Genomic DNA, 57,671 nt, shown 5'->3' with positions numbered 1-57,671 from the left:
TACACGTCATTGCTGCCCGTTTCGAAGATGTCCACGATGGTGCCGAGCTTCTCGCCGCTCTCGGCAAGGACCTCCATGCCGATGATCTCGTACCAGTAATACTGCCCCTCGGGCAGCGGGACCGCGTCTTCCTCGGGAACTTTGACGAGCCACCCGTTCAGTTCCTTGGCCTTCTCGGGAGAATCATATCCGTCAAAAAGAAGGAGCGGGACCTCGCCGGCATACCGAACGGACTTCACTTTGCAAACGATCTCTTTGCCGGCCGGTGAGACCAGATGCACCCGGCCCAAGTCCTTGAAGCGCCCCGGGAAGTCCGTCAGGAGCCCGATCTTCATCTCGCCCTTGACGCCAAAGGGTTTAACCGCTTTGCCGATGGTTATGAGCATGTGCGCGTCATCGCGGATTCAGCATTCCGTCTTCATGATATTGCGGTTGTGTTCTCCGCACTCCGAACGGAGCCTGCCCCCGAACATCTTAATCGGGGGAACTCCGAACTAAGACGACTTCGCCGCCTCTGCGAACTGCTTCATGATTCCAACCTTGGAGAGCAGGGTCCGCGCGGTATCAGAGGGGACTGCGCCCTTCTTGAGCCAGTCCAATGCCTTGACCTGATCAACCTTGATCTCCGCCGGCTTCTTGAGCGGATCGTAAATACCGACCATCTCGATAAAGCGTCCGTCTCTCGGCGACCGGGAATCCGCTACAACCAGCCGGTAGTACGGTTTTTTGTGAGTCCCCATCCGTTTCAGTCTGATCTTTACAGCCATGTGTTCACCTCTTTCGTTATTAAATCACTTAAAATCTGTTACCACAAAGGCACCAAGTCACGAAGGAAGACTTTAAATAAGGTTTATCTTAGTGTCTTCGTGTCTTAGTGGTAAATATAAGGTTTCTCCTCAAAACGGCATCCTGCCGCCGAGCATCTTGCCTATATTACCCATCTTCCCCATCTTGCCGCCTGACAGGGACTTCATCATCTTGCGCATCTCGCCGAACTGCTTCAGGAGCCGGTTCACATCCTGCACCTGGGTGCCGCTGCCTTTGGCGATGCGGACCCTGCGGCTGCCGTTGATGATCAGATAGTCTGTCCGTTCCTTGGGGGTCATGGAGCTGATGATCGCGTCAACCTTCGCCAGCTCCTTTTCATTCACCTGCGCATCCGGGAGCTTCATCTTGCCCATCCCGGGGATCATTCCCATGATCTGCTCAAGACCGCCGAGCTTTTTCACCTGCTTCAACTGGTTGCGGAAGTCCTCGAGGTCGAAGGTGTTCTTCTTGAGCTTCTTCGCAAGCTTGAGCGCCTCTTCCTCGCCAACGGTCTCCTGCGCCTTCTCGATGAGCGACATCACGTCGCCCATGCCGAGGATGCGCGAGGCCATGCGGTCCGGATGGAACGGCTCGAGGGCGTCGAGCTTCTCGCCCATGCCGACAAACTTGAGCGGCTTGCCGGTCACGGACCGGACCGAGAGCGCCGCGCCGCCGCGCGCATCGCCGTCAAGCTTGGTCAAGACCACGCCGTCAAATCCCAGGTCGGCGTTGAACTTCGAGGCGATATTCACGGCTTCCTGGCCGGTCATCGCATCGGCCACGAACAGCACTTCGCTCGGCTTTACCCCGGCCTTGATCTGCCGGAGCTCGTCCATGAGCGGCTCGTCGATCTGGAGCCTGCCCGCCGTATCAAGGATCACCACCTCATACAGAGATGAAGCGGCCTGCTGGACCGCCGCGCGGCAAATGACAACGGGGTCCTTCTCTTCCGTGAGATAGGCATCCACCCCCACCTGCTTCGCAAGGGTGATAAGCTGCTGGACCGCCGCCGGCCTCTGCGTGTCCGCCGGGACCAGAAGGACCCTGCGCCCGTCCTTCTTGAAATTCTTCGCCAGCTTGCCGGCCGTGGTCGTCTTGCCGGAGCCCTGCAAGCCGACCATCATGATGACGGTGGGCGGGTTCGGCGACAAATGAAGCTTTGCCTGCGTTCCCCCCAGGAGCGCCACGAGCTCCTCGTGGACGATCTTCACAACCTGCTGGCCCGGGGTGAGGCTTGAGAGTATCTCCTGCCCGACTGCCCGTTCCTGTACCTTGCCGATGAACTCCTTCACCACCTTGAAGTTTACATCAGCTTCAAGGAGCGCAAGACGCACCTCGCGCATGGCCTCTTTAACGTCGTCTTCCTTAAGAATGCCCCTGCCGCGGAGCTTCTTGAAAACAGACTCTAATTTACCACTTAAGGAATCAAACATGGAATATACCCGCCTGGCAAAGGATAGTAAATATATAAGATAAGTCCATTATTGTCAAGGGTTTTCTCTTGGTAAAGCCCGTAGAACGCTAACAATCTGATTTCCTTTCAAGAGACAGAAACGACACGTCTTTCACAAGAGCATGAATTTATATTGACTAAGTCTAAAGCTACAATTATAATATCCTTCATAAGTTACATGTCTTCAATGCATTTCCTCTTCCAGAAGGCAAGGCTATCCTAATGATTAAAAATCTGTCTCATCGCGAAAGGAGAAAAACATTTTGCATAAACGACTTATGAGCATCGGCTTCGCAACAGCCATGGTTTTCGGTCTGGCCATGATCGCCGGCCAGGCTGCCGCGCAAGAAAAGGCTGCTGCAGTGGCAGCGCCGCAAGCAAAACCCGTCATTGCTAAGATCTGCATGAACTGTCATCAGGCAGAGCCCGGCAATCTTCGGGGGAACTTCGATCTGGTGGCATACCAGAATGAGTCCATACAGATGAAGATCGATGACACAACCGAAATACTGAGGTTCAACCCAAAAACCCTGATCGTTAAAAATGTCAAACCGGATCCGGATAACCCGTCCGAGCCCTTACGCGTGATCAAAAAAGGCAAAGAGATCCGCGTAGAATATACTGAGAAAAACGGAAAAAAATTCGCCACACTGGTCTCTGCCAAGCCTGCAATCAAGGTGGCATCTGAAAAGTTACTGAACACTGCCTCCATGGAAAAACTCGTGGACATGGGACCGGCGCAGGGTAAGTATCTGCTGATCGACGCGCGACCGGCCCCCCGGTTCATGGAGGGCGCCATGCCCACGGCAATCAACATCCCCTTTCCGGCTTTTGAAAAAAACATCGACAAGCTCCCCAAGGACAAGAACGCGCTGATCATTTACTACTGCCAGGGTGTAACCTGAGCCATGAGCCCTAATTCCGCCGGTCGGGCGGAGAAGCTCGGTTATACCAACGTAAAAGTGTATCACGACGGACTCCCGGAATGGACCAAGAGAAACTATCTCGTACTTTCCCCGCAATTTCTGAAAGAAGCCTATATAGATAAAGAGATCTCGAACGTACTCCTCGACGTCCGTCCCGCAGCCGCAGCCAAAAATGGCTTCATCAAGGGTGCAGTGACAATGCCCGCAGCCGATGTTGCAGCGAACATCGCAAAGTTCCCGCCCAAGGACAAAAAACCTCCGATCATTATTGTTGACGATAAGGGCGGGGGCGACGCAGTGAACTCGGCAAAGGCCCTCATCGCCGCGGGCTACACCAGCGTAGCGGTCCTGACCGGCGGTATGGACGCGTGGCAGGCGGCCAAATTTCCTGTTGAGACCGGCAACCTGGCCACAACGATCACGTACGTACCCAAGCCCAGACCCGGTGAGATAGCCATTGATGACTTTAAGAAGATTGCCGCAAGCACATCAGCAGACACGCTTATCATTGATGCACGCAGCCGGGAGGAGGCGAATTTTGGCATGATCAAGGGCGCCAAGGTCATCCCGGACACAGAAATACTTGACCGCCTGGCGGAAATCCCGAAGGACAAGCAGATCGTCACGTATTGCAACACCGGCGTACTGGCCGAGATGGCCTATCACAAGTTAAAGGAAAAGGGATACAACGTGAAGTTCCTGAACGCCAACGTCAACTTCGATGACAAAGGGAACTACACGATAGCAAAACCGTAATAGGATGGATTATTGATACACCGGGCCCCGGACGACGAAAGCCGCCGGGGCTTTTTTTTGGACATCCGGCCCGGGTTCGCGGGGCCATGATCTCTCATTTTTGGATTCGGGACTGTTTTAGTGGATCAACCTGGTTTTCTTTTCGATCAGGCTCATTACCTCGGTTCTTGACGGGTCCCGGTTCTCACCTTCATAATGGAACTCCGTTCTGACAAGCTCCCCGGCATTCTCCGCAGGTGGATACATTTTCATGATGCTGATCCGTCCTTTTTCATCATACTCATAGGCCGTGGAGCCGATCAACGCTTCCCGGGTATTCACGACAACGCGCCTCATTTCGGTCGCTGTTTCCGGAATGCTGGAAACAACACCGACCACGAACACGATGAACAAAATTCGGTTTCATTGCCAGACCCTCCTCATCAAATGGCATCGCTCATGACGATGTCTTCCTGACCAGCTCGATGATGGTCACTTCGGGCGGCGCGAGGAACCGGACGGGCGGCCCCCAGGTTCCGGTCCCGCGGCTTATATGCAGAAGCGATCCTTTCCCCAGTTCGTAGTTACCCGCAATCAGCGGAAAGGACAGGTGCGTCAGCAAGGTGAAGGGAAATATCTGCCCCTTGTGCGTGTGTCCGGAGAGCTGGAGGTCAAAGAGGCCGATGGTATTCGGATCGATGCGCGGCTGGTGTTTGAGAAAAAGGATGAACCGGTCCCTCGGTAGCCCGCTCAGCAGTTTTTTCTCTGATGAGGGATGTCCCAGGTTCAGCTGTATCGCGGTACGGTCATCAACCCCGACGATCGTGACGGGCCCGCCCGCGGCCACTTCATCGCGCAGCAGGGTGAGTCCCGCCTCACGAATGAACGCGAGCGACTTTTCCGGTCCTGCATAATACTCATGGTTTCCCATGATGGCGTACTTTCCGAATTTCGCCGTTACTTCACGAAGCATATCGGCGAGACCGGGCAAATGGTTGATCTGGGCATCCACCAGGTCGCCGGTCACTACGAAAATATCAGGGTTCGCGTCCTTGACCGCTTTAATCATCGGGCTGAACCGCTCACACCGGTTGATAAGACCGAGGTGCACATCCGACATCTGCACGATCGTGAGCCTGTCGATTCCCGCGGGGAGTTTCGTGGTCTCGATGACAAGCCGTTCTGTACGGATGTCCTTCGCCTCAAAATAACCGTAGGCACAGATCGCACATGCCAGGCCAAGGCTGATGTAAAATGAGGTTTTCACCGGGACGAGATATGCGGAAATATCGTTTCGCGTTATCCAGCCGATGGCGCGGGTGACGAGCGTGAGGCCGTCGAAAAGGAGGGAACCGCAAAAAAAGAGGAACAACACCGCCATCCAGAAGTACGCGACATACGACAGCGCCTGCGCCGACAATTCATACTCATGGGTTTCAAGCGTCCGGACCAGAAAAATCGCGAAGACCATGAGCAGCATGAACGAGCCGAGCGCGGCCCCTACCAGCGGACCGAACGCGAAGACGCTCCTCGCTTTGACGAACGCATAGGCGTGCACCCCGCCGTAGATCGTAAAGATCATCAGGACGAAGAGGATCATCTGCCGAAGTTCACTCCCATGCCCTCGGCGATATGAACGAGCTCGCCGTCGGGATCAACGAGCTTGAGGTTGCTGATCGCGCTCTCCAGCGGCACCGAGGTTATGATCGGGGGTTGATACGAAACCATCTCCCCGAACTTTTTCAGGGCAATGAGCTCCACGGCGTGTGCGCCGTAACGCGTGGCCAGCAGCCGGTCGAAGGGACAGGGACTTCCGCCCCGCTGCAAATGGCCGAGCACGGTCACCCGCGTCTCGAAGCTGGTGCGCTTGCTGATCTCATTCGCCACGATCTCACCCATGCCGCCGAGCCTCAGCACGTAGCCATCGGCGGCCTTCTCGCGCACCGACATCTCGCCGCCGGCCGGCTTCGCTCCCTCGGCCACAACCACAATGCTTGACTTGCTCCCCGCCTTTTTCCGTTCAAGAAGCTTCTCCGTCACCTTTTCCATGCTGAACGGTATCTCGGGGATCAGGATAACATCGGCGCTGCCGGACATACCGGCTTCGAGAGCGATCCATCCTGCATAACGTCCCATCACCTCCAGCACGATCACCCGCTGGTGGCTTTCCGCCGTGGTATGCAGCTTGTCCAGCGCTTCGGTCGCGGTATCCACCGCGGTCTGGAAGCCGAAGGTCACGTAGGTGGCCATAAGATCATTGTCAATGGTCTTGGGAACGCCGATCACGGGAACGCCGAGCTTGTGTATCCCCTCGCCGATCTTGAGCGATCCGTCGCCGCCGATGACAACGAGCACATCAAGCCCCAACTCCGTGATGTTTTCCAGCACCTCCGCCGACATGTCCTCCACGATCTCCCTGCCGCCGACGACCGTCTTATGGGCAAAGGGGTTGCCTCGATTCGTGGTGCCGAGAATGGTGCCGCCGACAGATAGGATCCCCCGCGTGTTCCATGAGGTGAGCTGGCGTGTTTTTGTCGGCGTCAGCAGCCCTTCGAACCCGTCAATGATGCCGGTAACCTGCCAACCGTACTTGAAGATGGCGGTCTTCGTGACCGCGCGGATGACCGCATTGAGACCGGGGGCATCGCCCCCTCCTGACAGAATGCCGATTCGCACATTGACCTCCGATTGAAAATATAGGGTCCAGTAGCCGGGGTACGGGGTCCACGGTAAAAAACTTCGACCATGCTTCAGGCTTTCCTGAACCCTGGCCCCCGGACCCTGAACCCTGCCTTATAGCCCCAGCAGACTTGCCCCGCGTTCACAGGCGATCTTCATCACCTCACCATAAGGAATCCCCGCCTGCTGAAAATACAAAAGCTCCGCTTCATAAACTTCCGCGTATCGTGGATCAGGAAGCACGCAGTCCGTGCCAACGGCAAGGGGAACACCGATACCCTGAGCATACCGCATCATCTCGAGATGAGAACCGATCAGGCCGGCAACAAAGTCCTCTGTTTCTTTTGATACCTGAGCTGACTCAGCAGCGCGTTTGAGCGCCCCGACCGTTGGCACCCAGAATGTGGATTTCTTTGCCATGCTGTCGAGCGCTCGCCTGGACATGAAGAATCCATGCTCGATGGACCGCACTCCCGCTTCAGCAGCGTCAATGATGGCGTGTTCCCCGTTCGCATGCGCCATGACACCCATGCCGCAGGTCGCGGCAGACTGCACGATGAATCTGAGCTCGTCTTTATCGAAACCTCCCGCAGTCACCCTGCCGGGCTCTTTGAGGCTCACCATACCGGAAGCCATTATTTTAATTATACCAGCCCCGGCGTCCTTAAGCGTGTGAATTGCTGATTTTATTTCTTCCCGGGTTGTAACGGGGATGCCGAACAACGAGCCGTAGCCGCCTTTTTTATAGAGCGCCCAGCGGGCGGAGATAATGCGCGGAAGACTGTTGTCCCGGGCAATCGAATTGATCCCGTCCGTGATATTGCCTCTCCTGCCGGCATCGCGGACCGCACCAACACCGGCATCGACGATAGTGTCCAGACAGCAGGTATCCTTGAGATGCACATGGGCATCGACAAATCGAGCGCCGCGTCGTAAATCCCCCGGATATCTTTCTGATGGTCGATGAATATGCTCTTCCCGCATATCCCCTCTTTATTTCACGGGCGGTATTTAAAAGACCGGGTTACGGTGCGCTTTCCCGTGACTGTTCGTCGGATAAATGCCGACCTTCATACCGCACAGAGCTCACGCTCTTTCAGCCCGTACAAGGTTTTGTAGCGCTCGCATTACCAACGTGTTAAAATTTTGGCCGAGTAAAGCTTCTCAACGATGCTTTGCTCAAAAAGGGTTTTTCCATCGTCATAGCCGGCCGAAAGTCTTATGCCCCATCGCGGATTAAAATACGTTTGGAACGCCGCGCCAACCGACTGGCCCCTCGTTGTTTCAACAATCGTGGTTCCCTCCAGCGACTCAGCGCCCCGGCTGAATTCGCCGTTGATCTCGAGGTAATCATCCCCATTTCCGGCATAGTAATATCGGGCAAGAGCACGGTGAGCTGTTCCCAGTTTGGCAGGTGTCGGAATAAAGAGGGTCCGCCATCGGAGGTACCAGTTGCCTGTGTATTTTCCAAGAGCGACGCCGTACATATCGACGTTCCTTGCCGTGAAGTCCATGTGATCGTAGCTGCCGGCAAGCTCCCATCCCGTTTCGATCTCCTGATAGATTTCTACGCGATAGGAATCATCGGGATAGAGGACGGCCCTTGGTGAATATTGATACCGCACGTTCGCATACGCCCGCTGCCAGAGATCCACATACGCGTCGAGTGCAAAGGCATAATCGTTGGAATCGAACCGCCGGGAATGGAGATATTCAAACCCGAGTGAGCCGCGTTCCCAGTAACGACGAAGAGCAGCGTTGTAATAGTGCCAATTGCTGCGGTCCGTTGAAAATGTGCTGAAGTCATATGACAGGCTCGCCAGCCACGTGAACTTCTCCGGCACTGCTGATCCCTGCTCCGGTTTGCTCTGTTGCAGGGAGCTACGCTGGAGATCAATCCCGGGGTCCGGCGTACCGTATGCGCGGGCAATGTCAAAGTCGGCGCGGGCTGCAGCGAATTCGCCCGCTGACCGGTAGGCTATTGTGCGCGCGAGGTATGCGCGGGGATTCTTGGGATCCGCCGCGATCCATTTACTGTAGGCATTCACGGCATCGCGGGGCCGGTCGCTCCGGAGATACAGGTCCCCGAGAGCCGACCAGGCATCGCCATGATCAGGCGAATGCGCGGTTGCCGCTGTCAAGTCCGCCTCGGCTTCAGGCCAGCGGCTTTCCAATGTATACACCCGCCCGCGCGCGAGAAGCAGATCGGGATCATCCGGACGCGCTGCCAGCAGTTCCGTGTAGATCTGAATTGCTGCATCATGGTGTTTTGATAGAGAGAGGGCGTTCGCAAGCTTGATCCTGGCCTCATACAATTCGGGATGAGCTTCAGCCTCTGCGCGATAGGACTGCGCGGCAGCGTCATGATCACCCCTTGACATCGCCAGGTCGCCATCCGCCATCGCGACGACAAGACTCAATGCAAGATGAATCATCATTCCAGTAACCCTTCCTTAGTTATAATCAACATATTCCTTTCCCCATCCTGTTTCCGGCCTGGCGGCATTGGCAGCCGCACGTCATGCTCCTTCTTTTCCGGCAGCATCAGCCGGCGCTTGCTTTTCCTGTCCTTTTTTATGGACTAATTCCCACTTTCTCCTCCCCATGATGTACAGAATGAGCGCTTCGAATCTCCAGAAGGAATTGATCTGCCGGTAGCCGAAATTTTCAAACACTCCGTAGATGAGAAGCTTGAACAAGTGACTCCACTTCGGATATCGCCTGAATGTTAATTCTTCGAGAAAGATGCCGGCGGTCGAAAGAAACACCCCATAGAATATCGCCAGCGTCAGGAAAAGAAGGAGAAAATCAAGGCTCAGGATCCCGAGAAAATAAGAAGTAATGACACAGACATATCCCAGGACCTCGATCACCGGTCCCAGGATCTCGAAAAGAAGATAGTAGGGCAGAGCCCCCATGCCGATTTTGCCGAATTGAGGATTGAACATCATCTCTCTATTTTGATAGATACTCTGGATCAGGCCGAGGTGCCACCTTCTCCGCTGTCTGCCGAGCATGGTAAGGTCATCCGGCGCCTCGGTCCAGCAGATAGGATCGGATACAAATCGTATCCGGTATGGTTTCTTCTTTTTCAGCATCGTACGGTGAAGCCGGACTATCATTTCCATGTCTTCCGCTACGTTGCCCACCGTGAATCCTCCCGCCTCCACCACACTTGCTTTTTGAAAAAGCGAAAAGGTCCCGGAAATAATAAGCAGCGCGTGCAGACTGTCCCATCCCACCCTGCCGAAAAGAAATCCCCGGATGTACTCTACGATCTGAAACATGAGCAGGGTGCTGTCGGGGAGATCGATTTCTTCGATCGCAAGCCCGTCGGTGAGCTTGAGACCGTTGATAATGCGCACGACCCCGCCGCTCGCGATCACCGGAATATTGCTCTCGAGCAAGGGGGCCATGACCCTGATGAGCGCGTCTTTTTCAAACAGCGAATCCGCGTCAAGTGAACAAAAATACGGCGAGCGTGAAACATTGACCCCGCAGTTCAGCGCATCGGCCTTGCCGCCCCGTTCCTTGTCGATCACGAGAAAATTCGGCGTTTCCAGACTGTAGTAAAAGCCCTTTACGGGTTGCGTCTTGAGAAACGTCCGGTAAACGCGATCGATCTTTTTAAGACCGTACGTATCAATCACTTTTTGCAATGTCCCGTCAGTCGATCCGTCATTGATAATGATCACTTCGAAAAACGGGTAATCAGTGGCAAGTGCGGATCGTATGCTCCGGAGAACAACCTTTTCCTCATTATGCATGGCGATCAGGATCGTGACGGGCGGGGTCTCCGGTGAGATGCTGAATTCTCTGTACGGGGAATATTTAATGCGGCGAAGGTGCTTGAATATCATAAAAAGGGCAAGGACCAGAAGGACCGAGTAAACGGTATTCAAAAGTCCGAAATAAAACCCGACGCAATAATTGAATCCGATAATCGCCAGGATGAGTATTTTCTTCATGCAGCAGATCCCGTCTTCATCATACTTCGGATGAGCTCTTTTTCCGCCTCGTCGCCTTCCTGTTCCAGATACTCACTGAGCGGTGTTGAGAATCCAAGGGAATGCATGATCTCAAGGACCTGGCGTGATTTTTTTTGCCGGCCCCGGTCACGTGCCCTGAGGTTTTTAATGAGTCGATACGAGAAATTCGTTTTTTCTATCTCCTCACAAATGCTGTCTTTCGCATACCTGTCAGTGCCCGTAAGAATGTCCAGAAAAATATCGAGAGAACCTTCGCCGAGAACAGTCAACGCCTGCGCTGCTTCATTTCGGACCTGCCAGTTTTCATCAAAAATAAGTTTTCCGATCGATGGCGCGGCAGCTTCAGGACCCAGTGCTCTGATCGACCGAATCGCCTGAAGCCTGACAAACCACACCGGGTCTTGAAGCAGGGGAAGGACCAGCTCCAGCAGATTTTTGATGACACGGACAGTTTCATCTCGTCCCAGCACCTTGAGCGCCTTGCTCCTTACTTCGGCATTCTTGCTCGAAAGATGCCCGGCGGCCAGGCGTGCCGATCGTGGATCAGCGGGTAATCGGGAAAGAATGTCCAGAATGCACGATATGACCCAAAGATTATCCCCTCCCGCCTTGCACGCGACCAGAAGAGGGATTGCTTCGGCGCCAAAGGACTGCATGGCCATTCCCATCGCCTTGCGCGTCACGATCGACCGGTCCAGAATGACAGGCAATCGCTCGACAATGGCTTGCAACGCCGCTGGTCCTCCTATTTTACTCAGCGACCGCACGGCAACCGAAACGATCTCCGGATTCTTTTCGTCCAGCAGGGTGATGAGTTTCGGAACTGATGCTTCGCTCTTCATCCTGCCGAGCTTATCTATGCCCAGCGCACGCACCTGAACATCGCTGTTCTCAATCTTCTTTTCGTAAAACAAAACGTATCCGAGCGTGGAGAACAATTTTTGCGCTTCACCCTGGTATCGTTCCTCGTTGATCAGGCGCAGAAGAACGTCCTCGATAGCCTGCCACGCATGCGATTTCCGGCGTGCGATGAACTCGTGCTGCGTTCCCGGAACGGTACTGGAATCAAGCGACTCCCGGATCTTTTTATCGAAGACGTTTCTTAAATGGTCGAGCTTCCGGTATTTCCGTCCATTATATGCTCTCCGGAGAATACTCGTAAGAAAAAGGACCGTGGTCAGGAGCAGCAGAGCGATGATGATCGTTCTAATGATGATAATAACGGTATCTTGCATTAGTCTCCCTGCATCCAGTGGGGGGAATAGCAATTCAACGAGTCGGGCAACACGAGTATTACCGCACCGGTGTGATCATGCCGTTGTCCCTGAAGCTGAAATGGTCGCTGTCGCCGATGATGATATGATCCAGCACCTGGATGCCGATCACCTCGCCTGCCTGGACCAGCCGCCTGGTGAGCAGAATGTCCTCCTGGCTCGGTTTGGTATCGCCGCTCGGGTGATTGTGGATAAAGATGACTGCTGCGGCCGATTCGCGGACCGCGGCCTTGAAGGTGTCGCGGGGATGGACGATGGAGGCGGAAAGGCTGCCGATTGAAACAACCTCTTCACGGAGGATCTTGTTCTTGGTATCGAGCAACGCGCAGCGGAATATCTCTTTTTTGAGGTCCTTCATTCTCGGCCGATAGTACGCTGCAACGTCACTGCTTGAGCAGAAGGACGCCCCCGCGAGGCTCGGCATCTGGTACCGTCGCCCGAGTTCTACCGCCGCCTTGATCTGCGCAACCTTGGCCGGACCGATGCCCTCCACCTTACAGAGCTCACGGATCCCGGCCTGCTCTATACCGGCAAGGCTTCCAAACGTGTCGAGAAGTTCACGCCCCAGGTCTACCGCACTGCGGCCTGCCCTGCCGTTCCGAATGATGATGGCAAGGAGCTGCGCTTCAGAGAGCGTTGATGGGCCGTGCATTATCAGACGCTCGCGCGGCCGCTCATCCTGAGGCCAATGTTTGACGCTCCGATTCTTTTTTTCGGTCATAGGTGCTCTTCCTTTTCACCTGAAATATTCCCCACGTTGTATCCTCCCCCTCGATCAGAGAGGAATGAACGGCGGATTGATGGTACGTGAGTGAAAATGCGCTTTTTCGCGATGATTATAGAATGGACACTGATGACTGTCAAACAAAAAAGGCGTCCTGCATTCAACACAGGCCGCCTTTTTCTCTGAAAACAGTGCCGGACTTACATTTTTACGAACGCATCCTTGGGCGCATTGCAGACCGGGCAGGCCCAGTCGTCCGGAAGGTCTTCGAACTTTTTACCCTCTTTCGCTTCATCATAGATATAACCGCATACCGTGCATCTCCACATGATACCCTCCTTAAAGTATAGTTATTCTTTTACCGGGTACATACTCAGCGTTTTATGGCTTACACTTGACCGGCTGATTGCCGTTGAACTGTTTGTGATACTCGATTGTTTTTTCCGCAAACTGTTTCCCGAAATCAAAACATTTCTTTTCGTCCTCCGGACCCGGACGATAGAGGACCTCTATTCCGGGTTCGACGGTCTCAAGACCCATCCTCTTGAATGACTCGTACGCCTCCTTTACCGCGCCCCCTCCCCAGCCAAAGCTCCCGAACGCGCCGGCAAGCCGGTTCTTGGGACGGAGCCCCCTGAGGTGCGTCAGGAACTCGGCGATCGACGGAAACATGATATTGTTGAGCGTCGGCGTGCCCACGAGCATGGCCCGTGACTCCCCGATGCTTTTTATCGCCATGCTCATGGGCGTGGAACGGAGCTTGATCACTTCCACGTCGACGCCCGCGGACTTGATCCCCTCCATGAGCGGGATGGTCATGCGTTCGGTGCTGTGCCACATGGTGTCGTAGACGATCACGACGCGGAGGTCCGCCTTATCATCCGCCATATCAAGATACATCTGAAGGATCTTGCCGGGGTCCTTCCTCCAGATAATGCCGTGGTCCGGCGCGATCATATCAATGACAAGGCCGAGTTTCCGGACCTCGGCGATCTTTGCCTTGATGAGCGCGCCGAACGGCATCAGGATGTTCGCATAGTAGTCCCGCACCGAGTGCTCAAGCGCCGTGACCGAATACTGGTCACAGAACTCGTCGTCGAACCGCGCCGATGAGGCCAGGTGCTGGCCAAAGGCGTCCTGGCTGATCAAAAGCTTGTCTTCTTGAACATAGCTCATCATCGAATCCGGCCAGTGGAGCATCGGCGTTTCGAGGAAGGTGATGGTCTTGGCGCCCGTGTTGAGCGTATCGCCGGTCTTGACGATCCTGAACCGCCATTTCGAGGTGTCGAAGAACCGGTCGAGGCCTTTTTTGCCGCGCGCGGTGATATGGATCAGGGCCTGGGGCGCAAGCTCCATGATCCGGTCGATGCTCGACATGTGGTCGTTCTCGATATGGTTGATCACGATGTTCTCGATCTTCGCGGGGTCAACGAGGCCCCTGATGTTGTCGATCGTATATTCGCTGAAATCATGCTTCACCGTATCGACCAGCGTCACCTGCTTGTCGAGGATGAGATAATTATTGTACGATGTGCCGTGAGGCGTCACATAGCCGTGAAAATCCCGAACCGCCCAGTCTATTGCGCCCACCCAATGGATGCCGGGCTTTATCTCTACAGCTCCCATGAAAACCTCCTCAGAGAAAACGAGACTTTCTGCTGCCGTCTAAAACCGTGTGTCATCCCCGAACGTCCTGAGCGTGTCGAAGGACCGGGGATATGATGTTTATTTGGTATTTCCTGAAACCAGATTCCCCCCGGCTTAGAAACCCCCGATTAAATCATTCGAGGGCAGGCTCCCCGGGGCAAGCTTAGGAACATTCGGGAATAACAGTTTTATGGCGACCCAAGTTATGATATTTCAATGTTGGTATTCCGGGAAAGGACTCAGGAAGTCTTCCCCTTCCTGGTACAGAGGGAACAATGACCATAAAACTCGACATGATTCCCAAGAAGAGTAAAATCCCGCGCCAATTTTCCCGGCAGATCAACGGTGATCCCCTCGGGGATGTCCACGATCTTACCACACAGGACGCAAATGAGATGGTGATGGCGGCTTGTGTCCGGGTCGTAGCGCTTTCTTTTGGGATCAATGGTGAGTTCCCGCAGTGTTCCTGACTTCGCGAGCGTATTGAGCGTATTATAGACTGTCGCGAACGACATGGACTGGTATTTTTTCGATACAGCCCGGTAGATGTCATCCGCCGACGGGTGAGAGGTATTCCCTTTCAGATAGTCCAGGATCGCAAGCCGTTGCGGGGTGCGCTTGAACTGAGGTGACGAATCCCTTTTTTGAAAATGTTTGGTGTTCATATTGATTAGAATTATTATAAATTAATAAAGGGAAGCTGTCAAGGTATTTTCCAGCCCTCGTCACCGTGCAAAAGCCTGTCGCACACGGAGAATCTGTCCCTCTTGTGCAAAAAACAAAAAGGCAACCCGAAGGATGCCTTTTGATGTCAGTATTGAATAGGAGATGTGCGTTACTTCTGCCCGTGCTGTTCAGCCACCTGTATCCGGATCATTGCCCGTAAAAGTTCGATGCGCGCCTTTTCATGATCCTTTTGTTCGAGCTTTTCGCTCAGCGCCTTCTCCGCACGCTCTTTCAGAGCCCGTTCCGCGGTAAGGTCGATATCCGCCGCCCGGTCGGCACCTTCTGCCAGAATGATGACCCGGTCCGCTCCTACCTCGGCATATCCCCAGTCAACGGCCAGACGGTGCCATTCCGTGCCTTCGCGGTAGGAAAGCATGCCGACCTTGAGCGTGGTCAGGAACGGCGTGTGGCCCGGCAGCACGCCGAACTCGCCTTCACTGCCCGGAGCTATCACTTCATCCACGCGTTCCGAACGGACCACCTGACGGCTCGGCGCAACAATCTCAAGGAGTATTTTCCCTTTTTCTGCGACCATTTTCTTTTTCCAATCTTCGCTCATAGCTTTTAGCTCGTGACTCTTAGCTCTTCTGCCATCAGCTATGAGCTATCAGCTACGAGCTGATTCTCAAATTACCGCTTGTAACCAAGTTTCTCCGCCTTCTCGAACACTTCCTCGAGGGGGCCGACCATATAGAACGCCTGTTCGGGAATATCATCCATTTTGCCGTCAACCACTTCCTTGAATCCCTTGATGGTCTCCTTGAGCGGCACGTATTTACCCGGCGTGCCCGTGAAGGCCTCTGCCACCTGGAAGGGCTGCGACAGGAAACGCTGGATCTTTCTGGCGCGGGACACGGAGAGCTTGTCCTCGTCGGAAAGTTCATCCATACCAAGGATGGCGATGATGTCCTGAAGCTCCTTGTAACGCTGCAGAACAAGCTGTACCCTCTGCGCAACAGCGTAATGTTCGGCTCCGACCACATGGGGATCCATGATTCGGGAGGTCGAATCGAGCGGATCAACGGCCGGATAGATCCCGAGCTCGGAGATCTGGCGCGAGAGCACCGTGGTGGCATCGAGGTGCGCGAACGCCGTTGCCGGCGCTGGGTCGGTCAGATCGTCGGCAGGAACGTAGATGGCCTGCACCGAGGTGATGGACCCTTTTTTCGTGGAGGTGATGCGCTCCTGGAGGGCTCCCATTTCAGTGCCGAGTGTCGGCTGGTAACCCACGGCCGACGGCATACGGCCGAGGAGCGCGGAAACCTCGGACCCTGCCTGGGTGAACCGGAATATATTGTCGACGAACAGGAGCACGTCCTGTCCCAGGGTATCGCGGAAATATTCGGCCACGGTGAGGGCCGACAGACCGACGCGGAGCCTCGCTCCCGGCGGCTCGTTCATCTGGCCGTACACCAACGCTGTTCTGTTGATAACGCCCGACTCTTTCATCTCGGCCCAGAGGTCGTTTCCCTCACGGGTACGCTCGCCCACGCCGGCAAACACGGAGTAGCCGCCGTGCTGCTTTGCCACGTTGTTGATGAGTTCCATGATGAGCACGGTCTTCCCCACGCCCGCGCCGCCGAAGAGACCTGTCTTGCCGCCTTTGGTGTAGGGTGCCAGAAGGTCGATGACCTTAATGCCCGTTTCAAAGAGAACCTTCGAGGGATCGAGTTCCTCGAGCATGGGCGCCGGACGATGGATCGGCAGGGTGTCCTTGCAGTTGATCGGCCCCAATTCATCCACCGGCTCTCCAATAACGTTCATGATGCGGCCGAGCACTTCCTTGCCCACAGGCATGGAGATAGGCTTGCCGGTGTCGTTCACCTTCATGCCGCGCATGAGGCCATCCGTAGAGGACATGGCCACCGTGCGCACCCGGTTCTCACCGAGGTGCAGCGCGACCTCGAGCGTCAGATGTGTCTCGGGCGTACCGAGGCCCTTATCCGCGGCCTGATCGATCCTCAGCGCGTTCATCAGATGGGGAAGGTTTCCAACGGGGAACTCGCAGTCCACCACCGCACCCATCACCTGTACTATTTTGCCTGTGCTCATTGATAACCCCCTGTTGCAAAATTCGGAGAATTTTGAATTGTAAATTGAAGATTGGAAATTTTAGATTTTAAATTTTAAAATCAATTTCCAATCTTCAATCTTCAATTTCCAATTAATTCTTATTTCTGCGCTTCCGCCCCGCCGACGATCTCGGATATTTCCTTGGTGATCGCGGCCTGACGCTGTTTATTGAACTTGAGCGTGAGCCGTTCGATCATATCCTTGGCATTCCGTGTGGCGGAATCCATGGCCGTCATCCGCGACCCCATCTCGCTCGCCTGGCTCTCAAGCATCGCGCGGTATACCTGCACCTCAACGTGCTTCTGCAGAATGGAGCTCAGGATCGCCTCTGCCGACGGCTCATAGAGATAATCAACAGCGGCCATGAACGGGTCGGCCTCGGTCGGCGGCTCCACGGGCAGAAGTTTCTCAAGCGTTACCTTCTGCTGCATCACGCTCTTGAACTCGTTGTAGAGCAGGTACACTTCATCGGCATCGCCCGCGGCAAAACGTTCAACAACGTTTTTTCCGACATCGGCCGCTTTCTCATAGTCGATCATGCCGAGCTCCGACCACACTTTGCCCAGGGTATACCCGGAGCGCTTGCGGAAAAAATCGCGTCCTTTGCGGCCCACGACATTCACCTTCACGTCCTTGCCCTCGGCCTTGAACTGCTTGACGGCCTCGACAGCCTTGCGCAGGATATTGGTATTGTACGCGCCGCACAGCCCCCGGTCCGAGGTCAGTACGAGCAGCTTCACCTGTTTGGGCTCGCGCTTTGCCAGGAGCGGATGCTGCGCACGCTCCACACGGGCCGCAAGGTTCGTGATCACGGCAAACATCTTTCGCGCGTATGGCCTCGCCGATATCACGCGGTCCTGCGCACGGCGAAGCTTCGCAGCCGCAACCATCTTCATGGCCTTGGTGATCTGCTGGGTCTTCTTGACGCTCGTGATCTTTCTCTTAATGTCTCTTAAACTGGGCATTGATTGTCCCTGACTGTTTGATATTCAAGGATGCGCGCGTTTGAAGTTCATTCCGCATTCCGCATTCCGAAATCCGCATTCGAACACTACGCCGTGAATGTGTTCTTAAACTCTTCGATGGCGCTCTTGATGCGGGCCTTGAGGTCGTCGTCGAGCTGCTTCTTGCTTTTGATGTCGTTGAGCAACGGCTGGTACTTGCTCGTCACGAACCGCAGAAGTTCCGATTCGAACCGCCTCACCGCATTCACCGGCACTTCATCCACAAAACCGTTGGTCCCCGCGAAGATCACGAAGATCTGCTGCTCGACCGGAAGCGGAGAGTACTGGTCCTGCTTCAGAAGTTCGACCATGCGCTGACCGCGGTTCAACTGGGCCAGCGTGGCCTTGTCGAGGTCGCTGCCGAACTGTGAAAAGGCGGCAAGTTCCCGGTATTGGGCGAGGTCGAGGCGAAGCGTGCCCGCCACCTGCTTCATGGCCTTGATCTGGGCGCTGCCGCCCACGCGCGACACGGAAATACCGACGTTGATGGCCGGCCGCACGCCGGAGTAGAAAAGGTCGGATTCGAGGAAGATCTGTCCGTCCGTAATGGAGATCACGTTCGTCGGGATGTAGGCTGACACGTCGCCGGCCTGGGTCTCGATGATCGGAAGCGCGGTCAGCGATCCGCCGCCCATCTTGTCCGACAGCTTTGCCGCACGCTCGAGAAGACGGGAGTGGAGATAGAACACATCGCCGGGGTACGCTTCGCGGCCCGGGGGCCTGCGGAGCAGCAGCGAGAGCTGGCGGTAGGCCGTCGCTTGTTTCGAAAGATCGTCATACACGATCAGGGCGTGGCCGCCTTTGTCGCGGAAGTATTCGCCGATGGTGGCGCCCGTATAGGGAGCGATGAACTGGAGCGGCGCCGGATCGGACGCCGTGGCGGACACGATGATGGTATAGTCCATGGCGCCGTGTTCCGTCAGGGTCTTGACCACCTGCGCCACCGTGGAGCGCTTCTGTCCGATGGCCACATAGATGCAGATGACGTTCTGGCCCTTCTGGTTGATGATGGTGTCAATGGCAACGGCGGTCTTGCCGGTCTGGCGGTCGCCGATGATGAGCTCGCGCTGTCCGCGGCCGATCGGGATCATGGCGTCAATGGCCTTGATGCCGGTCTGGAGCGATTCGCGCACTGACTGGCGCTTTACGATGCCCGGTGCGATGACCTCGATATGGCGGAATTCTTTCGAGACAATGGGGCCTTTGCCGTCGATGGGTTGGCCGATGCCGTCCACCACGCGCCCCACCATGGCGTCGCCCACGGGGACTTCGGCGATCCTCTTGGTCCGCTTTACGATGTCCCCTTCGCGGATCCGGGAGTCGTCGCCCATGAGCACCGCGCCCACGCTCTCTTCTTCGAGGTTGAGCGCCATGCCCATGACGCCGCCCGGGAACTCCAGGAGCTCGCCTGACATGACGTTGTCGAGCCCGAAGACCTTGGCGATACCGTCGCCGACCGTAATGACGGTGCCGACCTCGGCGACCTCAACGGTCTTGTCGAAATCGGATATCTTCTTTTTTATGATCTCGCTGATTTCCTGTGCCTTGATCTGCATGTTACACCTCGTTAAGTTCAGGAGCCAGAAGCCAGAAAACAGAAGTCAGAATCACGCTACAGCATGACTGACTACTGACTCCTGACTACGGACTACTGGTTTATTAATTTAGCAACTGATTCCGCAGCTTGCCAAGCTGATTTTTGATGGTCCCGTCGTAGACCGTGCTTCCGATCTGCGCCCTGGCTCCACCGATGAGGGAGGCATCAACCTTCGCGTCGATGTCCACCTGTTTTCCGGTGAGTGCCTCGAGTTTTTTCTTGATTTCCGCCAGATCGGCCGGGTTTATCGCGGCCGCTGTGGTCAGTCGCGCCATGGCGCGATTAGTGCGTTGAGCCAATATCTCCAAAAACGCCTCATACATGTCGCTGATATATCTGATCCTGCCCGTTTCCGCCAGATGCTCCACGAACCGCTGGGTGGTCGGCTGCATGCCGAGCTTGACCGCCAGTTCCTGGATGACCGCCTTCTTGTTCTCGGGGGTAAAAACGGGGCTTGCAAAAAGCTTTTTCAGTGCCGGCAGGGAATCCACCGCGCTCGTGAACGCGGCAAGGTCGGCCCTGGTCTTGTCAACGGTCTTCTTTTCCTCGGCAAGCTGCACGAGGGCCTTGGCATATCTCTTCGCGATGATCCGAATCAAGCCCGGCCTCCCACTTTGGAGATGTATTCTTTCACAATGCGCTCATGGTCCTGGCTGTTGATCTTCTGTTTGATCCTGCCTTCCGCAAGGTCAAGGGCAAGGAGCGACGCCTCGGCCGCGAGCGCGCTTTTTGCCTTATGGAGCTCGCTATCAATGCCCTGCTTGACCTGGGCCTGAACCTCATGCGCTACCTTCCTGCCTTCGTCAACGAGCGCCTGTTTGTCCTTCTCGGCGCGGGCCTGGGCATCGGCGACCATCCTGCCTGTCTCCGCCTCCATCTCCTTGATCTTTCGCTCGAGGTCCGCGAGGGCGGCCACGGCGCGTTCCCGCGCCTCGTGCGAGTCCTGCATGGCCTTTGCGATCTCGGCGGACCGGCTTGCAAAGAAATCACGGATCGGCTTCCTTGAAAAATAGACGACAACCGACGCAATGACCGCGAAATTGACCAGCCTGGGCAGCCAGTCGCCCATGAAGGTTATCACCTCATGGCCTCCCTCAGCAGCTTCCGAGGCAAAGACACTTGCGGCGAACAGCATTGAGCCCATTTGGCAAATGATGATCTCTATCGTCTTTTTTAGGATTTTCATGATTTGCTTTTTCTCTAACTCCGAACTCCGCACTCCAAACGGAGCCTGCCCCCGAATGATCCTATCGGGGGAACTGTTTTTAAACCGCCCTTCCGAGCAGCTTGGCGGTAATGTCCTGCGACAGCCGCTCCGCCTCCTTTTTGAGGTCGGCACGGGCCGCTGTGGACGCCGCCGTGATCTCACCACGCGCCTTGTCCAGCATTTCGCCCGCTTTGGCGCGCTCCGCGGAGATCATGTCGCGCTGGGCATCGAGACCCTGCTGGTAAATGGCATTGTACGTTGTCACGGCCTTTTGCTTGGCCTCGGCCAGAGAGGCATTATACCGCTCCAGGATGTTCTGCATGTGTTCCTGCGCGGCCTTGGCATCGCCGAACGCGGAGCTGATGCCCTGCTCGCGCTCCTGCATGACCTGACGAATCGGCTTGAAGAGGATAAAGTTAAGCGCAATAAGCAGCACGATGAAATTGGCGATCTGCCAGAGAAGTGTGATGTTGATATCTATCATAAAGTACGAGAGCCTCTTCTAATGAACGGGAAATGCGGACCTTTTTGAAGTGTGGGAAAATTATCACAACCCCCTGACATTGTCAAGATTTTTTCCCATAAATAATATAAATGAGCGCCGGGTTTTTGATTATAGAAACCATGGCGGAACCGCGTCAATAAAGCCTGTTGACGAGGCGTCAATTTACAAAGTCCTTTACTCCCCTTTCCCTCAGTGGTAAAATGATATTTCTCCCGAAGCATTCGGACCCTATGAACAAGATCATCATAAAAGGCTGCCGCCAGCACAATTTAAAGAACATCGATGTCGAGATCCCGCGCGACCGGCTTGTGGTTATCACGGGACTGTCGGGCTCGGGCAAGTCTTCCCTCGCCTTCGATACCATCTATGCCGAAGGCCAGCGCCGCTACGTCGAGAGCCTCTCTGCCTACGCGCGCCAGTTCCTGGGCCAGATGGACAAACCCGACGTGGATTCCATCGACGGCCTCTCCCCCGCCATCGCCATTGAACAGAAGACCACGAGCAAGAACCCCCGCTCCACCGTGGGCACCGTGACCGAGGTCTACGACTACCTGCGCCTGCTCTTCGCGCGCATCGGCAAGCCCTATTGCTGGAAGTGCGGCAGGGAGATCGCGGCCCAGACCGTTCAGCAGATCACCGATGCGGTCATGGCCCTGCCTGACGGCACGCGCATCCAGGTCCTGGCGCCAATCGTTCGCGGACGCAAGGGCGAGTACCGGAAAGAGCTTATGGCCGCGGGCGCCTCGGGCTATGTGCGCGCCCGGGTTGACGGGGCGATCAAGGAACTTGCCGAGCCCATCCCGATGGACAAAAAAAAGAAGCACGACATCGAGATCGTGATCGACCGGCTCGTGGTAAAGCCCGGCATCGAGCGCAGGCTCGCGGAAAGTATCGAGACCGCCCTCCGCCAGGCCGAAGGCCTCGTGCTGATCAATCTGGTGGACCAGAAAAAGGACCTGCTCTACAGCGAGAAGCTCGCCTGCATCGTGGACAACATCAGCTATCCCGAGATCGCTCCCAACACCTTTTCCTTCAACAGCCCCCAGGGCGCCTGCCCCACCTGCGACGGCCTCGGCGGTCTTCTGGAGTTCGACCCCGGGCTCATCATCCCGAACCCCACTCTTTCACTCCGCGATGGAGCCGTCAAGCCCTGGGCGAAACGCACGTCGGTCTACCACCATGAAATGCTCCACACCCTTGCGGAAGGCTGCGGTTTCGACGTGAACACCCCGTTCAAGGACCTGAGACCGGCGCAGCAGAAGATGCTGCTGTACGGCTACAGCGAGAGCGAGGCGAAAGCCCTGTCAACCCGAAAGGGCGCGGTGTGCAAGCCTTTCGAAGGCATTATCGAGAACCTGAAACGGCGGTATGATGAGACCGATTCCTACGCCATCCAGTGGGAGATGGAACAGTACATGAACTACCAGGCCTGCCCTGACTGCGGCGGCAGCAGGCTGCGCAAGGAATCGCTGGCGATCAAGGTCGCCGGCCTGAGCATCCACGACATCACGCGCATGAGCATCAAACAGGCGCTGCTGTTCTTCAACGATCTTACGCTTACGGACAAGGAAACGGCCATTGCCCAGCGGATCCTGAAGGAGATCCGCGAGCGTCTCGGGTTCATGATCCACGTGGGACTCGATTATCTCTCTCTGAACCGCGGCGCGGCCACGCTGTCGGGCGGCGAGGGCCAGCGCATCCGGCTTGCCACGCAGATCGGCTCGTCCCTCGTGGGTGTGCTCTATATTCTGGATGAACCGAGCATCGGCCTGCACCAGCGGGACAACCGCAGGCTTCTCGATACCTTGTTCCGGCTTCGCGACCTCGGCAACACCGTGCTCGTCGTGGAGCACGACGAGGAGACCATCAGCGCGGCGGACCACGTGATCGACATGGGCCCGGGCGCCGGCGTGCACGGCGGCGAGATCGTGGCCCAGGGAACGCCGCAGGAGATCCAGAAGGTCGGGGCTTCGCTCACCGGCCAGTACCTCTCCGGCAAGGTCTTTATCAAGGTGCCGTCTTCCCGCAGAAGATCCACGAAGGCGATCAGCGTTATCAACGCGGAGGAGAACAACCTTGGGAACATAACGGTGCAGTTTCCCCTCGGCGTTTTCACCTGCGTGACCGGCGTTTCAGGCTCGGGCAAGAGCACGCTCGTGGTGGACATCCTGTACCGCGCCCTTGCCCAGCGCCTGTACCGTTCCACGGAACGGGCGGGAAAGCACAAGGACATCACGGGCCTCGAACATGTCGACAAGGTGATCGACATCGACCAGTCGCCCATCGGCAGAACGCCGCGTTCGAACCCGGCCACCTACACCGGAGTGTTCGGACCGGTCCGTGATCTGTTTTCCCAGCTGCCGGAGTCGCGCATGCGCGGGTACAAGCCCGGCCGCTACAGCTTCAACGTAAAAGGCGGCAGGTGCGAGGCCTGCGAGGGCGACGGTCTGATCAAGATCGAGATGCACTTCCTGCCCGACGTGTACGTGACCTGCGACGTGTGCCACGGCAGCCGGTACAACCGCGAAACGCTGGACATCCGGTACAAGGGCAGGAACGTCGCCGAGGTGCTCGGCATGACCGTGGAGCAGGCCTACGAGTTCTTCCAGAACGTGACGCCCGTCCGGTCCAAACTCCAGGCGCTGCTGGACGTGGGCCTCGGGTACATCACCCTGGGACAGTCGGCCACCACGCTCTCGGGCGGCGAGTCACAGCGCGTCAAACTCTCCAAAGAACTCTCCCGCCGCGCAACGGGAAGGACCTTGTACATTCTGGATGAGCCGACGACCGGCCTGCACTTCGCCGACACGCAAAAGCTGCTCGATATGCTGAACCAGCTCGTGGACGCGGGCAACACCGTGGTCGTGATCGAGCACAACCTCGACGTTATCAAGACCGCGGACTGGATCATCGACCTCGGCCCCGAGGGCGGCGACCGGGGCGGCCGGATCGTGGCCCAGGGAACGCCCGAGGACGTGGTGCTGGTGAAGGAATCGTATACGGGGCAGTTTTTGAAAAAGACCTTGCAAATTGCAAAATGAAAAATGTAAAATGTGCTGATAGCAACCACCCCTCACCTTAATCCTCTCCCCTGATGGGAGAGGAAATAAAAGCTCCCTCGCCCCTATCGGGGAGAGGGCTGGGGTGAGGGGGATTTTTTGCATGACTCGTTGGTATGAGGCCACTCCTCGCCAAATAGTTACAATTCGCTTTTCGTCAACCGGAGGTCACATGAAACAACTTTTCACCCTTCTCGCCATAACAGCACTGCTGTTCACGACATCCGCCTGCAGCGGTAAAAAAACGCCTGACCAGTCGGCCGTCAAAAGCAAGAACGTCCTCTCCGCGCTGAGGGACATGCGGACGGCATATGAGAAAAAGGACCTCTCCTCATTCATGGATAACGTGGCGCCCGCTTATCAAGACAGGGAAGCGTTTTCCCGGTCCCTTGCAGCCGTGTTCTTGAAGAATGAAACCATCCACTTCAACATCCAGTACACCAAGATGCTCATCATGGTCGAGGAAAAGGGACCGATCAAGACATCATTCAACTGGGACGGAGAGTGGCTTGCCGTTGGAGGGACTACCCAGAAAAACGGCGGACGGGTCACGCTGGTCTTTGAGCCCGGAAATTTCAAGCTCATGTCCATTGACGGGAAGGACCCCTTTGTGCCGCTGCCGGTGGAAATGCCGGGAAAGCCGTAGTTTTATTTCGGATTGACGATTGCGGAATGCGGAATGAGGGCACAATGCTCTAAAGTCTTTTCACTCCGAAATCCGCACTCCGAAATCCGCAATCACATCATGCCTTTCACTGAAGAACATATAAAAACCGACTTTCTTATCATCGGCGGGGGTGTGGCCGGGCTCCGGGCGGCCATCGAACTGGCGCGGAACGGCGAGGTCCTCGTCGTGACCAAAGACGCGCCTACCGAGAGCAGCAGCGAATACGCCCAGGGCGGCGTGGCCGTTGCGCTTTCGGACGAGGACGAGATCTCGATCCACTTCGAGGACACCATCAGGGCGGGCGACGGGCTCTGCCTGCGCAAGGCCGTGGGCACGCTTGTTGAAGAGGGTCCCACGCGGATACGCGAGCTCATCCTCTGGGGCGCGGAATTCGACAAAGAAGGAACGAAGCTCGCGTTCACGCAGGAAGCGGCCCACACCAAGCGCCGCATCCTCCATGCCCAGGGAGACTCGACCGGCAAAGAGATCATGCGCGTGCTGATCGACAAGGTCCGCTCCACCGGCACGGTGTCCAAGATAGACTTCGCGTTCACCCGGGACCTGATCATCCGGAATAATCGCTGCGTCGGGGCCGTGGTCTGCCAGCAGGCCTTGCGCAAGATCCTCATCATTTCCGCGCGCGCGGTGGTACTCGCCACGGGCGGAGCGGGCCGGCTGTATGAGCGTACCACGAATCCCGCTGTGGCCACCGGCGACGGCATGGCCATGGCTTTTCGCGCGGGCGCGGCGCTCGTGGACATGGAGTTCGTTCAATTTCACCCCACCGCGCTCTTTCGCAAGGGAGCGCCCCAGTTCCTGCTTTCCGAGGCCATGCGCGGAGAAGGCGGCATGCTGAAGAACATCAACGGACTGCGCTTTATGGACCGCTACCATTCCGCGCGCGAGCTCGCGCCGCGCGACGTGGTCACCCGCGCCATCCACTCCGAGATGGCTGCCACCGGGGCCGACAATGTATTTCTCGACATGACGCATTTACAGGCCGATTACGTGATGCAGCGTTTCCCCCGCATTTACCGGACCTGCAAGGACCTCGGCATCGACATCACGAAAGAGCCGGTCCCGGTATCGCCCGCGGCCCATTACATCATGGGCGGGGTCAAGACCGACTTCTGGGGCGCCACCTCCATTCACGGCCTCTTTGCCGCCGGCGAAGCCGCCTGTACCGGCGTGCACGGGGCAAACCGCCTCGCGAGCAATTCCCTGCTGGAAGGACTGGTCTACGGAGAACGGGCCGGGCTCGGGGCCGCGCGGTATGCGCGCAAACACTTCAACCGGCACACCGGCGGTCTGCATGATGTTATTCAGAGATTGCCTGAGGCGCGCCATGCTTCAGGCGCGATGCCGGATATAGTCAAGATGCGCTCTTCGCTCAGAAAACTCATGTGGGAGCAGGTCGGCATCGTTCGCGAAAAAAAGGGTTTGACCAGGGCGCTCAGGCAGCTCAAGGAATGGGACCGGATGATGAAGGGCCGCGCCCCTGACCGGAATGTCTTCGAGATCAGGAACATGATCACGACGGCCCTGCTCATCACCCGCTCGGCGCTGCAACGGGAAGGCAGTGTGGGAGCGCACTTTCGAAGTGATTTTCCAACAAAGGGGAAAAACTGGCGAAGGAGAACGGTGATAAAACGTTAGGCGCGGTCTGCATTCCCTGCGCGGCCTTCTTGATGACAGGCGATCCCGGGAACCGCCCAGGGTCCCCCTCTTTCGTAACAAATCGGCTATGATCTGTCCAAAATCTCCCGCACCTGCGTCAATAGATTGTTCGGCGATATCGGCTTATAGATAACCGCAACGTTATCATCCAGCAACACCTTCTGTCGGATGATGTCAGGAGCATAGCCGCTCTGGAATAAGACCTTGATGTCGGGCTGGATCGCACTGATCGCGTCATAGGCCTCTTTTCCGGTCATCTGCGGCATGATAATATCGAACAGAAGAAGCTTGATCCTGTCCCTGTCCGCCAGGTACTTGTTCACCGCGGTCTGCCCGTCATTTGCCGTTATCACCTTGTATCCAAAATCTTCAAGCACGGTCCTGGTGAGGATTCTGACTGTTTCGTCATCCTCTGCGAGCAGAATAGTCTCGGTGCCTCCCAGGGGACGATATTCCGCCATTGTTTTCTCTCCCTCCACGCCCGCAGCGATGAGCGGCAGGTAGATCTTGAAGGTCGTGCCCCGGCCCGGTTCGCTGTACACATTGATCAACCCGTCATGCTGTTTGATGATGCCGTACACCACCGCAAGCCCCAGACCCGTGCCCTTGCCCACCTCTTTGGTCGTGAAGAAAGGCTCGAAAATCCTCTCTCTTGTCTCTTCATCCATGCCCTTGCCCGTGTCCGAGATGGAGGCCAGCACATAGTTGCCGGGCTTGCCAAAACCATGGATGGTGATGAACTCTTCGTCGAACCGCACGTTCTCCGTGGTGACCGTGAAGATGCCTCCCCCTGGCATGGCGTCCCGGGCGTTCGTCGCGAGGTTCATCAGGACCTGCTCAAGCTGGTGCGAATCTCCGAGGACCGGCATGGCTTCACTGCTCAGCATGGTTTTGCAATCGACATCCTCTCCAATGACGCGCACCAGAAACTTCTCCAGCCTTCTGATGATCTCGTTCAGATCCACGGGCTTTCGTTCACTGACCTGTTTCCTGCTGAACAGCAGGAGGTCTTTCGTCAGGTGCGCTGCCCGGTCCCCTGCATCAAGCATGTGTTCGATGTTCAAGCGCTGGGGGTCGTCCTTTGCCATCTTCATGAGGGCAATGTTCCCGTAGCCGACAATGGCGGTCAGGATATTGTTGAAGTCATGGGCGATGCCGCCGGCAAGGGTGCCGATCGATTCCATCTTCTGGGATTGGTGAAGCTGGTCTTCGAGTTTCAGCCTTTCGGTGATGTCAACAAGGGTTTCGATCGCGGTAACGACCTCGCCTGATCCGTCTTTCGAGAGGGGATACGCCTTTGTCTCGATATGCACCGACCCTCCCTTTGCGTCCTGATGCATATGGACACCGGTGTGGGTTTTTCGCGTCTCAAATACTTTTTGGACCGCACAGGGATGCCCCATACTAAAACAGGGGACCGAGACGCGATGAGATACTTCGTAACAATGCCTGCCGATGACCTTTTCCAAAGGAATGTCGATCATCTTCGCGTATGCCTTGTTCGCGGACAGTATCCGGAAATCACGGTCGATGATAAGGAAACCCTCATCAACGCTTTCAAGAATATTTTTAATGAATTCCTCGCTCTCGCGCAGCGCCTCCTCCGCCTTCTTTTTTTCGGTGATGTCCCTGAAAATACCGAGGAGATATGTCCTGTCTCCGAGTGTTATGACGGACGAGTTGACGTCAGCATAAAACAGGCTGCCGTCTTTTCTTATTACCGGGATATCCTTGGCAATCTGTAATTCTTTCTTCGCCTGTTTATTGAACTGCTCTATGACATACGGTATGTCTTTTTCAGGATGAATGTCGCGAACGCTGAGATTTTTTATCTCCTGCTCATCATAGGCAAGCATTCTGCAGATCGTTCTGTTTCCCATCATGAATCTATTCGTCTCAACATCCGCGATAAGGATCCCGTCATTCGCGGTATCAAAAACGTTTTTGAACTTTTCCTCTGATTCTCTGATCTTCTCCTCCGCCTGCCTGCGCTCGGTGATGTCACGCACGGCGACGATCAACCGGCCCTTGCCGCCGATTGAGGCCTTTCGCATATTCACCTCTACCCAGAACAGATTCCCGTCCTTCCGGCGCGCATGCCATTCGATCAATTGCGGCTCTCCCTGTGCCGCCTTTCTGATCCAGGCGACTGCGTCGTCCTGGGTGTAGGGGGGCTTTCCGGAACTTAAGTCCGCGATCGTGAGTTGTAACGCCTCGTCATGCCCATAGCCGTACATTTCGCACATTCTCGAGTTCACATCAAGAATTGCACCGCTCGTGAGGTCATGGATGAAAAGGGCGTCGTTGACCGCATTGAAGGTCGACTGCAGCGCATCCGCCGCTGCCGAGACTTTCTTGTTGAGTCTGGTAATGCTTTGATATCGCCAGTAGAGAAGGGTCATCATCACCAGCAGCAACCCGCCTCCCATGGTCAGGGCGGTGCGCGCCGCGGTCCAATAGGGCTGCGGATGGCCGTACCATTTGGTGAACAGCCTCGCATATTCAGGGGTGCCCACGAATTCCTTGACACTTTTATTGAGACGATCACGGAAAGCGGGGTCATCCTTGCGCAGGGCAATACCGCGCTTGGCCTCATAGATCGGCGGAGAAAGCGCCTTGATTTTGTCCTCTATACCCGCCTCATAGGCAAGTTTCATGAGGTTGGGGTTCAGGACAAAAGCCGCGTCGATCTGCCCGGCGAGCAGGGAAAAAAGCACCCTGGTCATGTCTTCATACAGCACGATCTCGACCTTCGGGGCGTTCTTCCGCATGTATTCTTCAGGAACCGCTCCTTTGAGAGTGCCCACTCTGAGGCCGGGGGAAAATCCTGTCACTCTGCTGTCAACCGTTACGATCAGACCTACCGGCATGACCTCGATGGGATCGGTAAAATCCAGCAACTCCTCGCGCTCCGGCGAGATGGTCAGGTGCGGGATCACGTCGACCTTGCCAATGCGCACCATCTCGATCATTTCGTCCCAGGGTTTGCCAAAGACATACTCCACCCTCATTCCGGACCGCCGGGCTATCTCGTCCATCACATCGATGGCAAAGCCCGCGGCCTTGCCGGTCGTTGGGTCCTTGAAATAGGTGGGAGGCAGATCAGCCGGAACAACGGCTATGAGGGTGTCCTTGATAACACCCGTATCGGTAGGCGACACTGCAGATCCAGCCAAACAGTGCAATGGCAGGAAGAGGAAGATCAGGAGCGCGATAATCGTCTGCATGATTGAGCCTCTTATTTCCTTGCGTTCAGCCTGGACGCGCATTTTCGGATGGACTTTCCGGCCAGGGAAAACTGGATAAGGAGAACGGTGATAAGGCGATCGTGGTCGTCCAAGAAATCATGCCCGGCTCGCCACTCCGGCTAACGCGGCCAATAAGGAGAGGGGTAGTGCCATCCCCACGGATCGTACAGAAACGGCGAACGATAGAAGAAGGGATCATAATAGGGATAATAATAGGGATAGGGCCAATCGTATTCCGTGCGCTCTTCCCAAAGATAGAGCTCTCTGATCTCGAATACCGGATACACGTACTCCATCTCATCGATCTTGCCCTTGCGCGCCTCCACAAATTCTCCCGCCAGTGTGATCTCCCGTCCCTTCTTATACACCATGGGGTCGAGAATGCCCTTTGATTTTGGATACAGGGCGAGGAATCTGCCCTGCGAACGTCCGGTTCCCTGCAGGTAGCCATACGAATCCACGGGCACGCTGAGCGCTTCTATCTGGGAACCTGTCCCGGTCAAGCGTGTCTGCACGATCAAGCCGCCCAGGATGAAGAGTTTGCCCTCGAACACTTCGGGGGTCTCCCGGAGATAGGCCAGGGAGAATTCGCGCACGCCCTCCTTCATGAGTTCGCGGTTCAGCACCGGCGAGCAGGAAGAGAGAGCAAGAAGAATGATGCCAATGAGGAAAGACCTTTTCATGGTTTGATTATGACACCCGAAAGCAAGTCCTGTCAAGCCTTGTTCCGTATTTTCAATTGCATATCGAAATACCACCGTGGTATACTTCCTCTTATATTGCAAGGAGGTACCCGTCATGGTATCAAAAAAACCGAAGATAAAATTGTACGCCCTCAGCACCTGTTCGCACTGCATGCGCACCAAGCGCTTTTTTAAAGAACACGGGATCGACACGGATATCGTGGATGTGGACCTCCTGACCGGGGCGGAACGGGAGCGCATCATCAATGAAGTCCGGAAGCTGAACCCCGACTGCAGCTTTCCAACCATCTGCATCGACGATGAGGTGATCGTTGGTTTCAACGAGGAAAAACTGCGCAAAACCTTGGGTCTGCAATGACGCCGGATACGCTTTACGATATATTGTCAAAATATGCCGAGTCGCAGGGCATTCGCCTGAACAAGGACAAACCGTTCGTCATGGATATTCTGCAAGGATTGCTCACGAACGAGACCCGGTACGGCTACCGTTCCTGTCCCTGCCGTCTTGCCGGGGAGGTAAAGGAGAAGGACGCGGACATTATCTGCCCCTGTGTGTACCGCGATCCCGATATCAAGGAATTCGGAAACTGCTTCTGCGGGCTCTATGTTTCCGTGGAGTGGAACGAGGGCAGGATCGAACACCGTCAGGTCCCGGAGCGGAGACCGAAAGAGAAAAGAGCAACCTAAGATCATTTCACCGCGGATGCAGAGAAATCAATTCAGCTAAACGTAATTAACTCGTAAGAAGTCGGATTTAACCGCAGAAATGCATCAAACGTAATAAATCCTATCATTGAAAGGTTGTCTGTATAATGAAGAAAAAAGATAAGAGCAGGAAAAAACCGGACATGCCGGAGTTCCTTTTCAAGGAGTTCACGCCGGAAGAGAGCGCACTATACGAGGACGCGGTGAATAAATTCCGCGAAGCGATCGCCGCGGGGAAAACACTTCGACAGGCGTATGAAAGTTACACTGTCGTGGACAAGGAGCTTGAAGCGCTCATCCAGGCTGATTTCTTAAAGATCATGATCGCCGAGCGTCACTTTGCCCAACAACAACCTCTTGCGGATATAGCCAAGGCACTTGACGTGCCCCTCGATCTCGTCAAGGACACCCACAAACGGATGCTGCAGGAAGTGGGGGTCACGGCGGCCAACCAGTTCGGCCGGGAGTACGGCGACAGCATTGCGAAGGCGAACGACTAAGACAGACTATTCACCGCAAGGAAACACGGAGCGCGGAGTTTTTTCCCCGGATAGTAAATCCTGATGGTCTCGTAAAAAAAGCGTCATACCCGCGAAAGCGGGTATCCATGGCACAAACAATCACTTAAATTGACTGGATTCCCGTTTTCACGGGAATGACGGTAAAAGTGATATCTGGACTTTTTATAAAACCATCAATCCTGACTCGTTCGAAGAGTTCAAAAAAAACCATTACAGCCGGATCAGGTCCTGATGATCATCTTCGTGGGGATTGATATGGATCATGACGTCCCCGACGCTTGCAAAGCTTTCAAAGATAAACTTCTTCACGGCCATGGCGATCGCGTGGGACTCGCGCACGGTCATTAAAGGATTCATATCGAGCTTCAGGTCCACGATCAGGTACTGGCCCGATCTGCGGCAGCGAATTTCGTGGACATGCTCGACGCCCGCCACTCCTTCTGCGATCTTTCTCACATCCTCCAGGCAATTGTCGTCAGGTTTTCCGTCCATGAGCTCATGGGCCGCGCCCATGAAGGTCTTATAGCCGATGTAGAAAATGAAGATCGAGGTGATCCCCGCGGCAATGGGGTCCATCACGGTGAGACCGAAGAACGCTCCGGTGACGCCCACCAGGGTGCTCACCGACGTGATCGCGTCCTTCCGGTGGTCCTTGGCCACGGCCAGGATCGCCGGGCTGCCGAGTTTTTTGCCTGCGGTGATGGAGTAGCGGTAGAGGGCCTCTTTCGTGATGATCGTGAGGAAGGCGGCGGCCACTGCCATTGCGGCCGGGACCTCGTACACACCATCAATGACGGCGTGGATGGACCGGAAAAGGATCCAACCGCCCGTGGAGAAGATGATGAGGGACACGATGATGGCGGAAATGCTCTCGGCCTTGCCATGGCCGTAGGGATGAGACTCATCAAAAGGACGGCTGCCGATGCGCAGGGCGATCATGCTCGACCCGAGGGCGATGAAGTCCGCGGCGCTTTCCATGCCGTCGGCAAAGACCGCTTCCGATCTGCCGAAATAACCCGCGAGCAGTTTCATGATCATCAGTCCGGCATTCACCCAGAACCCGATCTTAATGACCCTTCCCGCGCTTCCGAACCGTTCGTGCCGATCCACCTGAACCCTCCCCGCAAATCTGTCAGCCGTAAAGTACTTCACAAACCAAGCGCGTGAATTTTGAGCGCAAGTTTCTAAAAATTAATAAAGTTCACCGCAGAGGACTTCGGCGAGCTCAGTCGAGTCGCGCTGAGACGCCGAGAAAAACATATGAGACCTTGGCTGAGAAGAATTAAAAAACTGATTTCCTCCGCGTCTCCGCGGTTCAAGAATTTATGTTCTCTCTTTCGCATTCCAAAATCCCCAATCGGGCACTGCCTGCTACTCCCACTCGATCGTGCTCGGCGGCTTGGACGAGATGTCGAAGACCACGCGGTTCACGCCCTTCACTTCATTGATGATGCGGTTCGACATGACCCCAAGGAGATCATAGGGGATTCTCGCCCAGTCAGCGGTCATGCCGTCCTGGCTCGTGACCGCGCGGATCGCGACCACATTCTCATAGGTACGCTCATCGCCCATCACGCCCACGGTCTTGACCGGAAGCAGCACGGCAAAGGACTGCCAGATCTCCTTGTACAGTCCGGCCTTTTTGATCTCCTCTATCACGATGGCATCAGCCTCGCGCAGAAGGCTGGTCCGTGCCTCGGTCACCTCACCGAGGATACGGATGGCAAGCCCCGGTCCCGGGAAAGGCTGACGGTCGATGATATCATCGGGCATCTTCATCTCGCGGCCGATTGCCCGCACCTCGTCCTTGAACAATTCCCTGAGCGGTTCCACCAGCTTCAGCTTCATCTTCTCCGGCAGACCGCCCACATTGTGATGGGACTTGATGATCGCCGACGGGCCCTTGAAGGAAACGCTCTCGATCACATCGGGATAGAGCGTGCCCTGGACCAGGAACTCGGCCCCGCCGACTGCCAGCGCTTCCCGCTCGAACACATCGATAAAGGTATTGCCGATGATCTTCCGCTTCTTCTCCGGGTCTTCGACCCCTTTCAGCTTGGTGAGAAATTCCGCTGATGCATCGACGTATTTGAGGTTCAGACCCATGTCCTTGAACGTATGCTGCACTTTTTCAGCTTCGTCCTTGCGGAGAACGCCGTTGTTCACGAAAATGCAGGTAAGCTGCTTGCCGATGGCCTTGTATACAAGCACTGCCGCAACCGAGGAGTCCACACCGCCGGACAGACCGCAGACCGCCTGTTTGCTCCCCACGGCCTTGCGGATTTCGCCCACGGAGTAGTCAACAAACGAAGCCATGTTCCAGGTTGGCTTACATCCGCAGATGGTATAGACGAAGTTCCTGAGGATCTGCGCGCCCTGGGGAGTGTGTACGACCTCAGGATGGAACTGGACGCCGTAGAACTTATGTTTCTCGTCCACCATAGCGGCAGTCGGAGAGTTGTCCGTGAACGCCGCAACTGCCCAGTTGCTGTCGGGCATCGTCACAATCCGGTCTGCATGACTCATCCAAACGGTTGTCGTGCCGCCTTTGCCGATACCGGCGAACAAACCCTTGTCCTCGCGAATATTCAGTTCTGCCTTCCCGTACTCGCGCTTCGTCGACTTCGCGACCTGACCACCGAGAACATGGGTCAATAACTGCATGCCGTAGCAGATCCCGAGCACGGGAACGCCAAGCTCAAGGTGCGCCTTGTTGATGAGCGGCGCACCAGGGTCATACACGCTCGACGGCCCCCCCGAAAGGATCAGCCCCTTCGGCTTGAAGGACTTGATCTTATCCATCCCGGCGTTGAACGGGAATATTTCGCAATAGACCTTCGCTTCGCGCACCCTGCGGGCGATGAGCTGGGTGTACTGTGACCCGAAGTCGAGGATCAGTATTCGTTCACTATGGATGTCCGACACGGAGGCTCCTTTCAAATCCGGAAACAAAAGAATCAAATTCTACCAGTTTTTTACCACAAAGACACCAAGACACAAAGAAGGGCTTAAATACTTAAGTTAGTCAAATCTTAAAGACATTCGTGTGTTACTTCGTGCCTTCGCGACTTCGTGGTGAAAAGGTTCTAAAGCCGGCTGGTCAGGGTTAGATTATCTTACCCTATGTCATGAATGCCTGTCAATCTGAACATGCGACCGGCCAAAACTCACCTTGACAAGGATTGCCGTGTCCGTTTATTATCATTCATATGAAGGAATCGCTTTACCGAAGATTGCAGGAGACCGCGCACCGCGTGGCCGGTTCCCTGCCGCGTCCGCTGTTCTACAGCCGGGAGACTGGTGCCGTACGCCGCTCCGAGGAGATGCTGAAGACCCATGCGCTCATCCTCAAGTGCCATGCTCATCTGGACGAATCACAGCTGGAATGCGCGCATGGCCTGTGCCACTGCGAGGCAGTAGCGCGGGATGCGGGCGCCATTGTCCTGATCGAAGGCCGCAACCGGGGAATGGACCAGGTAGACATTGATCCGCTCTTTACCGCGGCGATCATAGCCGGTCTCCTGCATGACATCAAACGCAGGGAACAGGACCACGCGGTCTTGGGAAGTCTGGAGGCGGAGAAGATCCTGAAAACGCTGTCCGTGGATGAACGCAGCCGCTCCTACATCTCGTACGCGATACGGAACCATGAAGCGTTTAAAGCGGTCTGTGAACTGGATGACTCAGAGGGCTGCATGGTCAGCGACGCGCTCTATGACGCCGACAAGTTCCGTTGGGGACCGGAAAACTTCACCGCGACGCTCTGGCTCATGGTCGAAGACCACCGGATACCGCCTGAAACGCTGTACAGATCCTTTAAGGAAAAAATGAACGGGATCGAAAAGATCAAGGAAACCTTCCGGACCGGCACCGGCAAACAGTACGGCCCGGAATTCATCGATCAGGGAATAACGATCGGCAGGGTTATCTATGATGAGATGAGCGAACTTCTCACCAACCGCGAGTAGCGGAGGTTTCCTCCTGACTCCTGACAAACTGGAACAGAGAGGTCAAAACCAAAAAGCGTCTCATGCAAAAACGTACCCTCGTGGCCCTCTTCTTGGCCATTGCGCAAAATATTCTTCCAATTTTGAGAAGAATTTTAGCATCTACTCAGGTCAAATCAGGTCAAAATCTGTTAGCCGCGAAAGAACCCCCGATAAGACATTTCGAGGGCAGGCTCCAGGATCGCAGAGAAAATTATAACTGAAATACATGGTTTCAGGTTTTTCTTTGAGTTCTTTGCGTTCTTTTGCGGCCAATCTGAGTAGTTACGAATTTTATTTGCAACTGCCTAATCGATGTCTCCGATCTGCCCCTTCTCCTTATTTCCGTACACCTTCCTCATCACCGTGTCCGTCCGCTCCTTGCGCGCCTCGGAAACCCCGTCCCGTATCTTGAGCGTCTCCTCCGCGAACATCGCCGCCCGGAGCCACTCGAATCCAAGCTTCAAGAGCTCCTCATCATCGGTACGAACCTTCTCAATCCGCTCCGCCGGTATATCATAGGTCTCGAGAAAACTGCTTCCGAAAACAAACTCCCTGAAATAGTCGGTATTGGTACTGACCATGAAGAACATCTGGTTCTTGATCTCGGGGAACTCCTTCTCGCCGAATGATTTTTTCTTGATAAGGACCTCCATCCAGCCGCGGTTCATGTCGTCGTAGCGGTCCGCACCCTGGTCCTTGCGCCACTCGGCAACGGTCCAGTCCTTGTTCTCCTCGAACCCCTTGCAGTGGTCCTCTTTGACCATGAAGTAGAACTCGTCCTTGCCGCCCTCAACTTCTTTCTTCCGGAGGGTCGCCATGCCCAGGGGATAGTAGCGGCAGTTGCTCGGCCGGTCCTCGTACACCGTGCAACCGTCGGGCGTCACAAAGGGACAACTCTTTTTTTCATCGGTCCCCATCTTGAGGATTATCACCGGCAGCAGCGTCTTTCCCAAAATCTCGATGGTGCAATATTGATTGATAAAATCCTCGGTGGTCATGCCCAGCCGCTTCCTGAGGCGCAGGAGGTCGTAGGGCGGCAGAACAATGTTGATATTGCTGCAGCAGGCCGTAAAGCACGAAACGCCCTTGTGACAGCGGAATTTGAACCTGCTGTTCTCCGTCAACTTGATCGGCACAACCTTGTCGCTCTTGCTCTTTTTTAACGGTTCGACGTCAAAATCATCCGGCTTAATATCTTTCATCTTATCTTTCATCTTGTCTTTTTTATTTTTCATGACTACCCTCTCATCTTTTTGCTTTTTCATTCCGCACTCCGCAATCCGAATTCCGCATTCGGTTCACTTCATCCATCCCTGTATCTCGTAATGCTGCTTAATGAAAAGCTCAACACCTTCGTGGTCAGACCCCAGAATATTCTTGAACCTGTCGAGCGCTTCGTAAAACGGCATCTCGCGTACACCGCTGGTCAGATTATCGGCATAAGAGACGAGCTTCTCTTCCATTGTCAACGGTAAATAATCTTTTTGAGGAAGTCCGAGCCGCGCAGCTTCAGCTGCGGTAATGCCTGCGCCGATGTGCCGCTCAATGATCAGCGCGAGCTGCTCTGAAAAACCAAGCTCGCGCGCGATTTCGACCCCTGCCACAGCGTGGTCGATGCCGTGAGTCCTGGCCCTGCCGATGTCATGGAATAGACCGCCTTGTCTGACCAGTTCCCGGTCAAGGGCAGCCTTGACACGTACGACAAGGGAAACCGCTGTCGCGGAAACGGCAAGACAGTGCTCCACGACATCCCTGGAGCAACCAGCAGTGATTAAAACCTCAGCCTCCCGCATAGCCTGAGGATAATACCACTTTACGAATAAATTTCAAATGAAGAACCCCGCGCCGCGATGGTGATAAAAAAAGGCTGCCCCATCAAATGGGGCAGCCTGGTTAATACGGTTGCTGCTTACTTTATCAACGGTACAATGAGAAGAGCGACGATGTTGATGACCTTGATCATCGGGTTGATGGCCGGTCCTGCGGTGTCCTTGTAAGGATCGCCGACCGTATCGCCCGTCACCGAGGCTTTGTGTCCTTCGCTGCCCTTTTTGTGCACAACGCCCTTGCTGTCCGTGACGCCGTCCTCGAAGGACTTCTTGGCATTGTCCCATGCGCCGCCGCCGGAGGTCATGGCAATGGCCTGGAACAGGCCGGTCACAATGGCGCCGATGAGCACGCCGCCGAGGGCTTCCTTGCCCAGGAAGAGGCCCACCACGACCGGTACGACCACCGGAAGGAGCGCCGGGAGCATCATCTCATGGATGGCGCTCTTGGTCACGATGTCAACGCACTTGCCGTATTCCGGCTTGCCGGTGCCTTCCATAATTCCTTTGATCTCGCGGAACTGTCTGCGAACTTCCTCCACCACACCGCCTGCCGCCTTAGCCACGGACTCCATAAGGAGCGCGCCGAAGTAGTAGGGGAGCAGGCCGCCGATGAACAGGCCGCAAAGAACCATGGGGTTCGAAAGGTCGAACAGGACCGTGGTGCCGAAGGAGCGTGAATATTCCGAGAACAGCACCAAAGCGGCAAGGGCCGCGGATCCGATGGCATAGCCCTTGGTTACTGCCTTGGTGGTATTGCCGACTGCATCGAGGGGATCCGTGATGTCGCGGATCTCTTTCGGAAGGTGGGCCATTTCAGCGACACCGCCCGCGTTGTCCGTGATCGGGCCGTAGGAGTCGATCGCCACGACGATACCGGTCATGGAGAGCATGGACACGGCTGCCAGCGCGATTGCAAAGATGCCGCCGGAGGCTGCGTTCGCTTCACCGGAGAATCCGCCGCCAAGCCAGTAAGCGCCGAGGATCGAGGCCACGATCACGAGCACCGGCGCTGAGGTGGACTTCATGCTGACTGCGAGTCCGGCAATCACGTTCGTGCCGTGGCCGGTGAGGCTCGCCTGTGCAATGTGCTGCACCGGGGGATACTCTTTAGCAGTGAAATACTCGGTGATCCAGACGATCAGGCCGGTAAGGGCAAGACCGATGAGGGAGATGAAGAACACGGTGTTCGCCGTAAAGACGCCGGCATTCGGGCCGAGGTCGGCGATAAAGCTTTTGGCCACAAAATAGAACGCTATTGCCGCGATAACGCCTGCAACGGCCAATCCCTTATAGAGGGCTCCCATGATGTAGTTGTTCTTGCCAAGTCTGACGAAGTAGGTGCCTACGATGGAAGCAATGATCGAAACAGCGCCGAGCATAAGCGGGAACTCGATCCAGGGGCTGTCCGCGCCGAACACGGTCTTGGCGAGCAGCATGGCGGCCACGAGGGTCACCGTGTAGGTCTCATACAGGTCGGCGGCCATACCGGCACAGTCGCCGACGTTGTCGCCCACGTTGTCGGCGATCACGGCCGGGTTGCGGGGATCGTCTTCGGGGATGTTCTTCTCAACCTTACCCACGAGGTCGGCGCCCACGTCAGCGGCCTTGGTGTAGATGCCGCCCGCGATACGGGCGAACACGCTCATGAGGGAGCAGCCGAAGCCGAGCCCGATGAGAGCGGTGGAAACCTGCTCAGCCGGAGCATAGGTCTTGGCGATGAGGTAAAAACCGGCAAGGCCGATGATGCCGAGGCCCACGACCATGATGCCGGTCACGGAGCCGCCCTTGAACGCGAGACTGAGCGCAGCCTGAAGGCCTTTGCTCGCTGCCGCTGCGGTACGCACGTTGGCACGGAGCGACACCCACATGCCGATGAACCCGGCGAGGGCGGAACCTACCGTCCCGATGATAAATCCGAGGGCTGCCCACTTCCCGAGTGCGGGAACGAAGAACAGGACAAGCACCAGAACCGCTGCGACCATTGCTACTGTCTTGTATTCGCGCGCCAGAAACGCATTAGCGCCTTCCTTCACTGCGTTGGAAATTTCGATCATTTTCTGATTGCCTGCATCCTGCTTGTTCACCCAGATCGCGGTCATGATGCCGTAGATGACACCAGCCACGCCGCATACGAGGGCAAATAAAATCGTGTTACTCATTAGTTCTCCTCCTTTAAATTGATTTATAATACGATAACATCAGTTTCAATATTATTTGCAGGCGCCGCTTCTTCCATCAGCCGCCTGGCTCCGATCGAACCTTTTGTTCCCTCAGGCATCCCTCCCTCATGAGTTTTTAAGACCGGCGCTTACACCTCGAACTTGCCGCCGATCATATCTTTCAGATATATATTCTCCGCTTTCAAATTCTTGACCAGCACCCGGACCACGTCCCGCATGGACAGGAGCCCCACCAGACCGCTCTCTTCCATGACCGGGGTATGGCGGATATTGTTCTGGATCATGATCGCCATCACGTAGTCCAGATCATCGCCGGGTTTGACCACGAGGAGGTTCGTGCTCATGACGGTTTTGATGATCACGTCCTTGCACAGGACCTTGTCCCTGGCCGCGTTCTTCACAATGTCGCGTTCCGTGACAATGCCGACAAGTGTCCCCCGGTCCATGACCAGCAGCGCTCCGATGTTGCACTCCGCCATCTGCTTTGCCGCGTCGAGCAGCGACCGTTCGCTCGTGATGCTGAAGCACTCCAGTCCTTTGATGCTTAACAGCTCTTTAACCTGCATGGTCTGCTCCTCCCTGCGATCAGATGGTGGCCTTACCGCAAAAAAAAACTCCGGCCCCCGCGTGGCGGGCCTCACATTCGCAAGAGTGTACCACAGAGCCATCTTCTTGTGAAGCGAAAGATTCCTGCGTTCCTGCTCCCCGAGGAAATTACTTTCTATCGCGCCCGGAACGAAGAGAGAACACCATCGCGGTCGTGCGATAGAAGAGGTGCGCGAACTTCGAGTACGGCGCGTAGGCAAACAACGACCAGATAAACACGAGATGGAAATAATATACAATATACCCGACATTCATATCAGCCAACCGGAGCGCCCAGGAGAGCATCCCGGTGGTGCCGACACCGAACACGATCAAAAGAAAGATCCAGTCAAAATAGGAACCGATACCCGCCTTGCCGGCCTGTGCAAACCGGTTTATGAGGATAATGATGAAACCCGCCGCGAACGCGATCGAGCTGATAAGGGCAAGAATTTTCACGGGATCGCTCATCGGATACGGCGATTCCCCAAAATGAAAGGGCCCGAATGCCTGAATGCCGAACAACTCATTGCCGTAGAGATAGGCCACTGCCCACATCGTCGTGAGGGTGAGCCCCGCGAATGAGTAAAAGAGAAGCATATGGCCCCACTGCCTGAGCTTGTTCACGTTGCAGTCGGCGAACTTCGAATGTGCGAGGATGGTGGTGAGGGAGGTGATAATGTCTCCCACGAGGCTGCCGCTTGACTTAATCCCCCCTGCCTGGGCCTGCATCCCGCTCCAGAGCCGCTTGATGCCCACAAAAGCCGATAACGCCGCGAAGATCGCCGTCAAGGTAAAGGTAACGTCAATCTGGGGAAATACCGGCATGAACATATGATAGGCCATCTCGCCGTCCGCGCGCGGGATATCGCCGATGTTCTTATACGGCATGATGATATAGAAAAGCGCCATTGGTATCGCGAACAAGAGCCAGATGAGCTTGGGGTCCGTCGCAATCTTCGCAAAGAAGGGTATCATCGCCACGTGCTTGATGCTCTGTTTACGGATAGCGTTCAGGACCTCGCCGGGCTTTGCGCCGCGCGGGCAATAGGCCGTGCAGTCGCTGCACTGGTGGCACAGCCACACATCGGCGCTCGTAATGAGCTTGTCCTTCTGGCCCCATTGGGCCAGGACCATCTCTTTGCGCGGGAAGGGGTTCCCTTCCGGTGTGACGTTGCAGACCACCGAGCAGGTGGCGCACTGGTAGCACTTCTTCAGGGACTCGCCGCCGCCCTTGATGATCTCGTTCACGAACGCCAAATCCGGTTTAATGACTGTTGCCTCTGACATATATCTCCTCCCGCTACTCTGGTTAGGGTTTATTTATTTTCTAACTCCGCACTCCGCATTTCGCAGTCCGCACTTGAACTACATGGTCCTGAACGGATTCGGTCCGATCTCTCTTATCCTGGCAGCAAACTCATTGAGCATGTCCGGCAGTTTATCATACTCGTTGATGGCCACCTGCATGAGCTGGACGCGCTCGGACTCGAGCTGCAGCCGGTTCAGGGTCTCGCTCACCTTGCTGAAGCGGGTGTTCGCCAGCTCACTGCCCTTGATGAAGTGGCACTGATAGTTCTCGCCGAACTTGCAACCGAGAAGCAGCATACCGTCGGCGCCCTTGGACAGCGCGTCGGCGACCCACACCAGGTTCATGCCGCCCAGGCACCGCATGGAAATGAACCGGAATGCCGGATCGATCTTCTTTCCGGCAATAGCCGCTGTGTCGAGCGCCGGGTAGGAGTCGTTCTCGCAGACCAGGCAGATGATCGTCGGCTTGTCCTCATCATCGGAGTAATCTACAGCCTTGAGCATGGAACCTACGATATCGACACTGTAATCCTTAAAGGACACGATGCGCTCGGGGCAGGCGCCCATGCAGGTGCCGCAGCGCCGGCATCGGTTGAGATTGTATTTTGGAATGCCCTTCTCATCCTCGTCGATAGCGCCGAAGGGGCACTCTTCCGTGCACCGCTTGCAGGCAGTGCACTTGATGATCATCGGGTCGGGATAGGTGGTATCCCAGCTGCGCGGATGGACAGCAACGCCCCGCGCCACGTGGTCGAGGACCTGTATGGCCTTGAACGCCGCTCCGGCCCCGTCCTCCTGCGCCTCTGCCATGTTCATGGGCTGGTGAACGCCGCCGGCAGCGTAGATACCGGTCCGCCGGGTCTCATACTGGAAGCAGATGAAGTTCGAATCCGCAAAGCCGGATGCGCCATCGAGGGTCGGGATTTCAGGCCCCTGACGGTATCCGAGGTTCAGGATGTAATCCGGCTTCGGTGTCTGCTCGAGGTAGTTCTTTTTCGCTTCGTCTCCGCCGGTTGCCGCGGCGGTCAGACCGTCGGCATATTCCTGGGGACCGCGCGAGGTCGGCACCAGGCCCGTGGCCAGGACCACAAGGTCCGCCTCGATTTTCACCTTCTCGCCGGTCTTGGTCCCAAAGAGCGTGTTCTCCATCTCAACGAACATGTTGCCGTTCACGGCTTCGGAAACGCCGGTCACATCGGCCTTCGTGAGCATCACGCCCGGATTGTTCTGTGCTTCTTTATAGTAGAGTTCGGTCCTGCCCGGGGTCCGGATGTCCTTGTAGAAGATCATGGCAAGGGCATCTTCATTCTGGCGCACATACTGTGCCTGCTTCAACGACGTTGCGCAACACATGGATGAGCAATAGGGAAGATGGTTCGGATCGCGTTGTCCCGCGCACTGGATAAAGGCCACCTTCAAGGCGGGCTTGCCGTCGGACGGACGGAGCAGCTTGCCGTTATTCTTCTTTGCGATCTCTTCGAGCTCGAAGTTCGTGACCACGTTCTTCATCCTGCCGTAGCCGAGGTAATCGAGCTTGTTCGCATCATACGGCGTCCAGCCCGATGCCATGACAATGGCCCCGATCTTCATGGTCTCGCCATTCGAGAGCGTCACGTCATACAGGCCGGGTTGTCCATCCGTCTTGGAGACCGTCGTTGACTTGTAGACCTTGATATTCGGGTTGCTTTCAACCTCACCAACGGTCTTGGCAATGTCGGTATCGACGATCAGCGGTTTGTTGATATAGGAACCGGTCGGGATCTTCTTATACAGTTTGTTCGCGATGCCGCCAAGTTGGGCGTCCTTCTCGACAAGGACCACCTGCTGGCCCGCGCCCGCAGCGGAAAGCGCCGCAGCCATGCCGGCAATACCGCCGCCGATCACGAGAATCGTATTATTCAGGTCCGGAAGGATGTTCGGCTCCGACAGTTCGGACTTCTGCGCCTTCACAATGCCCATGCTGATGTAATCGTAGGCGGCATCGTTTGTTTCGTCCGTGTTCGGCTCCATGGTCCAGGCAACGAATTCGCGGATGTTGACCCGCTCTACCAGGGCGCCGGGGAACGTGAACTCCGCGGCCTTTACGCGGGGAGAACAGGCGGCGATGACCAGCGTGTTTATGCCGTCCTTCGCCATATCATCCTTGATCAGCTGTATGCCTTCAGGGCTGCAGAGAACATCGTGGAATTTGAAGTTTTGCACCTTCTTGGCTGCGCCGGCGACCTTCTCGACGTCCATCGCCTCCTTGATGCCGCACCCTTTGCAGATATATACGCAGAATTTCTTCTCCATCCTTATTTCCTCCTCAAGCTTTGGATGCTCTTCATGACCACGCCCGTTGCGTCCTGCGCGGACCGCGCCACATCAACAGGGGTCTTGAGCGTCCCGGTCGCATAGATACCCTTCGGGAGTGTTGTCTGGTCCACAAACCCGTCGTCAGTCACCGGAATGCCTGCGCCCGTGAGTGACCGAGACGTGGGCTCCATGCCCGTGGCCAGCACCACCATATCGAAGGTCTCGGTGATCTTGCTGCCGCCCTGGATGTCCTCGGCAGTTACCTTTACATCACCATTCTGCGCCTGCTCGACCTTGGCGACCTTGCCTTTGAGGAAAGACACGTTCTGGTCTTCCTTGATCTTGGTATAAAACCGGTTTTCATACAGTCCGGGGGTCCTGATATCAATATAGAAGATCTTCACCTTGGCGTCGGGATACAGCTCTCTGACATAGGACGCCTGCTTGAGCGAGGCCAGGCAGCAGATGTATGAGCAATGGGCCAGATGGTTCTCGTCGCGCGAGCCCGCGCACTGCACAAAGGCGATGTTCTTCACTTCCTTGCCGTCGGAAGGACGCACGATCTTGCCCAGCGTGGGTCCGTTGGGAGCGGCGATGCGCTCCATCATCATGTTGGTGATGACGTTCTGCACCGTGCCGAAGCCGAGGTTGTCAATCTTCGTTGCATCGTAGGGATTCCAGCCCGTGGCCATGACCACGGCGCCGACCTTAACGGTCACGGTCTCCGGTTTCATGTCGAGCTTGATGGCGTCATAGGCGCAGGCCGCCACGCACTTGGCGCAGGACGGGCCTTTGCAGGTCTTCTCATCGATCACGTACTGGAGCGGGAAGGCCTGGTTGTGCGGGAGATAGGCCGACTTGGTGGTGCTCATGCCGAAATCGAAGTCGTTCTTCCGTTCGACCGGACACGCCTCTGCGCACTTGTTGCAGCCCGTACACTTGTCGTTCACGAACCGGGGTTTGATCTTGATGGTGACGTCGAAGTTCCCCTCCGAACCGGATACCTTTTCCACTTCGGCCATGGTATAGATCTTCACCTGGCCGTTGTTCTTGATGCGTTTGTACTGTATCTCGAGACCGCAGTTCGGCGGGCACATCTTCCAGAAATATTTGTTCAGCTGCGTCACCCGGCCGCCGAGATAGGGGTTCTTTTCCACGATGATGACATCGGAGCCCGCTTCCGCGGCTTCCACTGCTGTCGTGAGGCCGCTGAAGCCCCCGCCGACAACCAATAACCTGTTTTCCGCCATGATATCTTATTCCTCCTTAAAACGATAAAACCGTTCAATTGTAAATTGGAAATTGAAGATTGGAAATTTAAAATTTAAGGATGAAAAACCACGATTTACTTCCATCATTTATCAATTTAAAATTTCCAGTTTCCAGTTTCCAATAAAATCCGGGGAAGGCGCATGCCTTCCCCGGAGTTGAGAATGTTCTTAATGTTTTACAGGAGCTGCATCTTCAACGATCTGTACGTAGGGAACCTTCTTGACTTCCCAAGTGTCCTTCTCCAAATTATACTTGGAGTTCACGAAGCACTTCCAATTGGTGTCGTCGATCTTGTCGAAGTCGCCGCGATAGTAGTAGCCGGGATACCGTGACTCTTCCCGGAACAGGATGTGGCGGGCATGGGCCTCCACGGAGAGGATGCGGTGATAGTTCTCCCAGCAGCGCATCAGTTCGTGCAGGTTGCTTGCCGCCATCTTGGACGTGTCTTCCTTCAGGACCTGAAGCTGCTTCAAGCCTTCATCGAGCATGGTCTTGGAGGTCATGTACCAGGTCCCGATGCCGCCAAAGTACTCGTCGGCGATCTTCTGCAAACGGGTCTGGAGCATCTTCGGTCTGATGTAATTCGGGTTGATAAAGGGGTCCGTGGTCAGGGTCTTGTGCTTCTCATACACTTCGAAGGGCAGATAGAGCTCTGCCGCCAGATGATCAGCCGTCTCTTTGATCGTCGGCTTGTAGTCCGGATGATCGAGGATGAACGCGATTGCGCTCTTCGCCGCGATGCGGCCCTCGGCATGTGAACCCGAGGAGAACTTGTGGCCCGAGGCGCCGCAGATATCGCCGCACATAAACAGGCCCTTGACGGTTGAATGGCGATTATAGTTTCCTGCCGGCCATTTTTTGTTCCACTCTTCCGGCGCGCCGATGTCATCGGGACCGCAGCACCAGAATCCTGCGCAACCTGCATGCGAACCGAGGAGATAAGGCTCGGTCGGCATGATTTCGGACGGGACCTTGTCCGGCTCGATGTTCTTGGCGGCCCAGAGGCCGGCCTGGCCGATGGCCATATCGAGGAAGTCTTCCCATGCTTCAGCTTCGAGGTGCTTCACCTTCTTGGCGCCCTCTTTATCGCCGAGCTTTTCCTTGAAGTTCTTGTTGATGGCGGCCATTGCCTCGTCCGTCCTCATGAGGATCGGGCCCTTGCCCAGCTTCATGTCGCGCATCATGAGGTGGTTGCGGATGGCTGTGCCGAGGTTATCGACATACTTGCCGTATTTTGCCTTGGCCTCTGCCAGGGCTTCCGGGTTGACGCAATAGTCTTCGCCGAGGCTGTTGGTCGCCTTGGCTTTGAAGAACAGGAACCATGCGCCCACCGGGCCGTAGCCGTCCTTGAAGCGGGCGGGCACGAAACGGTTCTCCATCATGGTGAGCTCTGCGCCGGCCTGCAGGCCGAGGGCATAGCCGGAGCCGGAATTCCAGACCGGATACCATGCGCGGCCCTGACCTTCCTGGGTCGACCGGGGACGAAACACGTTTACCGCGCCGCCGGCTGCCAGCACCATGGCCTTTGCCTTGAATATGTAGATCTTGTTCTCACGTACGCTGAAACCGGCCGCTGCTGCGACGCGATTGGGGTCCTTGGCGTCATTGTAAAGCTTCACGATGAACACGCGCTCGTAATGGTTCGTCTTCTCGCCGGTGGCGGCGCGGTTGGTCTCAAGGGCCTTCTTCGCGGCTTCGGCCACGATGACCTTGTAGGACTCGCCGTTGATCATGATCTGCCACTTGCCTGAACGGACCGGCTTGCCGCCGTCCTTCAGTGAGACCTTGCCGGCTTCCTTTGCCTGGAAACCGTCGAGAGAGAAGCCGTCATCGCCCATCTTCCAGATCGGAAGGCCCCACTCCTCGAACAGCTGCACGGAATCATCAACAACGCGGCCGAGGTCATAGACCAGGTCTTCGCGGATGATGCCCATGAGGTCGTTCCGTACCATTTTGACATAGTCCACCGGATCGTTGTCACCCATGTAGGTGTTGATGGCCGACAGACCCATGGCAACTGCGCCGGACCTGTCGGTCGCGGCCTTGTCCACCATGATCATCTTGATCTTCTTTGGATTTGCCCAGCGGGCGCCTTCGAACGCCGCGCCGCAGCACGCCATACCGCCGCCGATGAGGAGAAGATCGGTCTCAATCTCTTCAATCGCCGGCTTCGCGCAGAACGAAAAATTACAGGTTTCTTTTTCCATTTTTCATATCCTCCTTATTTCTTCATTACTGGCAAGGCCTTCGTTGTGGTGAAGAGGCCCGGCTGTTTGAGTTTTGCATAATCGACCTCGGGCTTGCCCTTGAAGGGATCGACCGAACCTTCCACCGTTGTCCTTATCGGGAACTTGAAGCGCTTGAGGATCCCGTTCCGGAACTTGATGGTCCACATGATGGAGTCCGTACCCCTCATCGGGATAACGTTCGCCCCAAGGGGAGCAAAGTCCTGGTAGGCCCGGATCTCGATCGCCTGCTGCGGGCAGATCTTGACGCAGTTGTAGCACTCCCAGCACTGTTCCGGCTCCTGGTTGAACGCCTTCATGATGTCCCTGTTCAGGGCCATGAGGTCGTTCGGGCAGATATACTGGCATGCAGTCTTATCTTGCGCCTTGCAACCGTCGCACTTCTCTGTAATCACATAACTTGGCATGTTTCTGAACCTCCTATCTATAGAATGTTAAGTTAAACTGCATCTGCAGTCGTTGTTCCGTAGTTTACTTGTGCGTATGCGTGCCTTCGGCGTGGCTGTGCAACTTGATCTCCACCTTCTCGGTGAGGCCCGCATAGTATTTCTTGAGGATCTCGAGCACTTCGGGGCGGCTGAAATGATCCGGAACATTCTCGCCCTCGGAGAGCATCTTCCGGAGCTTGGTTCCGGACAGCATGAGCCGGTCATCCTTGCCGTGGGGGCAGGTCCTCATGGAGGCCATGCCGTCGCACTTGAAGCAGTAGAACGTATGATCGATCTTGAGGGGCTGGGTCTCGAGCGCGCCCTTCGGGATATCGTCGAAGATTTTCTGCGCGTCAAAGGGGCCGTAGTAGTCGCCCACGCCGGCATGGTCGCGTCCGACGATCAGGTGGCTGCAGCCGAAGTTCTGGCGGAAGAGCGCGTGCAGGAGCGCTTCACGCGGACCGGCATAGCGCATCTCCATGGGGTAACCGCACTGGATGGAGGAGTCCTTTACGAAATACTTCTCCATGAGGGTGTTGATGGCGTCGGCGCGGACATCGGCCGGGATATCGCCCTCTTTGAGCTTGCCCAGGATCTGGTGGATCAGAACGCCGTCCATGGTCTCGATGGCAATCTTGGCGAGGTACTCGTGCGAGCGGTGCATGGGGTTCCGGGTCTGGAACGCCGCGATCGTGCTCCAGCCCTTTTCCTCGAACATCTTGCGGGTCTGCTTCGGGGTCATGTAAATGCCCTTGAAGGTCTCGGGGAAATGGGCCTCGGAGAGGACCTTCACCGGACCTGCCAGGTTCACATCAGGCTGTCCCATGACCTTCTGAACGCCCGGATGTCCTGCAACATCCACGGTGCGGAAGATCTGCTTGCACTCATGTTCCTTGTCGGACTTGGACATGGCGTACTTCTCGGTCACCTTCATGGTGGCCATGATCGTGCCCGAGTCTTCATCCACGAGGGTGATCTCTTCATTCTTCTTGAGCGAGTCGGCGAAATCCGTGGACGCCGAGAGCGTCACCGGGACCGGCCAGAACGTGCCGTCCGCCATTTTGAACTTGTCGCAGACACCCTTCCAGTCTTTCTTGGTCATGAAACCCGTAAGCGGGGTGAACGCGCCGATGCCCATCATCACGAGATCTGCGGTCTCGCGGGATGAGATCTTGAGCTGCTTCAGGGTCTTGGCCTTCTTCTGTTCCTTTTGAAGGGCCGCGCCTTCCAGAAGAAGCGGCATGAGCTTCTTCTTTTTGCCGTGAGGCTTTACCAGTGCCATAGTGTTTCCTCCTTGAGAGAATTTAAATAGGTCTGATCGGTCCGATCTGACATATCTGACCGATGATGATCCTTTACCCGAGAACTGCAACCACCTTGGTGAAGATATCGTTAATGCTGCCCGTGCCCATGATGGTCTTCATGATATTTTTTTTGGAATAGTAGTCGATGAGCGGCGCGGTCTGCTTCGTATACACCTCAAGCCGCTTCTTGATGGTCTCTTCCTTGTCGTCGTCGCGCTGAAACAACACGCCGCCGCACTTGTCGCAGAAGCCTTCTTTTTTCGGGGGAGAGAAATAGATGTTGTACATCTGCTGGCAGGCTTTGCAGGTCCGCCGGCCGGTGAGGCGCTTGAGGAGGTCGTTCATGTCCACGTCGATGTTGAGGGCGGCGGTGAGCGGCATGCCCATGCCGGTGAGTATCTTGTCGAGGGCCTCGGCCTGGGCCGTGTTGCGCGGGAACCCGTCGAGGATGAAGCCGGCCTTGCAGTCAGGCTGTTTGATGCGCTCTTCAACGAGTCCGAGCACGATCTTGTCCGACACGAGTCCGCCCGAATCCATGATCACTTTTGCTTCCTTGCCGAGCGGCGTGCCGTCTGCAACAGCCTTGCGAAGAATGTCGCCCGTGGAGATCTGCGGGATCCTGTACTTCTCGATCAGCATCTTCGCCTGCGTACCTTTACCGGCGCCGGGAGCGCCGAGCAGCACAACTCTATGGGCCATGAGGATGTGACCTCCGTGAATAAGGATTTTGTGTTCAGTTAAATGTGTTCAATTAAAAAGACAGAAGGCGTAATAAGCCCGTGTATGATTTTAGACAGGTGCATATAATCGTTGATATCGAGTTGTTTTTCAAGTTAATAATAATAATTTGAATATTAGTTTTGTTTATAAATGGCGGGGAGAATGAAGGGAAGAGGCAAGTTTTTCAAGTGCTTTGCCCCGGTGACTGAGCCGGTCTTTCTCGTCACCTGACATCTCGGCAAATGTGTTTTTGCGGCCCTTGGGAATGAACACCGGGTCATAACCGAACCCCCGCGAACCGCGGGGCTCATGTCCTATGCTACCTTCGGCATATCCGAAAAAAGTCTTGACCGATCCGTCCGGGAAGGCCAGAGCCATGCAGCAGACAAACCGGGCGCCCCGCTTCTCGTCCGGAACATGGTTAAGTTCGGAGAGAAGCTTTTCGTAGTTCCTGACATCATTGCCGCCGACGGCACTGCCGGCATACCGGGCTGAGTACACACCGGGCGCGCCGCCAAGGGCATCTACCTCGAGCCCTGAGTCGTCAGCAAGGGCGGTCTTGCCTGTGCATGCGCAGACCTCGCTTGCTTTCTTGACCGCATTGCCTTCAAAGGTGTCCCTGTCCTCAACGGTTTCTGGGCAAGCCGGGAAATTGTCGAGGGAAAGAATGCTTATCGGAAGGTCGGCGGTTATCCGCCTGATCTCTTCGATCTTCTTTTTATTGCGTGTGGCGAGAACGATTTCCATGAGAAGCGTACCGTAGCACAGAAGCTTCCCTTTTGCAAGCAGGCCTTACCTGGCCGCAAAAAAGGCGGACAGCGTTCGAGCTCGCTGTCCGCCGTGTCCGTTCACCGGAGGTGAAAACCCGTCTATTTCTGGTCCACCGTTTCCTTATTATACGCTTCGTCGCTCACGACGGACTTGCTCAGCGCCACGAAGGGCGTCAGGCCGACGCGCACTGATGTACGAAGTGACTCGTGTTGCCGGATGAAATCCGCAACCGGAGGACTGACTGCATAATAGAAGTGCACGAATTGCCTGCCCGCCGCATTCGTCAGGAGATACTCGTCCCGAAAGGCGCGGAGGTAACGCACGTCCGTCGCCATGGGTGTTCCATACGCAGCAGTCGCAATAAAGCAGCCACCCCCTCCACCGCCTGAACTCCCGTCTCCGCCGCCTGTTGTCGTTGTTGTTCCTGAACCCACGGTTCCACCACCGCCTGTTGTTGTTGTCGTAGAGGAGGTTATCTTGGCCACAAATCCATCAAACAGGCCGCCCCCGTGTGTGCTCTGGAATGCGCTCGATACCGGGAAGTCCGTTGAATCGGTCTGGCCCACAACGATAACATCCTCATTGCCGTCCAGGGCGATACCAAAGGCCTTGTCTCCGCCCCCGACATTGCCTGTGCCGCCCAAGTAGCTTGAATACAGGAGCGCTGTACCGGTCGAATTGAGCGCCGTGACAAAGGCTTCGGTATTCGAGCTTGCCCTGGCGGACTGGATCGCATCAACCGTCGTCGGGAAGTTGGAGGAGTCCGTTTCCCCGGCGACATAGGCATTGCCTGCGCTGTCCAGAGCGATGCCGTGACCGGTATCCGATGAAGAAGCGCCGCCAAGAAAGGTGGAATAGAGCAGCGTGCTGCCGGTTGTATCCAGCTTGGCAACAAAAGCATCGCCCGCACCCGCATAGGCGACCTGGTACGCGCCTGTTGTCGTTGGGAAATTTGACGCCGATGTTTTGCCTGTCACATAAGCATTCCCCGAAGAGTCCACAGCGATGCCGTATCCATAGCTGTCGCTCGATCCGCCGATGGTGGATGCATAGACCACGGATCCTGCAGAATCGAACTTTACTACCAGAACCTGGCGATAAGGGACTGTCTGATTGATGTCGGTCTCTCCGGTAACATAGGCATTACCGCTGCTGTCCACAGCTACCGAATACGCATACTCCCAGCCCGTGCCGCCATAACGGGTGGCATATTTAAGCGATGATGCTCCGGTTGCGGCCGTATCGATCTTGACCATGAATGCATCATATAATCCCGCAGTGCCGCCCGTATGGGTGCTGTAAGTTCCTGCCGTCGGCCAGTTCGGGAACATCGATGTATTGATCGCTCCGCCGCCGCATACATACGCATTGGCACCCTGAACTGCGATTCCGTAGCCAAGGGCGCTGCTGCCGCTCTGGAGTATCGTGGAATAGAGAAGGGCAGACCCGGCGCTGTTGAGTTTGAAGACAATCGCGCCGTCACCGGGAGTCGTGGTGAAACCATTGACGACCGGGAAGGTCGCTCCGCTGCCGGGATTATCTGTTTCTCCCGTCACATAGGCATTGCCGCTGCTGTCAACGGCTATCGCATAACCCTTGTCCTGGGTATTGCTGTCGCCGACATAGGTGGAATATACAACGGTCCCGGCGGCGCTGATCTTCATGACAAAGACATCGTAGTCCGAACCGGCGTGCCCGGTTGCACTGGGGAAGTTCGTCGAGTTCGTATACCCCGTCACATAGATATTGTTCGAGCTGTCAACAGCCACCGCCTTCGCGTAATCATAGCCATTGCCTCCAAGGAACGATGAAAACGCGAACACCGGGTCGATGTAAAGCGTTTTTCCCGCATCGTAGGAAGCAACCTGGAACCCGACCTCATGACTGCCTGTCGCTACATAAGAACCGGCGACTTGCTGTCTCGTTCCGTTGACCTCCTGGTACACCACGGGTGCTTTTTGCACGATCCTGTCCGTGCCGGTATGAATAACGAGGTTGCCCTGCGTGTCGATGCTGAGCCTGTCCTCGCCCGTGAAGCCGAGGCGGATCGCTTTCGGGTCAGAGCCCGGCGCAACCACAAAGTCATACTCAAGCTGGTTCTGGTTCCCGTAGAACACGAGATCGATGCCGGGATAGAGTTTCTCGTACCGCACTTTGGCATAGGACTGGATGTTCTTTCGCCATTGAGACTGATCGCCGATCAGATAGTTGCTCCTCCCTGCAAGCGGTTCAAGTCCCGTTACGTTCGCGTGCGGGTCAGCGCCGTTCCAGCTCATGCGAACGACCGCGGTTTCCTGTTCTGCTGACCGCCCTACCGTTGCGCTCGACCTGTTCAGCGTGATCACCGATTCGGTCGGCGTCAAGAAAAGGGTATACCCTCTCCCGCGCGACAGAAACTTGACCTGCCTGTCAGTCTGTCCCTTGTTTTCCTCGAAATGCAAAGGCGCTCTTCCGAAATTCCGCAGCGCCTGTGTTTTAGAAAGAACTCCCGAAGGAGCGGCGTTCGAATGAGACGATGTTCCCTTTGCTGCCTGGGTTATTGCATAACCCGTCAGACAACCGATAAAAAGCACACTCAGCACAACCATACCTGTTTTTTTTCTACCACTCTTTTGCATACTGTCCCCTTTCGATTATGTGAATCAACATCCGCCTGATACGACTGCCGCCTGGAGCTCCTCTTTCTTAATCTATCTGAAAGTAAACCAAGATACAGAGCTGGTCGTTTTTTTACAAGGTAAAATTCACCCTATATCAAAAAAATATAGCAATGTTAATTGTAATTTTAGAAATCCTGCAGTAATAAAAAACGGGACTGGATTCGGTTTCGGGGCAATCCGGGAAATCATCGGGCAAAAGGATCGTGATCGGCATGCCGGCGGTGATCCGCCTGGTCTCTTTGATCTTCATCTTATTGCGTGTGGCGAGTACAATGTCCATTAGGAGAAGCTTTACAAGGGCGGCTGAAAAGAACAATGCAGTTGAAAAAAAGCATGCGTCTATGCTATCCTTACAGTAACCTCTTGTCCGCAGCCCGGCTTGAATTCTTGTTCGACGGCGATTCTGACATCCTCGCTTGTCGAAAAAGCTCCGGCGCTGACGAATAAATATGATCCGAAAAGGAGCCCCTGATGGAAGAAGAAACAGCACCTGAATTGATCCCCGCGTTCCAGGACAGGATAAAAGAGATCAGCACGATGCTCTCCAACAACCTTTCCCTCTCCGCCCTCTATATCAATTGTTCCCGGATCAACAAGATCGAAGGGTTCTGCGGCAAAAAAATGTACCTGGAGATCGTGAAGAAGATCCAGGAGACCATCGTGGCGATGCAAGGGAAACAGATTCGATATGATGATATCATCGTCGCGAACAGCGCGGGAAGTGACGAGGTCACCATCTTTCTGTCGGGTAAACGCGATAAGAAGGACTTTTGTTCTTCGGACCTGGAGACCCTCTGTGAGAGAATAACAGGCCATCTCAACAAGCAAGTGTTCCCCATTACCTTCCCTTATCTCCGGGGGAACCCGAAGATCTCCATCGGCTACGCCGTCGTCATCCATAACCCTCTGATGCGGGATGAACGTCTGCTGAACAAGCTCGTTGAAGATGCGAAGACCATGGCCAATTACTATGAGTTTAAGCGGGTCATGCGGTACAAGGAAAAGCTCCAGGAGCTTATTCTCAAAGAAAGCGTTCGCACGATTTTTCAGCCGATCGTTGACTTTAGAAAGAAGGAGATCCTCGGCTATGAGGCGCTGACCCGCGGCCCGGAGGGGACGGAATTCGAAAACCCCTACATTCTCTTTGATGCCGCGGCCGAATCCGACCTGCTCTTTGAGCTCGACCGGCTGTGCAGGAACAAGGCCCTCAAGAACGCGAAGGGATTAAAGAGCGGCCAAAAACTCTTCATCAATTGCCTTCCTTCCATGGTATTGGACCCTGATTTCCGGGACGCTTATCTTAAGTCCCTGCTGGATGAACTGCAGTTGACGCCGTTCAACATCGTTTTTGAGATAACCGAGCGGGAAGCGATCGAGAATTACGAGCTGTTCAACAAGGCGGTGCAGTATTACAAGGACCTCGGATTTGCGATTGCCGTGGATGACACCGGATCGGGCTTTTCGAGCCTGGAAACCGTGGTCGAATTAAAACCTGACTATATCAAGCTTGATATTTCCCTGGTGCGGGGAATAAAAAACAACATGCTCAAGCAGGAACTGATCAAGGCGATCCTGAACCTGTCAGCCAAGATGAATTCCATGGTCATTGCCGAGGGGATCGAGACTGAGGAAGAACTGAATGTGCTCAAGGAGATCGGGGTGACCTTCGGCCAGGGGTTCCTCTTTGCAAGACCGGGACCGGCATTCCCCGTGCTCCTGTAGTTTAATATCATCCGGTTTCAAGCCGGATAAAAATAGTGATTTCGGTGATTGTTTTTAGTATAATGATGCCATGCTTAAAGACGCATTAATAAAAACCAACCCCTACCTGAAAAATTCCAACGAGCGAGAGGCAGCTCTCTCTATTACAGTAGAGAGTTCCACAGCCATAGAAGGTGTGCGAATTGCCGGTCTGAGCGCGCGCAAGCCTTCCAAGAAGCGGGCGCGACCTGCTACTGTTCATGAGTCCGCAGCGTCCTACGGATCACGTCGCTGAAAACCGTTGTCATAGGTTCATAGTTCCGATCCATTCCCGACTGAACCGCCAAAAAATATTCCTTCGTCTTTTTATCCCCTAATCGCCAACCTCACGCAAGGACGTACATAACGCTTCGCCCTCTTCCTTCGGATTTTATGACGCCGAGCTTTTCGAGCTTGCGTATTTCCTTAAGCGCGCCTTCATCGGCAAGTTTGAACATCTCCCGGACGATCCTGTTCGTGATACGTCCCCAAGCGCCTGATAAGACGATTGCCTGTCGCTGTCCTTATGTAACTTGAGTTTCATTATTTTCACGCTATGTAACTTTACAAGCTTAAAGTTACATAGCGTTCGGCTTACGTAACTTCACTTTCATTCCATAATCTTGAGGATATCCTTGGATACAAACATTCTATTCCGCTGTTTGTCTTGCAACAGTTTAAAAACCTTGCGCTTTTCAAGCCCCTGGCGCGCCATTAAAACAACCACCATTCCGGACGTGCTCGTCATATCTTTTTACTACCGCGCAAAGCTCTTTTCTTATTGGTCTCAAGCTTTTTGATGCTGTCCGCCTTTGCCGATCTCGACCATTTCGGTGATTTCAACGAAATGGTCTTCGACCCGCTGGCCGCTGTCCCTCTGTGTTAAAACACGCGGTGCGCGCTTTTTCGATGACTGCTTCGAAGTTCCGGTAATCCGTATATCCAAGCACCTGGGCGAAATCCCGGCTCGACCAGAATTCGCTGCCTGTCGGATGCGTCCGTCGGATGCGTTCAAATGGAGTAATGGCGGTAGTCGGATTTTCTTCGTTCATACAAGCTCCTTGTCTACGACTTTGCTGTTTGTAGATAGATGCTCTGAATAGATATCGATAGCACGTATAACGACCATTAAGCCAAGCTTGAACACTTCGTCCCGCACAACTCTTCAATCTTTCGAGTTGATTGCGTTCCTGCGATCGAGATGTCGGGTTTCTCCGCCAAAGGGCGACCGGCAAGTTTGCTGCGCAGCGCTTTTTTGCTTTCAAGCATTCGTTTGAGATCAAAGGTCATTTCGCACCCGAAAGGAATGTCCGTTTAAAATCAACCCAATGCGGAATTAAGCCGCGTTTCTGAGGAATTCGGCAAAAGCCGTAAGTGCGGCATCGGCTTCCTTGAGCGTTTCGGGAAAAAGATCGACCAGCGATTTTATTTTGGCGGGATTCAAATGGTAGGAGTAGACATGGCGAACAACATGACGAAACCCCCGGTACCCCTCCAGCTTATCTTTCAGCTCCGGGAGATTACCGCGGGACGCACACCTTGTATTTCACGGCTCATCTGAACGAGCAGTTCCTGATGCCAATTGGCCCCGGCCGGAATGTTCCCGTCAATGGACGATGCGACCCGCTCGAAAATGCGTTCCAAACCCGAGTAGAAGCCGTGCAGGTTCAGTGCGACGCTGTCGAGATAAAAATCATCATTCCTGTTTACAACCATCTCCCATGCGCGCCTGACGCGGTCCGTGAGAGCGGACAACTCCGACAGTTCGGAAAGGATACGGTCAGCCAGCGCGTCCCCGGCCTTGCTCACAGCTCGACTCCTTCCCGTTCAAGAACCGCGCGGAGGGACGGCGAGCAATCCTCCGCATCCACGAGGTCAACCCTCCAGTTGCCGCTGAAACCGGTCGCGAAAGCGACGGCACGGTAAAAATCGGCGGCGGGGATGCCCCAGGCGGCAAGGTCGATATCGGACCATCTGTCAAACTCGCCCCTGGCCAGAGAGCCGAACAGGGCGACCTTCTTCGCCCCGAATCTCCTCTTCAGTTCCTCCGCGATGCTGACAGCGACACCGCGCGCGTCCGTTGCCGATGGACCCGGCGCCGCCTTTTCTTTTTTCAACGTAAACGGCTTATACTGTCGCAACATATCGGGAGTCATATCAAGGGCTGTTTTTGAAGACATGCTTTACCTCCTGCGTTATAACAATCCGCTCTATTGTTACTATGCTATTTTACCTGAACACCCGCGTAATAGCAATAATGCCAGCCAAACAGCAACATTCAAGACGCGACCCTGATATGGTTGACAGTTGTCAAGGAGAAAACAGTTTCCCCGCCCCTCCATGCAAAAGGGATGATATCAGTTATTGCTCCAGGGCATAACCAGAGACGGGACCTATCGGCGACGATTGATCAC

Annotated in this window: 52 protein-coding genes (1 of these 52 running past the window's edge); 10 read left to right on the top strand and 42 right to left on the bottom strand. The window is 55.4% G+C overall.

What is annotated here, in order from left to right:
- From rimM to ffh, 3 genes are all read right to left on the bottom strand, one after another.
- Window positions 1–386: the 5' portion of a ribosome maturation factor RimM gene (rimM, locus tag M0R70_12195; protein MCK9420129.1), read on the bottom strand. It extends 118 nt beyond the left edge of the window; only the first 386 of its 504 coding nucleotides appear in the window; the start codon lies at window positions 384–386; its stop codon lies beyond the left edge, outside the window.
- 108 nt (window positions 387–494) lie between these two features.
- On the bottom strand, window positions 495–767 hold the full coding sequence (gene rpsP, locus M0R70_12190; GenBank protein ID MCK9420128.1) for a 30S ribosomal protein S16: 273 nt from the start codon (window positions 765–767) through the stop codon (window positions 495–497).
- A 129-nt stretch (window positions 768–896) separates the two neighbouring features.
- Complete coding sequence (ffh, locus tag M0R70_12185) at window positions 897–2,240, bottom strand: signal recognition particle protein (protein ID MCK9420127.1); 1,344 nt, start codon at window positions 2,238–2,240, stop codon at window positions 897–899.
- Between the two features lie 283 nt (window positions 2,241–2,523).
- Between ffh and M0R70_12180 the strand changes: the two genes are divergently transcribed.
- Together M0R70_12180 and M0R70_12175 are read left to right on the top strand one after the other, a co-directional pair.
- Window positions 2,524–3,165: a rhodanese-like domain-containing protein gene (locus M0R70_12180; GenBank protein ID MCK9420126.1), complete on the top strand. Its 642-nt coding sequence runs from the start codon at window positions 2,524–2,526 to the stop codon at window positions 3,163–3,165.
- Between the two features lie 3 nt (window positions 3,166–3,168).
- Window positions 3,169–3,942 (top strand): rhodanese-like domain-containing protein, encoded by a 774-nt coding sequence (locus M0R70_12175; GenBank protein ID MCK9420125.1) that lies wholly within the window; start codon window positions 3,169–3,171, stop codon window positions 3,940–3,942.
- Between the two features lie 117 nt (window positions 3,943–4,059).
- Here M0R70_12175 and M0R70_12170 read toward each other — a convergent pair whose 3' ends face one another.
- The 18 genes from M0R70_12170 to M0R70_12085 form a co-directional block, all read right to left on the bottom strand.
- Window positions 4,060–4,335: a hypothetical protein gene (locus M0R70_12170; protein ID MCK9420124.1), complete on the bottom strand. Its 276-nt coding sequence runs from the start codon at window positions 4,333–4,335 to the stop codon at window positions 4,060–4,062.
- A gap of 43 nt (window positions 4,336–4,378) precedes the next feature.
- Window positions 4,379–5,521 (bottom strand): metallophosphoesterase, encoded by a 1,143-nt coding sequence (locus M0R70_12165; protein ID MCK9420123.1) that lies wholly within the window; start codon window positions 5,519–5,521, stop codon window positions 4,379–4,381.
- Window positions 5,518–6,597 (bottom strand): ATP-dependent 6-phosphofructokinase, encoded by a 1,080-nt coding sequence (locus tag M0R70_12160; protein ID MCK9420122.1) that lies wholly within the window; start codon window positions 6,595–6,597, stop codon window positions 5,518–5,520. The genes M0R70_12165 and M0R70_12160 overlap by 4 nt, the downstream gene beginning before the upstream one ends.
- A gap of 117 nt (window positions 6,598–6,714) precedes the next feature.
- On the bottom strand, window positions 6,715–7,584 hold the full coding sequence (locus tag M0R70_12155; GenBank protein ID MCK9420121.1) for an amidohydrolase family protein: 870 nt from the start codon (window positions 7,582–7,584) through the stop codon (window positions 6,715–6,717).
- A 143-nt stretch (window positions 7,585–7,727) separates the two neighbouring features.
- On the bottom strand, window positions 7,728–9,038 hold the full coding sequence (locus M0R70_12150) for a YaiO family outer membrane beta-barrel protein (protein MCK9420120.1): 1,311 nt from the start codon (window positions 9,036–9,038) through the stop codon (window positions 7,728–7,730).
- An 81-nt stretch (window positions 9,039–9,119) separates the two neighbouring features.
- A complete protein-coding gene (locus M0R70_12145) occupies window positions 9,120–10,568 on the bottom strand; it encodes a glycosyltransferase (GenBank protein ID MCK9420119.1) in 1,449 nt (482 codons plus the stop codon).
- On the bottom strand, window positions 10,565–11,824 hold the full coding sequence (locus M0R70_12140; protein MCK9420118.1) for a HEAT repeat domain-containing protein: 1,260 nt from the start codon (window positions 11,822–11,824) through the stop codon (window positions 10,565–10,567). The genes M0R70_12145 and M0R70_12140 overlap by 4 nt, the downstream gene beginning before the upstream one ends.
- A 58-nt stretch (window positions 11,825–11,882) precedes the next feature.
- Window positions 11,883–12,584 (bottom strand): DNA repair protein RadC, encoded by a 702-nt coding sequence (radC, locus tag M0R70_12135; GenBank protein ID MCK9420117.1) that lies wholly within the window; start codon window positions 12,582–12,584, stop codon window positions 11,883–11,885.
- Window positions 12,585–12,787: 203 nt separating this feature from the next.
- Window positions 12,788–12,916, bottom strand: a complete 129-nt coding sequence (locus tag M0R70_12130) for a rubredoxin (protein MCK9420116.1) — start codon at window positions 12,914–12,916, stop codon at window positions 12,788–12,790.
- Window positions 12,917–12,968: 52 nt separating this feature from the next.
- A complete protein-coding gene (locus M0R70_12125; protein MCK9420115.1) occupies window positions 12,969–14,213 on the bottom strand; it encodes an FprA family A-type flavoprotein in 1,245 nt (414 codons plus the stop codon).
- 260 nt (window positions 14,214–14,473) lie between these two features.
- A complete protein-coding gene (locus tag M0R70_12120) occupies window positions 14,474–14,899 on the bottom strand; it encodes a transcriptional repressor (GenBank protein MCK9420114.1) in 426 nt (141 codons plus the stop codon).
- Window positions 14,900–15,069: 170 nt separating this feature from the next.
- Window positions 15,070–15,519 (bottom strand): F0F1 ATP synthase subunit epsilon, encoded by a 450-nt coding sequence (locus M0R70_12115; GenBank protein MCK9420113.1) that lies wholly within the window; start codon window positions 15,517–15,519, stop codon window positions 15,070–15,072.
- Window positions 15,520–15,590: 71 nt separating this feature from the next.
- Window positions 15,591–17,012 carry a F0F1 ATP synthase subunit beta gene (atpD, locus tag M0R70_12110; GenBank protein MCK9420112.1) on the bottom strand — a complete coding sequence of 474 codons (1,422 nt, stop codon included), beginning with the start codon at window positions 17,010–17,012 and terminating at the stop codon, window positions 15,591–15,593.
- A 119-nt stretch (window positions 17,013–17,131) separates the two neighbouring features.
- Complete coding sequence (gene atpG / locus M0R70_12105) at window positions 17,132–17,998, bottom strand: ATP synthase F1 subunit gamma (GenBank protein ID MCK9420111.1); 867 nt, start codon at window positions 17,996–17,998, stop codon at window positions 17,132–17,134.
- 86 nt (window positions 17,999–18,084) lie between these two features.
- Window positions 18,085–19,593 (bottom strand): F0F1 ATP synthase subunit alpha, encoded by a 1,509-nt coding sequence (gene atpA, locus M0R70_12100; protein ID MCK9420110.1) that lies wholly within the window; start codon window positions 19,591–19,593, stop codon window positions 18,085–18,087.
- A gap of 103 nt (window positions 19,594–19,696) precedes the next feature.
- On the bottom strand, window positions 19,697–20,233 hold the full coding sequence (gene atpH / locus M0R70_12095; protein MCK9420109.1) for an ATP synthase F1 subunit delta: 537 nt from the start codon (window positions 20,231–20,233) through the stop codon (window positions 19,697–19,699).
- Entirely contained in the window at window positions 20,230–20,820 is a 591-nt protein-coding gene (locus M0R70_12090; protein ID MCK9420108.1) for a hypothetical protein, read from the bottom strand. Before M0R70_12090 ends, atpH begins: the two co-directional genes overlap by 4 nt.
- Window positions 20,821–20,899: 79 nt before the next feature.
- Window positions 20,900–21,325: an ATP synthase F0 subunit B gene (locus M0R70_12085; protein MCK9420107.1), complete on the bottom strand. Its 426-nt coding sequence runs from the start codon at window positions 21,323–21,325 to the stop codon at window positions 20,900–20,902.
- Window positions 21,326–21,576: 251 nt separating this feature from the next.
- On the opposite strand from M0R70_12085, the gene uvrA reads away from it, so the two are divergent.
- From uvrA to nadB, 3 genes are all read left to right on the top strand, one after another.
- Window positions 21,577–24,387 (top strand): excinuclease ABC subunit UvrA, encoded by a 2,811-nt coding sequence (gene uvrA, locus M0R70_12080; GenBank protein MCK9420106.1) that lies wholly within the window; start codon window positions 21,577–21,579, stop codon window positions 24,385–24,387.
- Between the two features lie 190 nt (window positions 24,388–24,577).
- Entirely contained in the window at window positions 24,578–25,051 is a 474-nt protein-coding gene (locus tag M0R70_12075; GenBank protein MCK9420105.1) for a hypothetical protein, read from the top strand.
- Window positions 25,052–25,150: 99 nt separating this feature from the next.
- Window positions 25,151–26,728: an L-aspartate oxidase gene (gene nadB, locus M0R70_12070; protein MCK9420104.1), complete on the top strand. Its 1,578-nt coding sequence runs from the start codon at window positions 25,151–25,153 to the stop codon at window positions 26,726–26,728.
- Window positions 26,729–26,814: 86 nt separating this feature from the next.
- Here the strand turns inward: nadB and M0R70_12065 are convergent, their stop codons facing one another.
- On the bottom strand, window positions 26,815–29,976 hold the full coding sequence (locus tag M0R70_12065) for a PAS domain S-box protein (protein MCK9420103.1): 3,162 nt from the start codon (window positions 29,974–29,976) through the stop codon (window positions 26,815–26,817).
- A 140-nt stretch (window positions 29,977–30,116) separates the two neighbouring features.
- Entirely contained in the window at window positions 30,117–30,680 is a 564-nt protein-coding gene (locus M0R70_12060) for a Slp family lipoprotein (protein MCK9420102.1), read from the bottom strand.
- 115 nt (window positions 30,681–30,795) lie between these two features.
- On the opposite strand from M0R70_12060, the gene M0R70_12055 reads away from it, so the two are divergent.
- From M0R70_12055 to M0R70_12045, 3 genes are all read left to right on the top strand, one after another.
- On the top strand, window positions 30,796–31,059 hold the full coding sequence (locus M0R70_12055) for a glutaredoxin family protein (protein MCK9420101.1): 264 nt from the start codon (window positions 30,796–30,798) through the stop codon (window positions 31,057–31,059).
- Window positions 31,056–31,388 carry a ferredoxin:thioredoxin reductase gene (locus M0R70_12050; GenBank protein ID MCK9420100.1) on the top strand — a complete coding sequence of 111 codons (333 nt, stop codon included), beginning with the start codon at window positions 31,056–31,058 and terminating at the stop codon, window positions 31,386–31,388. Before M0R70_12055 ends, M0R70_12050 begins: the two co-directional genes overlap by 4 nt.
- A 125-nt stretch (window positions 31,389–31,513) precedes the next feature.
- Complete coding sequence (locus M0R70_12045; GenBank protein MCK9420099.1) at window positions 31,514–31,906, top strand: hypothetical protein; 393 nt, start codon at window positions 31,514–31,516, stop codon at window positions 31,904–31,906.
- A gap of 231 nt (window positions 31,907–32,137) precedes the next feature.
- On the opposite strand, the gene M0R70_12040 is transcribed toward M0R70_12045, so the two are convergent.
- Window positions 32,138–33,037 carry a cation diffusion facilitator family transporter gene (locus M0R70_12040; GenBank protein MCK9420098.1) on the bottom strand — a complete coding sequence of 300 codons (900 nt, stop codon included), beginning with the start codon at window positions 33,035–33,037 and terminating at the stop codon, window positions 32,138–32,140.
- Window positions 33,038–33,298: 261 nt separating this feature from the next.
- Window positions 33,299–34,852: a glutamine-hydrolyzing GMP synthase gene (gene guaA, locus M0R70_12035; GenBank protein MCK9420097.1), complete on the bottom strand. Its 1,554-nt coding sequence runs from the start codon at window positions 34,850–34,852 to the stop codon at window positions 33,299–33,301.
- Window positions 34,853–35,136: 284 nt separating this feature from the next.
- Here guaA and M0R70_12030 point away from each other — a divergent pair, with 284 nt between their 5' ends.
- Complete coding sequence (locus M0R70_12030) at window positions 35,137–35,895, top strand: hypothetical protein (protein ID MCK9420096.1); 759 nt, start codon at window positions 35,137–35,139, stop codon at window positions 35,893–35,895.
- 326 nt (window positions 35,896–36,221) lie between these two features.
- On the opposite strand, the gene M0R70_12025 is transcribed toward M0R70_12030, so the two are convergent.
- From M0R70_12025 to M0R70_11965, 13 genes are all read right to left on the bottom strand, one after another.
- A complete protein-coding gene (locus M0R70_12025; GenBank protein MCK9420095.1) occupies window positions 36,222–37,151 on the bottom strand; it encodes a YkgJ family cysteine cluster protein in 930 nt (309 codons plus the stop codon).
- 63 nt (window positions 37,152–37,214) lie between these two features.
- Window positions 37,215–37,709: a TIGR00295 family protein gene (locus M0R70_12020; GenBank protein MCK9420094.1), complete on the bottom strand. Its 495-nt coding sequence runs from the start codon at window positions 37,707–37,709 to the stop codon at window positions 37,215–37,217.
- A gap of 116 nt (window positions 37,710–37,825) precedes the next feature.
- Window positions 37,826–39,904: a sodium-translocating pyrophosphatase gene (locus M0R70_12015; GenBank protein ID MCK9420093.1), complete on the bottom strand. Its 2,079-nt coding sequence runs from the start codon at window positions 39,902–39,904 to the stop codon at window positions 37,826–37,828.
- A gap of 149 nt (window positions 39,905–40,053) precedes the next feature.
- Window positions 40,054–40,491, bottom strand: a complete 438-nt coding sequence (locus M0R70_12010; protein ID MCK9420092.1) for a CBS domain-containing protein — start codon at window positions 40,489–40,491, stop codon at window positions 40,054–40,056.
- A gap of 148 nt (window positions 40,492–40,639) precedes the next feature.
- On the bottom strand, window positions 40,640–41,800 hold the full coding sequence (gene qmoC / locus M0R70_12005; GenBank protein MCK9420091.1) for a quinone-interacting membrane-bound oxidoreductase complex subunit QmoC: 1,161 nt from the start codon (window positions 41,798–41,800) through the stop codon (window positions 40,640–40,642).
- A gap of 78 nt (window positions 41,801–41,878) precedes the next feature.
- Entirely contained in the window at window positions 41,879–44,113 is a 2,235-nt protein-coding gene (locus M0R70_12000; protein MCK9420090.1) for a hydrogenase iron-sulfur subunit, read from the bottom strand.
- Between the two features lie 2 nt (window positions 44,114–44,115).
- A complete protein-coding gene (locus tag M0R70_11995) occupies window positions 44,116–45,366 on the bottom strand; it encodes a CoB--CoM heterodisulfide reductase iron-sulfur subunit A family protein (protein ID MCK9420089.1) in 1,251 nt (416 codons plus the stop codon).
- A gap of 189 nt (window positions 45,367–45,555) precedes the next feature.
- Window positions 45,556–47,595 (bottom strand): adenylyl-sulfate reductase subunit alpha, encoded by a 2,040-nt coding sequence (aprA, locus tag M0R70_11990; protein MCK9420088.1) that lies wholly within the window; start codon window positions 47,593–47,595, stop codon window positions 45,556–45,558.
- A gap of 14 nt (window positions 47,596–47,609) precedes the next feature.
- On the bottom strand, window positions 47,610–48,041 hold the full coding sequence (gene aprB / locus M0R70_11985) for an adenylyl-sulfate reductase subunit beta (GenBank protein MCK9420087.1): 432 nt from the start codon (window positions 48,039–48,041) through the stop codon (window positions 47,610–47,612).
- A 64-nt stretch (window positions 48,042–48,105) separates the two neighbouring features.
- Window positions 48,106–49,344 (bottom strand): sulfate adenylyltransferase, encoded by a 1,239-nt coding sequence (sat, locus tag M0R70_11980; protein MCK9420086.1) that lies wholly within the window; start codon window positions 49,342–49,344, stop codon window positions 48,106–48,108.
- Between the two features lie 73 nt (window positions 49,345–49,417).
- Window positions 49,418–50,065, bottom strand: coding sequence for an adenylate kinase (locus tag M0R70_11975; protein MCK9420085.1), 648 nt, complete (start codon window positions 50,063–50,065; stop codon window positions 49,418–49,420).
- A gap of 165 nt (window positions 50,066–50,230) precedes the next feature.
- The gene (locus M0R70_11970) at window positions 50,231–50,833 is read right to left on the bottom strand and encodes an XTP/dITP diphosphatase (protein MCK9420084.1); all 603 of its coding nucleotides are present in this window, start codon (window positions 50,831–50,833) and stop codon (window positions 50,231–50,233) included.
- Between the two features lie 122 nt (window positions 50,834–50,955).
- Complete coding sequence (locus M0R70_11965; GenBank protein ID MCK9420083.1) at window positions 50,956–53,475, bottom strand: SBBP repeat-containing protein; 2,520 nt, start codon at window positions 53,473–53,475, stop codon at window positions 50,956–50,958.
- Between the two features lie 513 nt (window positions 53,476–53,988).
- On the opposite strand from M0R70_11965, the gene M0R70_11960 reads away from it, so the two are divergent.
- Window positions 53,989–55,239, top strand: coding sequence for an EAL domain-containing protein (locus tag M0R70_11960; GenBank protein MCK9420082.1), 1,251 nt, complete (start codon window positions 53,989–53,991; stop codon window positions 55,237–55,239).
- Window positions 55,240–56,096: 857 nt separating this feature from the next.
- On the opposite strand, the gene M0R70_11955 is transcribed toward M0R70_11960, so the two are convergent.
- From M0R70_11955 to M0R70_11940, 4 genes are all read right to left on the bottom strand, one after another.
- Window positions 56,097–56,309: a hypothetical protein gene (locus M0R70_11955; protein ID MCK9420081.1), complete on the bottom strand. Its 213-nt coding sequence runs from the start codon at window positions 56,307–56,309 to the stop codon at window positions 56,097–56,099.
- A gap of 76 nt (window positions 56,310–56,385) precedes the next feature.
- Window positions 56,386–56,547 (bottom strand): hypothetical protein, encoded by a 162-nt coding sequence (locus M0R70_11950; protein MCK9420080.1) that lies wholly within the window; start codon window positions 56,545–56,547, stop codon window positions 56,386–56,388.
- A 216-nt stretch (window positions 56,548–56,763) separates the two neighbouring features.
- A complete protein-coding gene (locus tag M0R70_11945) occupies window positions 56,764–57,066 on the bottom strand; it encodes a hypothetical protein (GenBank protein MCK9420079.1) in 303 nt (100 codons plus the stop codon).
- Entirely contained in the window at window positions 57,063–57,437 is a 375-nt protein-coding gene (locus tag M0R70_11940) for a nucleotidyltransferase domain-containing protein (GenBank protein ID MCK9420078.1), read from the bottom strand. Before M0R70_11940 ends, M0R70_11945 begins: the two co-directional genes overlap by 4 nt.
- Window positions 57,438–57,671: the final 234 nt, after the last annotated feature.

Source organism: Nitrospirota bacterium, from assembly GCA_023229435.1.
In the GTDB taxonomy this organism is placed as follows: Bacteria; Nitrospirota; UBA9217; order UBA9217; family UBA9217; genus JALNZF01.
Note: the sequence above shows the minus strand (reverse complement) of the source record. Positions and strands in the feature narration are given on the sequence as shown.

What these genes read in the sequence shown, in the direction of transcription:
- rpsP (MCK9420128.1), bottom strand. Translation starts at nt 767, where the DNA reads ATGGCTGTAAAGATCAGACTGAAACGGATGGGGACTCACAAAAAACCG.
- ffh (MCK9420127.1), bottom strand. Translation starts at nt 2,240, where the DNA reads ATGTTTGATTCCTTAAGTGGTAAATTAGAGTCTGTTTTCAAGAAGCTC.
- M0R70_12175 (MCK9420125.1), top strand. Translation starts at nt 3,169, where the DNA reads ATGAGCCCTAATTCCGCCGGTCGGGCGGAGAAGCTCGGTTATACCAAC.
- M0R70_12165 (MCK9420123.1), bottom strand. Translation starts at nt 5,521, where the DNA reads ATGATCCTCTTCGTCCTGATGATCTTTACGATCTACGGCGGGGTGCAC.
- M0R70_12155 (MCK9420121.1), bottom strand. Translation starts at nt 7,584, where the DNA reads ATGCGGGAAGAGCATATTCATCGACCATCAGAAAGATATCCGGGGGAT.
- M0R70_12150 (MCK9420120.1), bottom strand. Translation starts at nt 9,038, where the DNA reads ATGATGATTCATCTTGCATTGAGTCTTGTCGTCGCGATGGCGGATGGC.
- M0R70_12145 (MCK9420119.1), bottom strand. Translation starts at nt 10,568, where the DNA reads ATGAAGAAAATACTCATCCTGGCGATTATCGGATTCAATTATTGCGTC.
- M0R70_12140 (MCK9420118.1), bottom strand. Translation starts at nt 11,824, where the DNA reads ATGCAAGATACCGTTATTATCATCATTAGAACGATCATCATCGCTCTG.
- radC (MCK9420117.1), bottom strand. Translation starts at nt 12,584, where the DNA reads ATGACCGAAAAAAAGAATCGGAGCGTCAAACATTGGCCTCAGGATGAG.
- M0R70_12130 (MCK9420116.1), bottom strand. Translation starts at nt 12,916, where the DNA reads ATGTGGAGATGCACGGTATGCGGTTATATCTATGATGAAGCGAAAGAG.
- M0R70_12125 (MCK9420115.1), bottom strand. Translation starts at nt 14,213, where the DNA reads ATGGGAGCTGTAGAGATAAAGCCCGGCATCCATTGGGTGGGCGCAATA.
- M0R70_12120 (MCK9420114.1), bottom strand. Translation starts at nt 14,899, where the DNA reads ATGAACACCAAACATTTTCAAAAAAGGGATTCGTCACCTCAGTTCAAG.
- M0R70_12115 (MCK9420113.1), bottom strand. Translation starts at nt 15,519, where the DNA reads ATGAGCGAAGATTGGAAAAAGAAAATGGTCGCAGAAAAAGGGAAAATA.
- atpD (MCK9420112.1), bottom strand. Translation starts at nt 17,012, where the DNA reads ATGAGCACAGGCAAAATAGTACAGGTGATGGGTGCGGTGGTGGACTGC.
- atpG (MCK9420111.1), bottom strand. Translation starts at nt 17,998, where the DNA reads ATGCCCAGTTTAAGAGACATTAAGAGAAAGATCACGAGCGTCAAGAAG.
- atpA (MCK9420110.1), bottom strand. Translation starts at nt 19,593, where the DNA reads ATGCAGATCAAGGCACAGGAAATCAGCGAGATCATAAAAAAGAAGATA.
- M0R70_12090 (MCK9420108.1), bottom strand. Translation starts at nt 20,820, where the DNA reads ATGAAAATCCTAAAAAAGACGATAGAGATCATCATTTGCCAAATGGGC.
- M0R70_12085 (MCK9420107.1), bottom strand. Translation starts at nt 21,325, where the DNA reads ATGATAGATATCAACATCACACTTCTCTGGCAGATCGCCAATTTCATC.
- uvrA (MCK9420106.1), top strand. Translation starts at nt 21,577, where the DNA reads ATGAACAAGATCATCATAAAAGGCTGCCGCCAGCACAATTTAAAGAAC.
- M0R70_12075 (MCK9420105.1), top strand. Translation starts at nt 24,578, where the DNA reads ATGAAACAACTTTTCACCCTTCTCGCCATAACAGCACTGCTGTTCACG.
- nadB (MCK9420104.1), top strand. Translation starts at nt 25,151, where the DNA reads ATGCCTTTCACTGAAGAACATATAAAAACCGACTTTCTTATCATCGGC.
- M0R70_12065 (MCK9420103.1), bottom strand. Translation starts at nt 29,976, where the DNA reads ATGCAGACGATTATCGCGCTCCTGATCTTCCTCTTCCTGCCATTGCAC.
- M0R70_12060 (MCK9420102.1), bottom strand. Translation starts at nt 30,680, where the DNA reads ATGAAAAGGTCTTTCCTCATTGGCATCATTCTTCTTGCTCTCTCTTCC.
- M0R70_12055 (MCK9420101.1), top strand. Translation starts at nt 30,796, where the DNA reads ATGGTATCAAAAAAACCGAAGATAAAATTGTACGCCCTCAGCACCTGT.
- M0R70_12050 (MCK9420100.1), top strand. Translation starts at nt 31,056, where the DNA reads ATGACGCCGGATACGCTTTACGATATATTGTCAAAATATGCCGAGTCG.
- M0R70_12045 (MCK9420099.1), top strand. Translation starts at nt 31,514, where the DNA reads ATGAAGAAAAAAGATAAGAGCAGGAAAAAACCGGACATGCCGGAGTTC.
- M0R70_12030 (MCK9420096.1), top strand. Translation starts at nt 35,137, where the DNA reads ATGAAGGAATCGCTTTACCGAAGATTGCAGGAGACCGCGCACCGCGTG.
- M0R70_12025 (MCK9420095.1), bottom strand. Translation starts at nt 37,151, where the DNA reads ATGAAAAATAAAAAAGACAAGATGAAAGATAAGATGAAAGATATTAAG.
- M0R70_12020 (MCK9420094.1), bottom strand. Translation starts at nt 37,709, where the DNA reads ATGCGGGAGGCTGAGGTTTTAATCACTGCTGGTTGCTCCAGGGATGTC.
- M0R70_12015 (MCK9420093.1), bottom strand. Translation starts at nt 39,904, where the DNA reads ATGAGTAACACGATTTTATTTGCCCTCGTATGCGGCGTGGCTGGTGTC.
- M0R70_12010 (MCK9420092.1), bottom strand. Translation starts at nt 40,491, where the DNA reads ATGCAGGTTAAAGAGCTGTTAAGCATCAAAGGACTGGAGTGCTTCAGC.
- qmoC (MCK9420091.1), bottom strand. Translation starts at nt 41,800, where the DNA reads ATGTCAGAGGCAACAGTCATTAAACCGGATTTGGCGTTCGTGAACGAG.
- M0R70_12000 (MCK9420090.1), bottom strand. Translation starts at nt 44,113, where the DNA reads ATGGAGAAGAAATTCTGCGTATATATCTGCAAAGGGTGCGGCATCAAG.
- M0R70_11995 (MCK9420089.1), bottom strand. Translation starts at nt 45,366, where the DNA reads ATGGCGGAAAACAGGTTATTGGTTGTCGGCGGGGGCTTCAGCGGCCTC.
- aprA (MCK9420088.1), bottom strand. Translation starts at nt 47,595, where the DNA reads ATGGAAAAAGAAACCTGTAATTTTTCGTTCTGCGCGAAGCCGGCGATT.
- aprB (MCK9420087.1), bottom strand. Translation starts at nt 48,041, where the DNA reads ATGCCAAGTTATGTGATTACAGAGAAGTGCGACGGTTGCAAGGCGCAA.
- sat (MCK9420086.1), bottom strand. Translation starts at nt 49,344, where the DNA reads ATGGCACTGGTAAAGCCTCACGGCAAAAAGAAGAAGCTCATGCCGCTT.
- M0R70_11975 (MCK9420085.1), bottom strand. Translation starts at nt 50,065, where the DNA reads ATGGCCCATAGAGTTGTGCTGCTCGGCGCTCCCGGCGCCGGTAAAGGT.
- M0R70_11970 (MCK9420084.1), bottom strand. Translation starts at nt 50,833, where the DNA reads ATGGAAATCGTTCTCGCCACACGCAATAAAAAGAAGATCGAAGAGATC.
- M0R70_11965 (MCK9420083.1), bottom strand. Translation starts at nt 53,475, where the DNA reads ATGCAAAAGAGTGGTAGAAAAAAAACAGGTATGGTTGTGCTGAGTGTG.
- M0R70_11960 (MCK9420082.1), top strand. Translation starts at nt 53,989, where the DNA reads ATGGAAGAAGAAACAGCACCTGAATTGATCCCCGCGTTCCAGGACAGG.
- M0R70_11955 (MCK9420081.1), bottom strand. Translation starts at nt 56,309, where the DNA reads ATGAACGAAGAAAATCCGACTACCGCCATTACTCCATTTGAACGCATC.
- M0R70_11950 (MCK9420080.1), bottom strand. Translation starts at nt 56,547, where the DNA reads ATGACCTTTGATCTCAAACGAATGCTTGAAAGCAAAAAAGCGCTGCGC.
- M0R70_11940 (MCK9420078.1), bottom strand. Translation starts at nt 57,437, where the DNA reads ATGTCTTCAAAAACAGCCCTTGATATGACTCCCGATATGTTGCGACAG.